The organism is Micromonospora sp. NPDC023633 (genome assembly GCF_040640035.1).
Lineage (GTDB): Bacteria > Actinomycetota > Actinomycetes > Mycobacteriales > Micromonosporaceae > Micromonospora.
The window spans coordinates 1-57,671 of record NZ_JBFABB010000020.1 but is presented as its reverse complement, the minus strand read 5'-3'; the positions used below and the strand labels follow the sequence as shown (position 1 = coordinate 57,671).

Here is a 57,671-nt window from a genome sequence, read left to right as displayed (position 1 = left end):
CGGGGTCGATGCGCGTCCATGTTGCTGGGAGGCGTGGGCCCGCCTAAGCTGCCGTCAATGGGAGCGCTCCCGGTCCCCGCGGGCAGGGGATCTCCGCGAGTCTCCCGCCGTGACGGCCCGCCGCCGGGCCGCGCCGGCGTACCCGTCCGGGCGGACGTGGCGTCCCGCCGCCCTGTGCTGCCGGCACCCCCACCACCGATCGGAAGCGAAGGCACCCGCATGAAGCTCCTACCGCGCCCGTCCCGGCGCACCCTGGTCATGGCCGGCGCGGTCGGCGCGCTGACCGTCGCGGCGTCGGCCGCCGTCCCGGCCGCCGACGCCCAGGCCGCCACCGGCTGCGCCGTCACCTACACCACCAGCAGCTGGTCCGGTGGCTTCACCGCCAACATCACGATCAAGAACCTGGGCGACGCGGTCGACGGGTGGACGCTCGGCTTCACCTTCCCCGACGCCGGGCAGGGGGTCGGCCAGGGCTGGTCGGCCACCTGGAGCCAGACCGGCACCGCCGTCACCGCGCGCAGCGTGAGCTGGAACGGCGCGCTGGCGACCGGCGCGTCGACCAGCGTCGGGTTCAACGGCACCTGGAGCGCCGCCAACCCCGCGCCGACGACGTTCACCCTCAACGGCACCGCCTGCACCGGCACGACCACGCCGACCACCCCGCCGGCCCCCACCACGCCGCCGCCGACCACCCCGCCGCCCACGACCCCGCCGCCGGGCGGGCAGACCCCGGTCGCGGTCAACGGCCAGCTGCGGGTGTGCGGGGTCAACCTGTGCAACCAGTACGGCCGGCCGATCCAGCTGCGCGGCATGAGCACCCACGGCATCCAGTGGTTCGCCCGCTGCTACAACGACGCCTCGCTGGACGCGCTGGCCGACGACTGGCGGGCCGACCTGCTGCGGATCGCCATGTACGTCCAGGAGGACGGCTACGAGACCGACCCGCCCGGCTTCACCAACCGGGTCAACGCCCTGGTCGACGAGGCCGAGCAGCGCGGCATGTACGCGCTGATCGACTTCCACACCCTGACGCCGGGCGACCCGATGCACAACCTCGACCGGGCCAAGACCTTCTTCGCCGCCGTATCCGCCCGCAACGCCGCCAAGAAGAACGTCATCTACGAGATCGCCAACGAGCCCAACGGCGTCAGCTGGGCGACCATCAAGAGCTACGCCGAGCAGGTCATCCCGGTGATCCGCGCCAACGACCCGGACGCGGTGGTCGTGGTCGGCACGCGCGGCTGGTCCTCGCTGGGCGTCTCCGACGGCGCCAACGCCAACGAGGTCATCGACAACCCGGTGAACGCGACCAACGTCATGTACACCTTCCACTTCTACGCCGCGTCCCACCGGGACAACTACCGCGCCGAGGTGGAGCGGGCCGCCGCCCGGCTGCCGCTGTTCGTCACCGAGTTCGGCACGGTGGCCTACACCGGTGACGGCGCGGTCGACGTCGCCAGCAGCAACGCCTGGCTCGACCTGCTGGACCGCCTGAAGATCAGCTACGCGAACTGGACCTACTCGGACAAGGCCGAGGGCAGCGCCGCGCTGCGGCCGGGCACCTGTGCCGGCAGCATGTACACCGGCCCGGGGGTGCTCACCGAGTCGGGCGCCCTGATGCGGGACCGCATCCGTACGCCGGACAACTTCCCCACCGCCTGACCGGCCCGTCCCCGCGAGGCCCCGTCGCAGCCGGCGGGGCCTCGCCGTGCGGCGGGGTCTGGCCGTGCCTCGCGATTCACAGCCGTCCGGTGCCTCAGCGGCCCAGAAACCGCCTGATGTCACAGACGACTCAGCTCGACAGCGTCGCACGACCCTTTCGCCCGCGACCGGCTCGGCGACCGCCACCGCATCGCAGCGCGCGCATCACCCGTCATCCGACCGGCAGCCGCACGACCGACCGCAGCCGCGCGGTCGCACCGCACTCGCTCAGGCGGGTACGGCGTGGTCCGACTCGAACCGTTCCCGGGTCAGGAACGCCAACTGGGCCCGCTTGTCGGGCATGTCGATCTCGTCGGCGAAGGTGAAGCCCTCCCGCCGCAGCCGGTCCAGCGCGCGCTCGTTGCGCACATCGGGCTCGACGACGATCCGCTGCCGGGTGGGGTCGCGGAACAGGAACCGGGCGAGGGCGGGGCCGATGGCGGTGGTGAGGCCCTTCGGCGGGCGCCTGCCGGGAGCGAGCAGCAGGTGCATCCCGACGTCGCCGGGCCGCACGGTGTAGCGCTCGCCGACCGGGTCCGCCTCCGGCTGGTAGGTCTGGAACAGGCCGATCGGCGCGTCGTCGAGCATGATCAGGTACGCGTGGTGGGTGGCGAGGCTGTCGACGAACTCGTAGATCTCCCGCACCTCGTCGACCGAGTGCGAGCCCATGCCCCAGAACGCCGCCCTGGGCTCGGTCACCCAACCGTGCACCAGCTCCGCGTGGGCCTTCGGGTCCAGCGCGACGAGCGACAGCTCGCCGAAGCCGGGAATCTTCTCCTGGTAGGTCACGGTGTCGCGTCTCCTGGTTCTCGGGTGAGTTCTCGCCAGTCGGTGACCACCGGGACCAGCTCGCCGCCGGCCCACAGTGGCAGTTGGTCGTCGAAGTGTCGGTCGCCGGGGCGCCCGGACGCGCCGAAGGGGACGATCCAGCGGCTCTCCGCGCGGTCGGTCAGGTCCCACACGTAGCGGGCCACCGGGCCCCGCCAGCACGCGTCGGACACCCCGGGCACGCTCGACGTGGCCAGCACGCAGTCGGCGTCGCCGGCCAGCGCGACGCGCGCGCGCATGGCCCGCACCGCCTCGTCGGTCGCCGCGGCCACGCCGAGGTGGACGGGGTGCAGCACGTGCCGCCGGCCCCACGGCCCCGGCGGGTCGCCCGCCGCGACGTCCTCGAGCGCCCCGGCCGCCACCGGGCCGATGTCGCCGCCGAGGCGGTGCAGCCCGGTGGCCACCCCGTCCAGGGCGTGGCCGATGCGCGACAGCGGGTCGGTCCACGGCGCGAACAGGCCGTCGAACGCGCTCGGGGCGTCGCGCAGCGGGCGCAGGCACGGGTGGTCGTACAGCCGGCGGGCCAGGGCCGCGCGCCAGGCGGCCCAGGCGCCCGCGTCGGCGCTGTCGGCCCGCATGTGCCCGTCCCACGTGGCCAGCCGGTCCCGCAGGCGCCGCGCCGGCTCGCTGAGCCCGCCGGGGTCGACCCGGTCGAGCACGCCCCGCAGCGCCCCGGCCTCCAGCCGGGTGTCCATGTGTACGGCCTCCGGCCGGGCGCCCTCGGCCAGCAGGGCGCGGATGCGGCGGGCGCGGTGCGGCGGGGCGAAGCCGGTGCCGAGGTCCGCCACGTCGGGGCGGCGGTCGTTGGCGCAGACCGCGGACCCGTCGACGGCGGTGCGGCGCGGCTCGGCGTAGCCGCCGTGCCACCGGTACCGCGGATCCCCGCCGGGCACGGGCTCGCGGCGGCACCGGTCGTCGCGCAGCGGAACGAGCCCGGCGACCAGCTGACGGATGGCTCCGCGCCGATCGGCGACCAGGACGCTGTTCACCGGCTCGACCCAGTCGCGCAGCGCGTCGGCGACGTCGTCGGCGCTCCTGGCCCGCAGCAGCGGCAGCAGCGCGTCGAAGCCGAGGCGCTGCTCGACCCGGCTGGGGGTGCGCAGGCTGATCGCCTCGCCGGTGCCCCGGTCGTGGTCGACGACCGGCCCGCGCGGCGTCTCGATCACCTCGACGGACTCCGGTTCGCCGCCGCGGACCTCGATCCGCTCGACGTGCCGGTGCGCCGGCGCCCAGCCGTCCGCCTCGCGGACCAGGACCCGGTCGCCGTCGCGGCGCAGCTGTTCGCGGTAGAGGTCCTGGTAGTCGGCCATGGCGTTGGTGACGGCCCAGGCGACCTCGCCGGCGTGTCCGAAGTGGGGGAGGCCGGGGACCCCGGGGAACGCGAAGCCGAACACGTCGAACTCGGGGCAGGCGAGGCGCACCTGCTGGTAGATGCCGGGCAGTTCGAGGATGCGGTGCGGGTCGCCGGCGATGACCGGCGCCCTCCCGGCGCCGGGGTCGCCGGGCACGGCCCAGGCGTTGCTGCCCGAGCCGTCGGGGCCCTCGACGGCGAACAGGTCGGTCGCGGACGGACCGAGGGTGGCGGCGACGTGGGCGTGCCACAGCTTGTTGGGGAAGGTGGAGAAGAGCACGTGCTGGACGAGGAAGACACCCAGCGGCGACCACGGCCGCCACCGCCCCGGGGCGCAGCCGACCGCGGCGAACTCGGGTGCCGCGGCGGCGCCCTCGGCGAGCGCCTCGTTGACCCCGTCGACGTAGGCGGTGATCCATCGGCGGGTGTCGGGGGCGAGCCGCTCGAAGCAGCGCCGGGCGGTGTCGTCGAGGCGGGCCCGGCGGGCGAAGGAGTCCCAGCCCAGCTCGGTGGGACCGACGTGCTCGGCGAGCCGGCCCTCCGAGCGCCACCGCTCGACCTCGATCTGCCAGGCCCGGTCGAGGGCGGCGACCCGCCCCTGCAACCGGGCGAGGCCGTCGACGGAGTCGGCGCGCAGGTGCGGGACTCCCCACCGGTCACGATGGATTCCGGTCATCGGTGCGCCGCGCGGATGGGCGGTCGTCCCGCCTGCCACAGGAACGTCAACTTAGGCTACCCTCCCCTAACTGAGGCAGACCTTACCTGGAGGGGTGCGTGAAGCGAAACTGGGAAGCCCTGGTGCTCAAGGCGATGGGCGGCCGCGACTTCCGGCTGACCGTGCTCGGCACCGAGTCCGTCGGCGAGCACTACCGCCGGCTGCGCATGGACGGCGGCGGGCTGCTGGAGGCCTGCGGCGTGCACCCCACCATGTGGGTCCGGTTGTGGTTCGACAACGACGGCAAGCCGCACCAGCGCGCGTACACCCTCGTCGACCCGGATCCGGCGACCGGCCGGTTCGACCTGGAGTTCGCCATCCACGACGGGTGCGCCGCCCGCTGGGCCGCCGCCGCCCAGGTGGGCGACACCATCGACGCCACCGTGCAGGGCACCGCGTTCAGCCTGCCGGACCCCGCGCCGCGGCACCTGTACCTGGTCGGCGACGCCGCCTCGCTGCCGGCGGTGAACAGCCTGCTCGCCGCGACCACCGACGTCCCGGCGACGGTCTGGCTGGAGTACGCCCACGAGGGCGAGAAGGAGTTGGCGCCGCGCGCCGCGGCCACGCACGACGTCAACTGGGTGCCGCGCCGCGACGACGGGCGGCACCTGGTCGAGACCGTCTGCGCGGCCCTGCCCGCCGCCGAGGACGCCCACTACTGGGTGGCCTGCGAGGCGGCCAGCACGCGCGGCATCACCAAGCACGTCCGGCGGACCCTGGGCGTCGGCAAACACCAGCTCACCTCGCTGGCCTACTGGAGCGCCAGGTGAGAGGTCGGCTCGGCACGCTCACCGCGCTCTACGTCACGCAGTACCTCGGCATCGGCTTCATCACCGTCGGGCTGACCGCCATCCTGCGCGACGGCGGCACCTCCCTCGACACGCTGGCGCTGCTCCAGTTCGTCGGTCTGGTCTGGCCGATCAAGTTCCTCTGGGCGCCGCTGATCGACCGGTACGGCTCCCGCCACCGCGGCCACTACCGGTCGTGGCTGCTGGTGCTCCAGGGCGGCCTGGTGCTGGCCCTGCTGGCCCTGTTGCCGTTCGACCGCCCGGCCGGGCAGCTCGGCCCGGTCGTCGCGATCTGCGTCGCGTACGTGTTCCTCTCCGCGACGCAGGACATCGCCGTCGACGCCGTCGCCGTCCGGCTGCTCTCCGAGCGGTCGCGGGGCACCGGTAACGGCATCCAGGTCGCCGCGAGCTACGTCGGCAATCTGCTCGGCGGCGGCGCCTGCGTGGTCGTCTACGACCGGTTCGGCTGGGTGCCCGCGATCCTGCTGCTCGCCGCGCTGACCGCTGTCGGCCTGCTGGTGGTGTGGCGGTTCCGGGAGCCGGAGCGCACCGACCGCGTCGCCAGCGCCGGCCAGGCCTACCGGGCGCTGCTGTCCGTGCTCGGCCAGCCGGGCTGCCGCTGGTGGACCTTCGGCGTGGTGCCCCCGGTCTACATCGGCGCGGGCGCGACGTACGCCCTCGTGACGCCGGCCCTGGTCGACGCGGACTGGTCGCTGGGGCGCATCGGCGTGGTGACCGGCGTGGTGACCAGCCTGCCGGCCATCGTGGCCGGTCTGGTCGCCGGGGCCGCGATCGGCCGGTTCGGGCGCGGCCGGGTGCTCGTCGCCGGGGGAGTGGCGCTCGCGCTGTCCACGGCGATGCTGCTGCCGTTGATGAACGGCCGGGCCCCGCTCGCCGGGACGGTCGTCGCGCTCTGCTGCTTCATGGCCGCCTACACGATCGCCAACGTCGTGCTCTACACGGTCAACATGGACTACTCCCGGCCCGGCACGGGCGGCACGGACTTCACGGTGCTGTCGTCGTTCGGGTTGGTCTGCTCGTTCGTGGCGGCCTCCATCGCGCTGGCGGCGGCCGAGGTGTTCGGCTATCCCGCGGTCGCGGTGGGCTCCATCGTCCTGGTGGCGCTCGGCGTCGCGCTGGGCCTCGCCCACCAGCGGCGGTTCCGGCGCCAATCCGTTGTGGCGCCAGGCGAACGGGAATTGACGAAGCTGCCGGGCTGAGTGATATCGCTCAATGTGGGCAACGTTGTTGACACATGCTTAGGTTAGGGTAACCTAAGCTCGCTCGATCACCGACTGCGGGCGGATGGTGACGTCGCGCCATCTCCGCCCCACCGTCCATTCCCGACCGCTGAGGACCCGCATGAGCCTGCCCGGATCCACCGTCCAGGTGCCTACGACCGGGGTGACCCCCGGGTCTGACGGCGCCCGCGCCCACCTGTTCACCGCCGGCACGGTCGAGGAGTACCGGCGCGTGCTGGCCGAGGGGATCGGTCGGGTGGCGGCCCGGGTGGCCGACGCGGACCGGCCGTTCACGGGCGTGACACCGGACGAGCTGGCGCCGCGGATCGCCGGCATCGACCTGGACCGGCCGCTGGGCGACAGCGGCGCGGCGCTCGACGAGCTCCACGACGTCTACCTGCGCGACGCCGTCTACTTCCACCACCCCCGTTACCTGGCGCACCTCAACTGCCCGGTGGTGATCCCCGCGCTGCTCGGGGAGGCGGTGCTCAGCGCCGTGAACTCCTCGCTGGACACCTGGGACCAGAGCGCCGGCGGCACCCTGATCGAACGCCGGCTCGTCGACTGGACCGCCGACCGGATCGGCCTGGGGCCGGCGGCCGACGGCATCTTCACCAGCGGCGGGACCCAGTCCAACCTCCAGGCGATGCTGTTGGCCCGCGAGGAGACCTGCGCGAACCTCGTCGGCCGGGCGACCGAGCGGCAGTCCCGCCCGGAGCTGCTGTCCCGGCTGCGCATCATCACCTCGGCGGCCGGCCACTTCAGCGTGCAGAAGGCGGCCAAGCTGCTCGGCCTCGGCGCCGACGCGGTGGTCACCGTGCCCACCGACGCCGACCGGCGGATGCGTACCGCCGACCTGGCCCGGGAGATCGCCCGGTGCCGGGAGGAGGGCCTGGTGGTGATGGCCGTGGTCGCCACCGCCGGCACCACCGACTTCGGCACCATTGACCCGCTGCCGCAGATCGCCGACATCTGCGCGGCCGCCGGCGTCTGGCTGCACGTCGACGCCGCGTACGGCTGCGGGCTGCTGGTGTCGCCGACCCGGCGGCACCTGCTCGACGGCATCGAGCGGGCCGACTCGGTCACCGTCGACTACCACAAGTCGTTCTTCCAGCCGGTCAGCTCCAGCGCGCTGCTGGTGCGTGACCGGCGCGTGCTGCGGCACGCCACCTGGCACGCCGACTACCTCAACCCCGCCCGGATGGTCGAGCAGCGCATCCCCAACCAGGTCGACAAGAGCATCCAGACCACCCGCCGCTTCGACGCCCTCAAGCTCTGGCTGACCCTGCGGATCATGGGGCCGGACGCGATCGGCGCGCTCTTCGACGAGGTCGTCGACCGTGCCGCCGCCGCGTGGCAGCTGCTCACCGGGGACCCCCGCTTCGAGGTGGTGACCCGGTCGCAGCTGAGCACGGTGGTCTTCCGCTACGTGCCGGCCGCCGCCGGCCGGGAGGTCGTCGACGACGCCAACCTGTACGCCCGCGAGGCGCTGGCGGCCTCCGGCGCCGGCCTCGTCGCCGGAACCAAGGTCGACGGCGCGCACTACCTCAAGTTCACCCTGCTCAACCCCGAGACCACGATGGACGACATCGCCCACGTCCTCGACCTCATCGCCGAACACGCCGGCTGGTACGCGCAGACCAGGGCCACCGCCGAGCTGTCCTGTTCCGTCGGCTGACGATCCGCCCCCGTTCTGGAGAACCGCATGTCGACGCACGACTTCATCGCCGTCGGGCTGGGCCCGTACAACCTGGGCCTGGCCTGCCTGACCGAGCCGATCGACGAACTCGACGGCATCTTCCTGGAGGCGCGGGACAGCTTCAGCTGGCATCCCGGGATGCTGCTGGAGTCGACCCGGCTCCAGACGCCGTTCATCGCCGACCTGGTCACGCTCGCCGACCCGACCTCGCCGTACTCCTTCCTGAGCTACCTCAAGGAGTCCGGGCGGCTGTACCCCTTCTACATCCGGGAGAGCTTCTTCCCCCTGCGCAGCGAGTACGACGACTACTGCCGCTGGGCCGCCGGGAAGCTGCGCAGCGTCCGGTTCGGACAGCAGGTCACCGCCGTCGAGTTCGACCCGGCCGACGAGCACTACAGCGTGCGGGTCACGGTGACGGCCACGGGGGAGTCGGCCACCTACCGGGCCCGGCACCTGGTGCTCGGCACCGGCACCCCGCCGTACGTGCCGGACGCCTGCGCGGGGCTCGGCGGCGACATGATCCACAACTCGCGGTACCTGGAGCACCGGGCGGCGCTGCGCGCGAAGCGGAGCATCACGGTGGTCGGCAGCGGGCAGAGCGCGGCCGAGATCTACCACGACCTGCTCGGCGACATCGACACGTGCGGCTACCAGCTCAACTGGGTGACCCGGTCGCCCCGGTTCTTCCCGCTCGAATACACCAAGCTCACCCTCGAGATGACCTCGCCGGACTACGTGGACTACTTCCACGCCCTGCCCGAGCCCACCCGCTACCGGCTGGAGTCCGAGCAGAAGGGGCTGTTCAAGGGCATCAACGCCGACCTCATCAACGAGATCTACGACCTGCTCTACGCCAGGAGCATCTCCGGCCCGGTCCGTACCCGGCTGCTGACCAACACCGCGCTGACCACCGCCGCCTACGACGAGCCGAGCGGGACGTACACGCTGGGCCTGCGCAACGTGGAGCAGGAGCGCGACTTCACGCTGGACACCGAGGGGCTGGTGCTGGCCACCGGCTACCACTACCGCGTCCCGGAGTTCCTGGAGCCGGTGCGCGACCGGATCCGCTGGGACGCGCACGGTCGCTTCGACGTGGCCCGCAACTACAGCATCGACCACACCGGCCGGGGCATCTTCCTCCAGAACGCCGGCACCCACACGCACAGCATCACCTCGCCCGACCTGGGCATGGGGCCGTACCGCAACTCGTGGATCATCCGGGAGCTGCTGGGCCGCGAGCACTACCCGATCGAGAAGGGCATCGCCTTCCAGGAGTTCGGCGTGCCGGCCGGGGCCGCGTCGTGACCGAGGTGGTCCACCGCCGGGTCGACGACCGGCTCGGCGAGTTCGTCCTGCGTGCCATCGACCCGGACGCCGACGCGCCGCTGCTGCACCGCTGGGTGACCCACCCGAAGGCGGCGTTCTGGCTGATGCAGGACGCCGACCTGGCCCGGGTCGCCGAGGAGTACCGGCGCATCGCCGCGCACCCGCACCACGACGCGTTCCTCGGCCTGCACGAGGGCCGGCCGGCCTTCCTCGCCGAGCGGTACGACCCCGCCCAGGTCGAACTCGTCGGCCTGTACGACGCGGCCGACGGCGACATCGGCATGCACTTCCTCTGCGCGCCCGCCGACGCGCCGGTGCACGGCTTCACCCGGGCGGTGATCACCACCGTGATGGCGTGGCTCTTCGCCGACCCGGCCACCCGGCGCGTCGTCGTGGAGCCCGACGTGCGCAACACGGCGGTGCACGCCCTCAACGCGGCCGTCGGCTTCACCGTCGTCGGCCCGATCCGCAAGCCCGAGAAGGACGCGCTGCTCAGCGTCTGCACCCGTGACCAGTTCCACGCCGCAACCCGAGGAGACGTGCCCGCGTGAACCCGCTCGCATCCGTGGCCCACCTGACGCCCGCGAACTGGGCCCACGCCAACCGGCTGCTGGTCCGCAAGGCGCTGGCCGAGTTCGCCCACGAGCGGCTCCTCGCGCCCGAGCCCGTCCCCGCGGGCGAGCCCGTCCCCGCCGGCCCGGCGGGGGAGCGGCGCTACCAGGTGCGCGGCGACGACGGCGAGGTCGTCTACCGGTTCACCGCGAGCCTGCTGGCCCTCGACCACTGGCGGATCGACGCCGACAGCATCACCCGCCACCGCGGCGACACCGAACTGCCGCTGGACGCCCTGGAGTTCTGCCTCGACCTGCGGGGCGCGCTCGGCCTCACCGACCAGATCCTCCCCGTCTACCTGGAGGAGATCAGCTCCACCCTGGCCAGCACCGCGTACAAGCTCGACAAGCCGGCGGTCAGCGCCGCCGACCTCGCCGACGCGGACTTCCAGACCATCGAGACCCAGATGACCGAGGGCCACCCGGGCTTCGTCGCGAACAACGGCCGCATCGGCTTCGGCATCCACGAATACCACGGGTACGCCCCGGAGGCCGGCAAGCCGGTACGGCTGATCTGGCTGGCCGCGCACCGCGACCGGACGACCTTCACCTGCGCCGCCGACCTCGACTACGACACGCTGATCCGCGCGGAACTCGGTGACGACACCCTCGCCGGGTTCGCCGACACCCTGACCGGGCTCGGCCTCGACCCGGCCGACTACCTGCTCATCCCGGTGCACCCGTGGCAGTGGTGGAACAAGATCTCCGTCACCTTCGCCGCCGAGGTGGCGCAGCACCGGCTGGTCTGCCTCGGCCCCGGCCCCGACGAGTACCTCGCCCAGCAGTCCATCCGCACCTTCTTCAACGTCACCGACCCGTCCCGGCACTACGTCAAGACGGCGCTGTCCGTGCTGAACATGGGCTTCATGCGGGGGCTCTCCGCCGCCTACATGGAGGCCACCCCGGCCATCAACGACTGGCTGGCCGACCTGATCGACGGCGACGAGGTCCTCAAGCGCACCGGGCTCACGATCATCCGCGAGCGGGCCGCCGTCGGGTACCGACACCTGGAGTACGAGGCGGCCACCGACCGGTACTCCCCGTACCGCAAGATGCTGGCCGCCCTGTGGCGGGAGAGCCCGGTGCCCGCCCTGGAGCCGGGCCGGCGACTGGCCACCATGGCGTCCCTGCTGCACACCGACCGCGACGGCCGCTCGTTCGCCGCCGCGCTGATCGCCCGGTCGGGGCTGGCGCCGCAGGTGTGGCTGCGCCGCTACCTCGACGCCTACCTCACCCCACTGCTGCACAGCTTCTACGCCCACGACCTGGCCTTCATGCCGCACGGCGAGAACGTCATCCTCGTCCTGGACGGCGGAACGGTCGAGCGGGCGATCTTCAAGGACATCGCCGAGGAGATCGTGGTGATGGACCCGGACGCCGACCTGCCCCCGCAGGTCCAACGGGTCAGGGCCGAGGTGCCGGAGGACATGAAGCTGCTCTCCATCTTCACCGACGTCTTCGACTGCTTCCTGCGCTACCTCAGCGCGATCCTCGTCACCGAGGGCGTGCTGGACGAGGAGACCTTCTGGCGGACGGTCGCCGAGTGCGCCGCCGACTACGCCGACAGCGTCCCGCACCTCGCCGAGCGGCTGCGGCGCTACGACCTGTTCGCCCCGGAGTTCGCGCTGTCCTGCCTGAACCGGCTCCAGCTGCGCAACAACCAGCAGATGGTCGACCTGGCCGACCCGTCGGCCGCGCTGCAACTCGTCGGCACCCTGACCAACCCCATCGCCCGCTTCGCCCCGGCTGCCCGATGACGACCACGGCGCTTGCGCCGGCCGCCGGCGCACCGGCCGGTCGGGTGCGCGGCCGGTGGCTGATCCTCGCCGTGCTCTGCCTCGCCCAGGTCACCGTGGTGCTCGACAACACCGTGCTGACCGTGGCGATCCCGGTGCTCACGACCGAACTGGCCGCCAGCACCGCCGACGTGCAGTGGATGATCAACGCGTACGCGCTGGTCCAGTGCGGACTGCTGCTGACCGCGGGCAGCGCCGCCGACCGGTACGGCCGTCGCCGGATGCTGCTGGCCGGGCTCGTGCTGTTCGGGCTCGGGTCGCTGGTCGCCGGGCTCGCCGAGTCCAGCGGCCAGCTGATCGCGGCCCGCGCCGGCATGGGGGTCGGCGGCGCGCTGCTGGTCACCGCCACCCTCGCGGTGGCGATGCAGGTCTTCGACGACGCCGAGCGGTCCCGGGCGATCGGCCTCTGGGCGGCGGCGAGCGCGCTGGGGTTCGCGGCCGGGCCGCCCTTCGGCGGGCTCGTCCTCGCCCACCTCCCGTGGGGGGCGATCTTCCTGGTCAACGTCCCGATCGTGCTGCTCTGCCTGGCGGCGGCGTGGGCGCTGGTGCCGGAGTCGCGCCAGCCGGCCGGCGGTCGCCTCGACCTGGGCGGGGTGCTGCTCTCCACGGCCGGCCTGACCGGGGTCGTCTACGCGATCATCGCCGGGCCGGAGCAGGGCTGGGGGGCCGCCCCGGTGCTCGGCACGGCGGTCGCCGGGGTGTTCCTGCTCGCCGCCTTCGTGGCCTGGGAGCGGCGGGTCGCCGACCCCATGCTGGACATGCACTTCTTCCGCAACCCCCGCTTCGTGGGCGCGGTCTCCGGCGTCGTCCTGATCACCTTCGGCGCGACCGGCGCGCTGTTCCTGCTGACCCAGCACCTGCAGTTCGTGCGTGGCTACCCGGCCTGGGAGGCGGGGCTGCGGATGATGCCGTTCGCCCTCTCCATCGTCCTGCTGAACGTGGGCGGGGTCGCCGCGCGGGTGATCCACCGGATCGGGCTGGCGTGGTCGATCGCCCTCGGCATGACGCTGCTCGCCGGCGGTCTCGCCCTGATCACCCACGCTCCGACGGACGGCTACGGGATGCTGCTGCCGGGCCTGCTGGTGATGGGCGCCGGCTGCGCCGTGGCCAACCCGGCCATCGTCGAGGCCGTGATGAGCGCGATCCCGCCGGAGAAGGCCGGGGCCGGGGCGGGCGTGGACGGCACCATGACGGAGGTCGGCAGCAGCCTCGGCATCGCCGTGCTGGGCGCGATCCTCAACGCCCGGTTCGCCGCCCTGCTGCCCGCCGCCGTGGCCGGCGCCGGGTCGTTCCCCGCCGCGCTGGCCGCCGCGCGGAGCGAGTCGGAGCGCGCGCTCGTCTCCGACGCGTTCCGCTCCGCCCTGGAGACCGGCCAGACGGTCGGCGCCGTGGCCGTCTTCGCGGGCGGCTGCGTCGCCGCCGCGCTGCTGCGCCGGGCCGAGCGGGCCGGTTGACGCCGGCCCGCGCCTTGCGGGCCCCGATGGGGAACCGCCCGTAGTGGACGGTGGCGTCGCCCGGTCACCATGGCGTGGTGCGTGGAGGATTGCAGGTGAGCCGGGCGGTGCGGGGCTTTCCCCGGACGCCCCCCGTGCGGCAGGTGCTGGCGGCGGGCCTGCTCGCCGTCGCGGTGGTGCTCGTCGCGCCGTCCTGGTGGGGCGACGTGGCGCTCTCGGCCGCCCGGTGGGTCGGCCGGTTCTGGCTGGTGGCGGTCCTGGTGGTGTCGGCCGTGGCGGTGTGGGGCACCGGTCGACGCCGGAGGGTCAGGATGACCGTGGGAAGGCGGCCCCGCCCCCCGGCCATGCCGTTCCTCGTGCACGTCGTGCTGCTGCTCGTGGCGGCGTCGGCGGTCGCCACGGTCGCCGGTGTGCTGCTGTGGCATGTGCTCGGCCAGCCGGTCGTCGGCGCCGGCCCCGACCAGCAGACGACGCCCGGGGCGCCGGTGGCCACGGCGTGGAGTGCCCGGGACGCGCTCGACGCGGTGAAGATCGTGCTCACCCTGGTCGGTGGCGTCGGCGCCGTGGTGGCGTTGACCGCGGCCTACCGACGGCAGCGCCTCAGCGAGGTGGAGGCGTACCGCGAGGAGACGAGGACCCTGCTCGACCGCTTCTGCAAGGCGGCCGAACTGCTCGGGGCGCGGGACGTCTCCGTCCGCACCGCGGGCGTCTACGCCTTCGCGGCGCTGGCCAACGACGCGCCGGAGAGCCGCCAGGGCAGCATCGACGTGCTGTGCGCCTACCTTCGTCAGCCCTGGAACCCGCCGCCGGAGGCCCCCGGCCCGGTCCCTGATCCGCAGGATCGCGAGCGGGGACCCCTCACGACGTACCCGGCGGAGGCCCCCGGGGACCTCAGGCAGGAACGCCAGCTCAGGCACACCGTCATCCGGCTCGTCCGCGACAACCTCCACCTGCCCGACGACGACCCGCGCACCTGGCGCGGCCACGACTTCGACTTCTCCGGAATGGTCCTGGACGGAGGGGACTTCCGCGGCGCGACCTTCACCGGCGACGGCACCGTCACCTTCGCCGACGCGACGATCACCGGCCCGCTGTCGTTCGACGGCGCCACGTTCTCCGGCGGAACGGTCTCGTTCGACGGCGCCCGCTTCGCCGGAGGCAGCGTCTCCTTCGCCGGCGCCACCTTCAGTGGCGGGCTGGTCGACCTGTCGAGGATCGACCAGACGCAGCGGCCCCCGGCGTCGAAGCTGTGGCCGGCGGGGGTCCGGGTGCCGGCCGGGCTGCGGCTGCCACCTCCAGCGACCCGCGACGCGTGACCGCTGCCGTCTCCCGGGAGCCCGGACGGCCGGGGGCGACCCGGTCGCCTCGGCGCAGGTGCGTCAGCGCCGGCGAAGCGTCCGCAGCGCGCCGGCCCAGGCGACCACCTCGTCGAGCATGGTGCCGAGGGCCTGCTCGTGGTGGGCCGCCGGCCGGAAGTCGCGGAAGTTGACGAAGTCGGTCGTCAGGGAGAGCGCCACCTGGGACCGGACGTCGGCCACCCCGACCTGCCCGAGCACCAGCCGAAGGTGCTCCGCCGCCCGGGTGCCGCCGTGCACGCCGTAGCTGACGAGGCCGGCCGACGCGTGCTGCCACTCCTGGAACAGGAAGTCGACGGCGTCCTTCAGCGCGCCCGGGATGGAGTGGTTGTACTCCGGGGTGACGAAGACGAAGCCGTCGAACCCGGCGACGGTCGACGCCCAGCGGCGTACGGCGGGGCGCCTCGACGGCGCCATCGACGGCGGCAGCACCTCGTCGAAGTGCGGCAGGTCGTAGTCGGCGATGTCGACCACCTCGACCGTGGCGTCGCCCCGCCTGGCGGCGACCTCCCGCACCCAGCGGGCCACGGCGTCGGCCTTGCGGCCGGGCCGCGTGCTGCCGACGATGACACCGATCCTGACCATGGCTGATCTCCTCTACGTGGTGGGGACTGAACGCACGGGGGCCGGCGTGCCGGCCAGGTCACGGGCCAGCTCCACCGCGCCGTGCAGGGACGACAACGCGCCGAGGGCGGCGGCCCGTACCGGTGGCGCCGGCCGCCCCGGCCGGCCGGCGGACCGGGCCCGCTCGGCGACGAGCGGCACCAGGCCCGGCAGGCCGGCGGCGAAGCCGCCGCCGACGATCGCCAACGCCGGGTCCAGCAGCTCGCCGAGGCTGACCACCGCCGCCGCCAGCGCCCGGCAGCTCGCGTCGACCGCCTCCACCGCCCACGACCGGCGCTCGTCGAGCCCCGACCGCAGGTCGTCGAAGCTCACCTCGCCGCCGCGGCCGGCGCCCGCCCGGCGCAGGGTGGCCGGGCCGGACGCGATCGACTGGAGACAGCCGCGCCGGCCGCAGTCGCAGCGCTCGCCGTCGAGGGCGACGACCATGTGCCCGATCTCGGCGGAGGACCGGCCGGGCACCGACCGCCCCGCCAGCACCACGCCGCCGCCGATCCCGGTGCCGAGGCCCAGGTAGACCACGTCGTCGTGGCCGGCGTGCCGGGCCTCGGCCAGCGCGGCTAGGTCACCGTCGTCGGCGACGGCGGTCGCCACCCCGGGGAAGAGGCGGCGCAGCGCGCCGGCGAGGTCCAGCCCCGCCCAACCGGGCCGCCCGGGCCAGGTGGTGACGGTGCCCACCGGGTCCGTGGTCGCCGGCATCGCCACCCCGACCGCGCCCACCGGGCCCCACGCGTCGCGCAGCCGGTCCACCTCGGCGGCCAGCGCGGCCAGGTCCGCGGCCGGGTCGGCGCCGCGCGGCCAGCGGAAGGTCCGCTCGTACGCCGGTCGTCCGGGCGCCTCCGCGCGCAGCGCCACCTTGGTGCCGCCGACGTCGACGCCCAGCACGCCGTCGCCGCGCTGCGGACCGGACACGCGCGGCCTCAGCCCTGCCGCACGTGCAGGAACACGAGCGCCAGGGCGGCCAGGGCGAAGATCACCGGCGTCAGGGTCATCGCGGCCGGGTCCTTCGCGCGGGCGTGGTAGACCACCGCGCCCACCATCTGCAGGGCGAGACCGATCGCCGCCGCGATGCCCAGCGGCGGCCAGAGCAGACCGAGCAGCAGCCCGGCGACCGCGGCGAGTTCCAGCACCCCGAGCAGGCGCGTCAGGCCCGCCGACACGCCGAGGTGATCCATCCGCTCGCGCATCTGCGTCTGCCCGGTGAGTTTCGGCACGGCGGTGCCCAGGAACACCGCGGCGAGGATGAGGGTCAGGACGAGGATGGGAATGTGCACGTGATGTCCTTCGGGGAGAGTCGGAACGTGCGGACGACCGTACCGCTGCCGTATCGACGTCGGTGGAGCCGGACGGTGCGGCGTCGGGTCGTCATCGGACGGTCGCGACGAGGGCGCGGGCGGCCAGCCGGTAGCCCAGCGACCCGAGCCCGACGATGACGCCGCTGGCCAGCGGGGCGATCACCGAGTCGTGCCGGAAGCTCTCCCGGGCCCAGACGTTGGACAGGTGCACCTCGACGAAGGGCCGGGGATAGTTGGCCAGGGCGTCCCGCAGGCTCCAGCCGGCGATCATCAGCGCGCCCGGGTTGACGATGGCGCCCACGGTCTCATAGTTGTCCTGGATCGCCCGGATCAGGGCGCCCTCGCAGTCGTGCTGCTCGGCCACCACCCGCCAGCCCCGGGCGGCGACCTCCTCGCCGACCGCCCGTTCGATGTCCTCCAGGGTGTCGGTGCCGTAGATCTCCGGCTCCCGTCGGCCGAGGATGCCCAGGTTCGGGCCGTTCAGCAGCAGCACGTCCGACACGCTTCACCTCGCGGGGGCGTGGCCCTGTCCCGACAAGGCCCGATGACTGGTCCACCGCAGTCTTACTACGCCCACGGCGTCGGGCGAACCGGCGGTGGCCGCGGCACGGGCGGACTAAGGGGTGGCTAGGGGCTGTTAGGGGCGGTGACCGCGTGTCCGCTTCGGTTACCGTCCTCCCTGCCGAAGCGACGCCGCCGGCTCCAACGGATGCGTCACCTACCTCGAACCGGCCATCCGGCGCCCGGTGTGCCCGGACCGCGTACCGGCGGTCCCGGGTCGTCCCGCCCGATGGTCCGGCGAAGCCCCTGGTCTGCCCGAGTTGGGAAGTGGGAAGTCATGAGTGGTCAGCCCTCGACGGTGTCCGAGTTCCCCGAGTGGCCGCAGTTCGGCGACGAGGAGCGCGCCGGCCTGATCCGCGCCCTCGAGCAGGGCCAGTGGTGGCGGATGGGCGGCAGCGAGGTCGACTCCTTCGAAGCGGAGTTCGGGGCGTACCACGGCACGCCGCACGCGCTCGCCGTCACGAACGGCACGCACGCGCTGGAGGTGGCGCTGGAGGTGCTCGGCGTCGGGCCGGGCACCGAGGTCATCGTGCCGGCCTTCACGTTCATCTCGTCCTCGCTGGCCGCCCAGCGGCTCGGCGCGGTCGCCGTGCCGGTCGACGTCGACCTGGACACCTACTGCGTCGACCCGGCCGCCGTCGAGGCCGCGATCACGCCGCGCACCAAGGTCATCATGCCCGTGCACATGGCCGGCCAGTTCGCCGACATGGACGCGCTGGACAAGCTCGCCGCCGACGCCGGGGTGGCGCTGCTCCAGGACGCCGCGCACGCCCACGGCGCGCAGTGGCAGGGCAAGCGGGCCGGGGCGCTCGGCTCGGTGGCCGCGTTCAGCTTCCAGAACGGCAAGCTGATGACCGCCGGCGAGGGCGGGGCGGTGCTCTTCCCCGACGAGGAGCTGCGCGAGCGGGCGTTCCTCGTGCACAGCTGCGGCCGGCCCCGCACCGACCGGGACTACCTGCACGGCACCACCGGCTCGAACTACCGGATGGGCGAGTTCACCGCCGCCGTGCTGCGCGCCCAGCTGACCCGCCTCGACGGGCAGATCGCGGTGCGCGAGCAGCGCTGGCCGCTGCTGTCGAGCCTGCTCGCCGAGATCCCCGGCGTCGTCCCGCAGGCCACCGACCCCCGTACCGACCGCAACCCGCACTACATGGCGATGTTCCGCGTTCCCGGCATGGACGTCGCGCGCCGCCGCGAGGTCGTGGACGCGCTCATCGCCCGGGGCGTGCCCGCGTTCGTGGCGTTCCGCGCGATCTACCGCTGCGAGGGCTTCTGGAAGGCCGGCGCGCCCGACGAGTCGGTCGAGTCGGTCGCGGCCCGGTGCCCGAACACCGAGCAGATCCACTCCGACTGCATCTGGCTGCACCACCGCACGCTGCTCGGCACCGAGCAGCAGATGCACGACATCGCCGCCGTGCTCGCCGACGTCCTCGCCGGATGACCGGCCGGCCCCCGGCCGCCGCGGCCGACCGCCCGGTGCGGGTCGCGGTGGCCGGCCTCGGCTGGGCCGGGCGGGAGATCTGGCTGCCCCGGCTCGCCGCGCACCCCGGCTACGCGGTCACCGCCGTGGTCGATCCGGCGGCCGGCGTACGCGACCGGGTCCGCGACACCCACCACGTCCCGTTCGCGTACGCCGACGTCGACGAGCTGCCGGCCGACTCGGTCGACCTGGTGGTGGTCGCCGTACCGAACCACCTGCACGCCACCGTCGCCGCCCGGCTGCTGCGCCGGGGCCTACCGGTGTTCCTGGAGAAGCCCGTCTGCCTCACCTCCGCCGAGGCGACCCTGCTGGCCGACGCGGAGCGCGACGGCGGCGCGGTGCTGCTCGCCGGCAGCGCCGCCCGCTACCGCGCCGACATCCGGGCGCTGACCGGGGTGGCCGGCGAGCTGGGCCCGATCCGGCACGTCGACGTGGCCTGGGTCCGCGCCCGTGGCGTGCCCGACGCGGGCGGCTGGTTCACCCGCCGCGACCTCTCCGGCGGCGGCGCGCTGGTCGACCTCGGCTGGCATTTGCTCGACACCGTGCTGCCGATGCTCGGCCCGACCCGGGTCGCCCACGCCATCGGCAGCGTCTCCGCCGACTTCGTCAACGACAGCGCCGCCCACGCCGCCTGGCGCAGCGACGCCGGCGCCGGTGACCGCGCCCACGGCGACGTCGAGGACACCGCCCGGGGCTTCCTGCTCACCGCCGAGGGGGCCTCGGTCGCCCTGCACGCCTGCTGGGCCTCGCACGAGTCGCTGGACCGCACCACCCTCACCGTGCACGGCGCCGCCGGGTCGGCCACCCTGCGCTGCACGTTCGGCTTCAGCCCCAACCGGGAGCCCACGCCGGTGCTGACCCGCACCCGTGACGGCGAGACCGTCCGGCTGCCGCTGCCCGAGGAGCCGATCGGCGCCGAGTACGACCGCCAGCTCGACGAGCTGCCCGCGCTGCTCGCCGAACCGGCGTCCCGCGGCGCGGCCGTCGCCGAGGCCCGCCGGACCATCGACATCATCGAACGGATCTACCAGTCCGCCCGGCCCACGGCGCCGGAGCGGCAGCACGCGCTGGCGGGCCATCGCGACCGGTGAGAACCACCGTCGGCCCCACTCGCTTCCGGGAGCAGCCATGAGCCACCCATCGTCCACCGTCGAGGTGACCCCGCAGTCGCCGGTCCGCGGCCCGATCCGCGCGGTCGTGTTCGACCTCGACGGCGTCATCGTCGACAGCTCGGCCGTCATGCGTGAGGCGTTCAGCATCGCGTACGCCGAGGTGGTGGGCGACGGGCCGGCGCCGTTCGAGGAGTACAACCGGCACATGGGCCGGTACTTCCCGGACATCATGCGGCTGATGGGGCTGCCGCTGGAGATGGAGGAGCCGTTCGTCCGGGAGAGCTACCGGATGGCCCACCTGGTGCCGCTCTTCCCCGGCGTCCGGGAGACCCTGGAGACGCTGCACTCCCGGGGGATCCGGATGGCGATCGCCACCGGCAAGAGCGGCCCCCGGGCCCGCTCCCTGCTGGACACGCTCGGCGTGCTGGGCCTGTTCGACCAGGTGATCGGCTCCGACGAGGTGGCCCGCCCGAAGCCCGCCCCGGACATCGTGCTCCAGGCGCTCGGCCACCTCGACGTGCCGCCGGCGCAGGCGATGATGGTCGGCGACGCGGTCATCGACCTGCTCAGCGGCCGGGACGCCGGGGCGACCGCCGTCGCCACGACCTGGCACGGCGGGGACGTCGCCGCGCTGCTCGCCGCCGGCCCCGACCTGGTCCTGCACGCCCCGACGGACCTGCTCGCGCACTGCCCGGCGGCCCTCGTCCACTGAGACCCGCTCGCCCGCTCCTCGTCGTGACGGGCGTGACCTGAACCTGCCATGCGCCGGGGCCGACCCGCCCCGGGCCGGGCTGGGACACCGTCTGGAGTCCCAGCCCGCCCGGGGTGTCCGGTGTGGCAGGTCGGGTCGGGTCAGCCGTTCCGGCTGACCGGCGCCGTACCCACCACGTAGTTGGTGCCGACCTCGACGCTGTTGGGGATCTCGCGGCTGGTCTGCGTGTCGCAGTTGACGATGTTCCAGTGCAGGTGCGGGCCGGTCACGTTGCCGGTCGCCCCGGAGGTTCCGATCCGCTGACCCTGCGCCACGCGGTCACCGTTGTTGATGATCGTGGCACTCAGGTGGGCGTACTGGGAGCACCGGTTGTTGCCGTGGTCGACGAGCGCCATGATCCCGCCGCCGCCCGCCCAGCCCTCGAAGCGGATGGTGCCTGCGGCGGACGCGAGGATCGGCACGCCCACCGGAATGCCGAAGTCGACGGCGTGCCGGTTGTAGGCGTCGTTGTGGGAGAAGCTGCTGCCCGCCGCCTGGGTGATCGGGTAGGCAAGTCCAGCGGGGAACGGCAGCTTGAACTGGGCGGAGCTGCCACAGGGCGGGACGACCGGGCCGCTCGAGCCGGTCTCCAGGAATCCGTCGGTGAGCCACCCACCGCCCGAGAGCTTGTTCCAGATGTTGGTGACGCCGGCGAAACCCTGGACGTAATCCCCTCGAACGTGGCAGGTGATGGTGACGGTGTAGCCGTTGGGGACACTGCCGATCACCGCACCGCTCAACGACGGGGCATTGCGGATGTTCAGCGGGAGCCCACTGGGTACGTGCACCCTGACCTGGGCGGCGGCGTGTGCCGGCACCGCCGACAGGCCCACGGTCAGACAGGAGACCAGGACAGCGATCAGGGTCTGCGTTACGCGGCGCAGGGAAATCACCTCCGACTGGCCCGCCGGGGCGGGCAATAGATCATCGACAGCGTGATGCTAGCCCCGGCGGAGCCGTGGCGATACACGCCGATAGGGGTCCCTGGCGCGCTCTCAGTGCGCGCCGTCGACGGTCTCGGGTCCGGCTTCCAGGAAGCGCAGCATGGTGGTCGCCAAGATCTCGGCGACGGGCGGCGGGACCAGGTCGGTGCGGATGGTGACGCGCAGGAGGGCGCCCCCGTCGCCGGGAAGCACCTCGGCGACACAGGATCCCGACCACTCCCGGGCGTACGGCTCGACGACCTCCTCGGTCCGGCAGCCGGGCAGATCCAGGGGAAGGACGAGGTTGTCCTGGTAGGCGAAGGAGGGCAGGCTGTTCGCCACCTCGCGGGACATCCCGAGGACCGGGTCGGTGGTCATCTCCACGAAGGAGACGTCCTGGGCGGCCATCAGCCCGTCCACGGTGCGCTGGACTGCTCGGATCAGGTTCTTCTCCGGCCCGTCGAACCGGACCCGCAGGCAGTTGGAGCTGATCCTGCTGGTGAAGGCGGAGTCGAGGATCCGGCTGCCGCGCTGGGCGACGATCATCAGCAGGGCGATGTCGTCCTGCTGGTGGATGGCGCGCAGCGCCCAGGCGTAGGCGGCGGCGAAGTAGGTGGAGCGGCTGAACCGGTGTTCCCGGCCGGCCCGGTCCCAGCGGTCCAGCACCTCGGGGGAGACGGCGACGATGTGCCCGGTCCTGGGGCCCCAGGTCGGGGTCTGCTCCAGGAGCGACTGGGACCGGCCCTCGCCCTGGCGGACGAGTCCGCGCAACTGCGCGCGCCAGTAGTCGCGCTGCGCGTCGAGGTCGGTGGCGGCCCGCAGGCGGGTGTGCTCGTCATGGAACTGGCGCAGCGTGGGTGCGGGGCGGTCCCACCCGGGTGCCCGGCCGGCCTGGCGGGCGGCGTAGGCGTGGCTGAGGTCGCGGACGAGCAGCGCGTGGGACCAGCCGTCGAAGGCGATGTGGTGGATGCCGATGCCGAAGAGGATCCGCCCGGTGGACTTCTCGCGGATCAGGGCGGCGCGCCAGTTGCGGCCCTGGGTGTAGTCGAGCGGCTGCTGCACCGCTTCGGCGAGCTGGTCGAGGGCCTCCTGTTCGCTCGTGGCGTCGGTGAGCAACCGGAGCGCGGGCATGCCCGGGTTCGGCGGGACGACGGCCACGGGCGGGTCCACCCGCCGGTAGCGGGCGTACAACGCCTCGTGCCGCCGGTGCACGTCGCCGAGCGCCGCCATCAGCGCGCGGAGGTCCAGTTCGCCCTCGACCCACCAGGTGGTCGGGCAGACCAGGTCGAAGGGGAGCCAGACGAACTTGCCGACCGACAGGGTCAGCGGGACGGGCCCGGTCGGGCCGGGCCGTCCGGTGACGGGCGCTTCCGGTTCGGCCGTGGGGCGGCGGGGCGCGGTGGTGAGCCAGTGCGCCAGGCCGCGCGGTGTGGGCGTGCGGTGGATCTGCGAGACGGGTACGACGACGCCGGCGGCCTCGTCGATGGCGGCGGCGACGGCGGCGGATTGCAGGGAAGTGCCGCCGAGGGCGAAGAAGCTGTCCCCGGTGCCGACGGGGTCGACGCCGAGCACGTCGGCGAACACGGCCGTGACCAGTCGTTCCTCGTCGGTCGCGGCTTCGACGTAGGCCACGCCGAGGTCCGGGCGCTGCGAGCCCGGTTCCGGTAGGGCCCGCCTGTCGATCTTCCCGGTGCCGCCGACGGGGAACCGGTCGAGGACCATGATCACGGCGGGCACCATGTACGAGGGCAGCACGGCCGCGGCGTGGTCCCGCAGCTCGGTCACGGCCGGATTCCTGCCGTCGCGGCCGGTCACGTAGCCGACCAGCCGGGCGACGCCCCGGTCCTCGCGGCGGACGACCACGGCCGTGCCGACGTCCGGATGCTGTTCGAGGACGGCTTCGATCTCGCCGAGTTCGATGCGGATGCCGTTGACCTTGACCTGGTGGTCCATCCGGGCGAGGATCTCCAGCGCCCCGGAGGCGTTCCACCGGCCCAGGTCCCCGGTGCGGTAGGCGATCCCGCCGCCGTACGGGTCGGTGACGAACCGTTGCGCGGTCAGGTCGGGGCGGTTGAGGTAGCTGTCGGCGACCCCGGCGCCGGTGATGAGGATCTCCCCGGGGACACCCATGGGGACGAGGCCGAGGTTGGCGTCGACGACGCGGATCTGCCGGTTGGGCATGGGCCAGCCGATCGGCACGTACGCGCCGTCCCAGCCGGCCTCCGCGTCGAACCACGTGCAGGCGACGGATGCCTCGGCGGGGCCGTAGGCGTTGATCAGGCGGGTGCCGGCGGCCAACCACCGGTGGGCCATGCGTGGCGGGACGGGTTCCCCGGCGAGGGTCACGCACGACATGCTCGGGCAGTCGGCCGGGTCGACGGCGGCGAGGTTGGTGGGCGGGCAGAACGCGTGGGTGGTCCGTTCCTTCGCGATCAGCTCCGTCAACCGGCGGGCGTCGAGCAGATCGTCACGGGAGCAGACCACGACGCGTGCGCCGGAGGTCAGCGCGGTGTAGATCTCGCCCAGGGCCACGTCGAAGACCGGGGCGCAGCAGTGCAGCATCCGGCTGTCCGGGCCGACCGCGCACTCGTCGCGCATCCAGGTGACGAAGGTCGTCAGCTTCTCGTGGGTCAGCACGACGCCCTTCGGCGTCCCGGTCGATCCCGACGTGTAGATCACGAAGGCTGGCCGGGAGGCCTCCACCACCGGCAGCTCGATCGCGTCGGCAGCCTCCACGGCGGGCCAGTCGTCGTCCAGGGCGATCACCCGTACGCCGTCGGGCCGGGGGACGCGCGGGGCGACCTCGCCGACGGTGAGCACGACCCGGGCGCCGTGGTCGGCGAGCAGCATCCGCATCCGTTCCGGCGGCCACGACACGTCCATCGGCGTGTACGCCGCCCCCGCCCGCAGCACCGCCAGGGTGGCGACGAGGGTCCACATGCTGCGGTCCAGCGCCAACGACACCACGTTGCCGACGCCGACGCCGGCCGAGCGCAGGTGCCGGGCCAGCAGCTCCGATCGGCGTGCCAGTTCCCCGTACGTGACGACCTCGCCGTCGGCGACGCCCGCGACCGCGTCCGGCGTCCGGCGTGCCCACTCCAGCACCACTTCGTGCAGCGGCTCAGCCGGCACCGGGCGGACCGGGCCCCGGCCCCACGCGAGCAGCCGATCCCGCTCGGCCGTGCCCAGCAACGGCAGGCCGGACAACGGGACCCCGGGTTCCCGCACGCCGGCAGACATCAGCGTCACGGTCTGGTCCAGCAGGCCCCGCACCCAGTCGGCGGAGAAGCCCTCCGCCGCGTGGTCCACCCGCAGCCCGGACCCGTCCGAGGCCACGGTCACCACCAGGTCGACATCCACCACCTCCGGGCCCACGCCGGCCAGCGGGCCGTCGACCAGGCCCACCGCCACCGGACCCACCACACCCGCACCCGCCACCGGCGCGGTCCACGCCACACCCACCCGGCTCACCAGCTCACCGAACCCCGGATCGTCCGCCACGCCGACCCGCACCACCGCTCCCCCCGAGCAGAGGCCGAGCGCCACCTCCTCCTGACCGGTGTAGCGGGCCAGCACCCCGACGAGGCCCGCCAGCACCACCAGACCGGCCGGCTCCGGGTCCGCCAGGTGGGGCAGCGCCAGCGTCCGCAGCTCCGAGGCCGCCCGGGCCGGCCACGTCAGCGGCCGTCGCAGGTCACCCATCAGGTCGAGGACCTCGTAGCCGGTACCGGGCCCGGTGACACTCGTGGTCGGGGCCTGACCACCGACGAACCCGACGGACATGGGTAGACCTCCGATCAGGACCGGCACCGCCCGCGGGGGTACGGCCGGGTCAGGAAAATCCATCAACTGTGGGCGCGCCCACGGCATGGGGAGTACGGGGTGAAGGCTCAGTCGGTGGTGCGGGCCGGGGTGGGGCCCGTTTCGAGGAAGCGGAGCATGTGGGCGCCCAGCTCCTCGGCGAGGGCGAACGGGATCAGGTCGGTGCGGATGGTGATGCGCAGCAGGGCGTCGGTGTCCCGGGGGATCGCCTCGACCGTGAGACCGCTCATCACCTCCCGGGCGTACGGCTCGACGACCTCCTCGGTCCGGCAGCCGGGCAGTTCCAGCGGAAGGACCACGTTGTCCTGGTAGGCGAAGCCGGGGATGCTGGCGACCACCTCGCCGGGCAGGCCGACGGCCGGGTCGGCGGCGGTCTCCGAGAAGGGGATGTCCTGGGCGGCCATCAGCTCGTCGACGGTCTGCTGGACGTGCCGGAGCAGGTCCGTCTCCGGCCGGAACCGGACCCGGACGCAGTTCGAGTTGATCCGGGTGGTGAAGGCCGAGTCGAGGATGCGGCTGCCGCGCCGGGCCACGATCATGAGCAGGCCGATGTCGTCCTGCTGGTGGATGGCGCGCAGCGCGGAGGCGTACGCGGCGACGAAGTAGCTGGAGCGGCTGAACCGCTGTTCCCGGGCGGCCCGGTCCCAGCGCTGCATGACCTCGGCGGGAACGGTGACGATGTGGCCGGCCTTGGGACCCCACGCGAGCGCCTGTTCCAGGGGTGCCTGCGGCTGGGCCTTGCCCTGCCGGGGCAGGCCGCGCAGCTGTTCGCGCCAGTAGGTCCGCTGCGCTTCGAGGTCGGCGGCGTCGCGTAGGCGGGTGTACTCGTCGTAGGACTGGCGCAGCGTCGGCGCGGGTCGGGCCCACACGGGGGCGGCGCCGGACAACCGCGCCGCGTAGGCGTGGCTGAGGTCCCGCACGAGCAGCGCGTGGGACCAGCCGTCGAAGGCGATGTGGTGGATGCCGATGCCGAACAGGATCCGCCCGGTGGACTTCTCGCGGATCAGGGCGGCGCGCCAGTTGCGGCCCTGGGTGTAGTCGAGCGGCTGCTGCACGGCCTCGGCGAGCTGGTCGAGGGCCTCCTGCTCGCTGGTGGCGTCGGTGAGCAGCCGCAGCTGCGGCATGCCCGGGTTCGGCGGGACGAGCGCCACCGGCGGTTCGACGCGCCGGTAGCGGGCGTGCAGGGCCTCGTGCCGGCGGTGCACGTCGCCCAGCGCCGCCATCAGCGCCCGCAGGTCCAGCTCACCCTCGATCCACCAGGTGGTCGGGCAGACCAGTTCGAAGGGGAGCCACACGCACTTGGCGACGGACAAGGTCAGCGGGACGGGCTTCGACGGACCGGGACGGCCGGTGACGGGCGCTTCCGGTTCGGCCCTGGGGCGGCGGGGCGCGGTGGCGAGCCAGCGGGCGAGCCCCTGTGGTGTCGGCGTGCGGTGGATCTGCGAGACGGGCACGACGACGTCCGCGGCCTCGTCGATGCCCACGGCCACCGCCGCCGACTGCAGCGACGTGCCGCCGAGATGGAAGAAGCCGTCGCGCGCGCCGACCCGGTCCAGCCCGAGCACCGTCGCGAACACCCCCGCGACGAGGCATTCGGAGTCGGTCGCCGGTTCCACGTACGCCACGTCCAGGTCGGGGCGCTGCGAGCCGGGCTCGGGCAGCGCCCGCCGGTCGATCTTTCCGGTGCCGCCGACGGGGAAGCGGTCCAGGACCATGAGCACGGCGGGGACCATGTAGGGCGGGAGCACGGCGGCGGCGTGGTCCCGCAGCTCCGCGGGGACGGGGGTACGCCCCTCGCGTCCGGTGACGTAGGCGACGAGGCGGGCGGTGCCGTGGTCTTCGCGGCGGGTGACGACGGCGGCGCCGACGTCGGGGTGCTGGGCGAGGATGGTCTCGATCTCGCCGAGTTCGATGCGGATGCCGTTGACCTTGACCTGGTGGTCCATGCGGCCGAGGATCTCGAGTGCTCCTGCGGTGTTCCAGCGTCCGAGGTCGCCGGTGCGGTAGGCGAGGCCGCCGCCGTACGGGTCGGTGACGAACCGCTCGGCGGTCAGTTCGGGGCGGTTGAGGTAGCCGTCGGCGACTCCGAAGCCGGTGATGAGGATCTCGCCGGGCACGCCCATGGGCACGAGGCCGAGGTTGGCGTCGACGACGCGGATCTGCCGGTTCGGCATGGGCCGACCGATGGGCACGTACGCGCCGCCCCAGCCTGCCGACGCGTCGAACCACGTACACGCCACGGAAGCCTCGGCGGGCCCGTACGCGTTGACCAGGCGGGCGCCGGCGGTCATCCACCGGTGCGCCATGTGGGGCGGGATGGGTTCCCCGGCGAGGGTCACGCAGGACATGCTCGGGCAGTCGGCGGGGTCGACCGCGGCGAGGTTGGTGGGCGGGCAGAAGGCGTGGGTCAGCTGTTCCTTGGCGATCAGGTCGGTGAGGCGGCGGGCGTCGAGCAGGTCGTCGCGGGAACAGGCCACGACGCGGGCGCCGGAGGTGAGGGCGGTGAAGATCTCGCCCAGGGCGACGTCGAAGACCGGCGCGCAGCAGTGCAGCATCCGACTGTCCGGGCCCACCGCACACTCGTCGGCCATCCAGGCGAGGAAGTTGGTCAGCCTGTCGTGTGACAGCACGACGCCCTTCGGGGTGCCCGTGGAGCCGGACGTGTAGATCACGAACGCCGGCGCGGACGCCTCGACGGTCGGCAGGTCGACCGGTTCGTGCGCCTGCACGGTCGGCCAGTCGTCGTCCAGCGCGACCACCCGTACGCCGTCGGGCCGGGGGATGCGTGGGGCGACCTCGCCGACGGTGAGCACGACCCGTGCGCCGTGGTCGGCCAGCAGCACGCGCATCCGCTCCGTCGGCCAGGAGACGTCCATCGGCGTGTACGCCGCGCCCGCCCTCATCACGCCCATGGTGGCGATCAACGTCCAGAGACTGCGATCCAACGCCAGCGACACCACGTCACCGGGCCGCACACCCAGCGACCGCAGGTACCCGGCCAGCGCCCCTGAGCGGCGTGCCAACTCCGCGTACGTCAGCACCTCGCCGCCGGCGACCCCCGCCACCGCCTCGGGAGTGCGCCGCGCCCACTCCAGCACCAACTCGTGGATCGGCTGACCCGGCACCTCACGCGCCGGGCCCCGACCCCACCCCAACAACCGCTCCCGCTCCGCGTCCCCCAGCAACGGCAACCCCGACAGGCCGACCCCCGGCTCCGCCAGGCCCGCGGACGCCAGCACCATCGCCTGGTCCACCAGGCCCCGCACCCACTGGGCCGAGAACCCGTCCGCCGCGTAGTCCACCCGCACCGCCGAGCCGTCGCGGGCGACGGCCACCACCACGTCCACGTCCACCACATCCGGCCCCGCCTCGGCCACCGGAGCGTCCGCCAACCCCACCACCACCGGACCCACCGCACCGGCGGCCAGGGCGACCGGCCCGGCCAACGCCGCGCCGACCCGCGACACCAGCTCCCCGAAACAGGGGTCACCCGCGACGTCGACCCGCAGCCCACCACCCGACGACAGCCCCACCACCACCTCGGCCTGACCGGTGTAGCGGGCCAGCACCCCCAGGACGCCGGCCAGCACCACCGCGCCGGGGGACTGCGCGCCCGCCAGGTCGGGCAGCTCCACCGTCCGGAACTCCGAGGCCGCCCGGGCCGGCCACGCCGTCGGCCGGCGCAGGTCGCCCACCAGGTCGAGGACCTCGAAGTCGGTGCCGGTTCCGGCGGCACCCGCGGCCTGGACCCGACCACCAACGAACCCGACAGACATGAGCCAACCTCCGATCAGGACCGGCGTGGACCCACGGGGGTACGCCGGGCGGGAAGAACCACGAACTCCGGGGACGCGGCTCGCGCGCCCACGGCTGACAAGCAGTCCGGTGTGGACAGGATGGACGGTCAACCAGCGGTGGGGGAGCCCGCCGGCCCGGCCTCCAGGAAGCGCAGCATGCGTCCGTTCAGCTCCTCGGCGAAGCTGTACGGCAGATAGTCGGTGCGGATGGTGACGCGCAGGAGGGCATGGTCGGCCCGGGGCAGCACCTCGACCGTGAGGCCGTTGGACACCTCCCGGGCGTACGGGTCGACGACCTCCTCGGCCCGGCAGCCGGGCAGCTCCAGCGGCACGACCACGTTGTCCTGGAACACGAAGGTCGGCAGGCTGGCGACCACCTCGCCGGAGAGCCCGGCGGCGGGATCGTCGGCGGTCTCCGCGAAGGGGACGTCCTGGGCCCGCATGAGGTCGGTGATCGTCTCGTTGACCCGCAGGACGAGCTTGTCGTCCTCCGGCCCGTCGAACCGCACGCGGACGCAGTTGAGGTTGAGCCGGGTGGTGAAGGCGGAGTCGAGGACGCGACTGCCCCGCTTGGCCACCACCAGCAGCAGGCCGATGTCGTCCTGCTGGTGGATGGCGCGCAGCGCGGAGGCGAATGCGGCGACGAAGTAGCTGGAGCGGCTGAACCGCTGTTCCCGGGCGGCCCGGTCCCAGCGTTGCGTGACTTCGGCGGGAACGGTGACGATGTGTCCGGCCTTGGGTCCCCAGGCCAGTGCCTGTGCCAGGGGAACGGTGGCCGGGCCCTGGCCCTGGCGGGGCAGGCCGCGCAGTTGTTCGCGCCAGTAGGTCCGTTGGGCTTCGAGGTCGGCGGCGTCGCGTAGGCGGGTGTACTCGTCGTAGGACTGGCGCAGCGTCGGCGCGGGTCGGGCCCACACCGGGGCCGTTCCGGACAGCCGGGCGGCGTAGGCGTGGCTGAGGTCGCGGACGAGCAGCGCGTACGACCAGCCGTCGAAGGCGATGTGGTGGATGCCGATGCCGAAGAGGACCCGGTTGGTGGACTTCTCGCGGATCAGGGCGGCGCGCCAGTTGCGGCCCTGGGTGTAGTCGAGGGGCTGCTGCACGGCCTCGGCGAGCTGGTCGAGGGCTTCCTGCTCGCTGGTGGCGTCGGTGAGCAGTCGCAGCTGCGGCATTCCCGGGTTGGGCGGGACGAGCGCGACCGGCGGATCAGTTCGCCGGTAGCGGGCGTGCAGGGCCTCGTGTCGGCGGTGCACGTCGCCCAGCGCCGCCATCAGCGCCCGCAGGTCCAGCTCACCCTCGATCCACCAGGTCACCGGGACGACGACCTCCAGCGGCGACATCAGGCACTTCGCCACCTGCTGCGCGAGCGGAACCGGGCCGGGGCGCTGACGGGCCTGCCCGGCGGTCGAGCCGGTCTCCGTACGGCGGGGCGCGGTGGTCAGCCACTGGGCCAGCCCCTCCGGCGTGGGTGTGCGGTGGATCTGCGAGACGGGCACGACGACGTCCGCGGCCTCGTCGATGCCCGTGGCCACCGCCGCCGACTGCAGCGACGTGCCGCCCAGGTCGAAGAAGCTGTCCCGCGTGCCGACCCGGTCGATGCCGAGGACGGTCGCGAACACCTCGGCCACCAGGCGTTCCTCGTTCGTCGCCGGCTCGACGAACTCGACGCCGAGGTCGGGACGTCCGGTGTCGGGTGCGGGTAGGGCGTTCCGGTCGATCTTGCCGGTGCCGCCCACGGGGAAGCGGCCGAGGGTGACGATGACGGCGGGGACCATGTAGGAGGGAAGTACGGCGGCGGCGTGTGCGCGCAGCTCGCTGGTGGCGGGGGTGCGGCCGTTGCGTCCGGTGACGTAGGCGACGAGGCGGGCGGTGCCGTGGTCTTCGCGGCGGGTGACGACGGCGGCGCCGACGTCGGGGTGCTGGGCGAGGATGGTCTCGATTTCGCCGAGTTCGATGCGGATGCCGTTGACCTTGACCTGGTGGTCCATGCGGCCGAGGATCTCCAGCGCCCCGGAGGCGTTCCACCGGCCCAGGTCGCCGCTGCGGTAGGCGAGGCCGCCGCCGTACGGGTCGGTGACGAACCGCTCGGCGGTCAGTTCGGGGCGGTTGAGGTAGCCGTCGGCGACTCCGAAGCCGGTGATGAGGATCTCCCCGGGCACGCCCATGGGCACGAGGTCGAGGTTGGCGTCGACGACGCGGATCTGCCGGTTGGGCATGGGCCATCCGATGGGCACGTACACGCCGCCCCAGCCCGCCGACGCGTCGAACCACGTACACGCCACGGCGATCTCCGCCGGCCCGTACGCGTTCACCACCCGCGTACCCGCCGTCAACCACCGCTGGGCCAGCTGCGGCGGGACGGCCTCGCCGCCGAAGATGATGCAGCGCAGGCCGGGGCAGGCGGCCGGGTCGAGCGGAGCGACGTTGGTGGCCGGTCCGAACGTGTGCGTGACGTCGTGGGTGTTGATGAGGTCGGTGAGCCGGCGCGCGTCGAGCAGGTCGTCGCGGGAGCAGACGACGACGCGACCGCCACCGGTGAGCGTGGCGAAGACCTCCCCGAACGCGGCGTCGAAGACCGGTGCCGCGGAGTGCAGCATGCGGCTGTCGGGATCGATGGCGCACTCGTCGGTCATCCACGCCAGGAAGTTCGTGAGCTTCTCGTGCGTCAGCACGACGCCCTTCGGCGTGCCCGTCGAACCCGACGTGTAGATCACGAACGCCGGCGCGGACGCCTGGACGGCCGGGAGGTCCACCGGCTCACACGCCTGCACCACCGACCAGTCGTCATCCAACGCCACCACCGACACCCCGTCCCCACCGGGAACCCGGGGCGCCACCGCACCGACGGTCAACACCACCCGCGCACCATGATCGGCCAACAACACCCGCATCCGCTCCGCCGGCCACGACACATCCATCGGCGTGTACGCCGCACCCGCCCGCAACACCCCCAGCGTCGCGACCAACGACCACAACCCGCGCTCCAACGCCAGCGACACCACGTCACCGGCACCCACACCCACCGACCGCAGGTACGCCGCCAGCGCACCCGACCGACGATCCAACTCCGCGTACGTCAGCACCTCGCTGCCGGCGACACCCGCCACCGCCTCCGGCGTGCGCCGCGCCCACCCCAGCACCAGCTCGTGGATCGGCTGATCCGGCACCTCCCGCACCGCACCCCGGCCCCACCCCAACAACCGCTCCCGCTCCGCGTCCCCCAGCAACGGCAACCCCGACAGACCCGCCCCCGGCTCCGCCAACCCGGCGCAGACCAGCGTCTCGACCTGATCCACCAGGCTCCGCACCCACTGCGCGGAGAATCCCTCCACCGCGTAGTCCACCCGCACCGCCGACCCGTCCGACGCCACACTGACGACCAGGTCGACGTCCACCACGTCCGGCCCCACGTCAGCCACTGGACCACCCGCCAACCCCACCACCACCGGACCCACCGCACCGGCGTCCAGGGCGACCGGCCCGGCCAACGCCGAACCCACCCGCGCCACCAACTCCCCGAAACCCGGATCGCCCGCCACGTCCACCCGCAGCACACCACCCGACGACAGGCCCAGCACCACCTGCTCCTGGGCCGCCGTCCACCGGGTCAGCACGGCCACGAGCCCCGCCACCACGACGGCGCCGGCCGGCCCGACGCCCGGCTGCCAGGTGGGCAGCACCCGGTGCACCGAGGCTGCCCGCGCCGGCCACACCGTCGGCCGACGCAGGTCCCCCACCAGGTCCAGAGTCCCGGCGTCGACCACACCGTCCACGGTCCGCGCACCATCGAACCCGACAGACATCAGCTCAACCTCCGATCGAAAGGGGATGACCGGAAGGCGCGGGGCCGGAGCGGCCGGTCAGCCGGGGTGCCGTACGCCGGACGGCATGGGGGAACGCAAGGTGCGGCGACGGCGTGGAAGAACGACGACACCGCCCACACGGATGATGGACCGACGCGTCGTCGAAGGGGACCCCGTCGCGCCCCGCACGATCCGTGGGTCGTGCGGGTGGCAATGGACGGCGGTTCCGGGGGCGTGGTGGGGCTGTGGGCCCGCCGGTGTCTCGACACCACGCCCGACGCACTGTGGACAACGCGGCAGGGGGCTGCGGGCCCCACGGCCGGTTCGTGTGGCCGGGTGGGAGCAGCGGCGCGCCTAGGACGGGGTGACCGTCCGGATTCCGGGCCGCGACCGCGCCGTCGATCTCCAGGAGCAGGTCGGTGCCCGATCCGATCACCGGCACCTCCCGTCCATCCGGGGCGTTGCGCACCCACATTCGTCCCCGATCCGGTGCGGTGAAAAGGGAACGACGAACCGATGGGGCCCGACCCTACGAAGCGCCCTGGAGTGGCGTACACCCCTAGAGATACGCACGTCGCCCCCTAGCGCGACGGCCGAGGATTCCGACCGGGACCCGCCGGGGGATGTCCGGAGCAATGACCGGACCAGGGCCGTGTCCGCTGTCGCCGCAGTCCAACGCGGCAATTTGCGCTGGTCAAAGTGGCATCGGGGTCGGAATGGCCGATCGGGAGCCCGATCGGCTGCCGTAACCTCTCGGCGAAAGCACACGCCACTATATGTTTTCTATAGTGGATGGTTGGTGCCCTCCGAGAGGGTCGGTGACCGATTGTCCGGGTTCGACGGTGAATGGCCCCGCGGCTCCTTTCGAAAGCATCTTTTCGGTCAGTCCGAGTCGGGGGGCCGAGTTGGAGAATCGGCGATTTCGATCGCGAAAAGGGCGGCCGCTGTTCGGCTGACCGGCCCATCCCCGGGCAATGAGGACTGACTATGCTTTCCCGATCATGACCCAGTCGGTGGCTGGCAGACCAGACACCGCCTGTTGGTGTGCACCTCGCCGATCGCGGCGCTGACCACAAGCCAGCCCGCTACCTGGCCGGTCTGGCCCGAGACCGTCCGGTGGGTGCACGCGGTACGCCCGACTCTCGTGGCCGAGCGGCCTCATCAAGACCCGGGAGCGCACGCATCCGTCCACGTTCTCCGCTGTTCGTGGTCGTCGCGCACCCGGACTTCGTGCCACCCCGAGGCCCTCTGTGGGCCGGCATGTCAGGAGATCCAATGCATGGACCTATCCAGGTGCAGGTGTTCGCTCACGATGGGGTGGTCCTGGCCCGGCCACCCGATCCGGTGACGACCACCGGTAGCCGCTATCTCGCCGGTGCGGGCGCCGCCCTGTACAACGGGCTGGACATGATCACCGGTCTCCACCTGACCCTTCCGCACCAGTCGTCGGCCATCTGCAGCACCGGCTCCAGCGCCGACAAGTCGTTGCGTCTGCTCAGTCGGTGTGGTCTCAAGACGCCGAGCGACCTGCGCGAGTTTCGCTCCGGCGCGCAGGCGGTGCAGTTGGCCCGGGACGCCGCCGAGCGGGGCGAGACGCTGGAGTTCCAGTTCCCCCCGCACGATCCGCGACTGCGGGCGGCGCGAGCCCGGGTCTCCCCGGACCTGCTGGCCCGCCTCAACGACAAGACCATGCTGGAGACACTGGTCGCACCCGAATACCTGCCCCGTCGGCAGGTCGCCACCCCCGCCGAGGTACGCCGGATCGTGCAGCAGGACCGTCGGCCGGCGGTGGTCAAACCGTCCGGCGTCGAGGTGTACAGCGGGATCGCGATCTTCACCAGGCGGTTGCAGGACCGGCGTCACCGGGCCCTGTTCAACCAGCTGGAGCAGGTGAGCGAACGGTGGATCGTCGAGGAGGAGGTGCCCTTCCGGACGATCTGGGGAATCCAGTTCGGCGTGACCGAGAGCGGAGCGGTGCAGTACTTCGGTGCGTCCGTACACCTGCCGCAGCCCACGTCGACGTGGGTCGGTTGCGTGATGGACGACGACCAACCGCCGGCGGAGCTGGTCGAAGCGCTGACCGTAGGGGTCCGAAAGGCCAGTGCCCTCGGGTACCGGGGGTACTGCTCCTTCGACGCCGGGATCGGTCGGGACGGCGAACTGCGGGTCATCGACCCGAACTTCCGGGTCAGTGGAGCCACCACGTCGGTGCTGCACCGCAGCTCGCTGCTCGGTCGACATCCCTGCGCCATGACCACGTTCTTCTCGCTGGCCCCCGGCGTCGACGCCGAGCCGATCCTCGCTCCGTTCATCGACCGAGGGCAGTTCGTCGCGTTCATGCACCACGACCCGGCGGAGACGGACAACGGCCCGCTGCCGGCGACCATCGTCGGCATGGTCGGTGCCTCGGACCGGTACGCCTGCGGCGTGCTGGTCGCACAGATCCAGCGGGCGTTGGGCAGTTGACGTGTCGTTTCCCGGGCCTTGCCGCCCGGGGGACGACACGGCGACGGGCGACCGTGCACGGACGCGATGTGGCACATCGTGACGAGGGGGGAGTCCCGAGGCCGATCTGGCGGTGTACCGGGACCCGGGCTTCGAGGCCGCCTACCGCCGCGCCCTGCGCGAGGGGTTCGCCCAGGGCTCGGCGGGCTACGCCCGGGACACCGTCCTGGCCATGCGGCGATGGTCCTTCGACCTCGCGCAGATCACGGTTCCGGTCGACCCCTGGTGCGGCGAGCAGGACATCAGCCACTCACCCGACAACGGAGCGACGCCGGCCGCCCGGATCCCCGGTGCCGTCCGGCACCCCGTGCCGGAGGTCGGTGGCGCGGTGCTGTGGACCCGTGCCGAGCCGATCCTCCGCCGCCTGATCGGGCGACGACCCACCTGAGCCGGGCAGCCCGGCCGCGGCCGGGCTGCCGCCCGCTACATGCCGGCGAGGGCGGCCCGGACGGCGGACTCGGGGACGTCGGCGACCAGTTCGGGTCCGGCCGGGCCGTCCAGGACGAAGGACAGGCCCGAGGTGGCCTTCTTGTCCCGCCGCATCAGCGCGACCAACTCGTCGGGATCGACGCCGCCGGGCAGCGCGGTGTCGAGGCCGTAGCCCGCCACCACGTCGTGGTGCTCGGCCACCCGGTCGGCCGGGACGCGGCCGAGGGCGCCGGCCAGCCGGCCCGCGAAGACCGTGCCGACGCCGACCGCCTCGCCGTGCCGCAGGCCGAAGTCGGTGGCCCGCTCCAACGCGTGCCCCAGCGTGTGGCCGTAGTTGAGGATGTGCCGCAGGCCGGAGTCCCGCTCGTCGGCGGCCACCACCCGCGCCTTGAGCGCCACGCAGGCGGCGATCTGCTCCGCCACCGGCCGGTCGCGCAGCTCGCCCGCGCCGATGAAGTGCGCCCGGGCGATCTCCCCGTACCCGTTGCGCCACTCCCGCTCCGGCAGCGTGCCCAGGTGCTCGGTGTCGCAGAGCACCGCGCGGGGCTGCCAGTACACCCCGACGAGGTTCTTGCCCTCCGGCAGGTTGACCGCGGTCTTGCCGCCGACGCTCGCGTCCACCTGGGCGAGCAGCGAGGTCGGCAGGTGGATCACCGCGACGCCCCGGTGGTAGAGGCCGGCGGCCAGCCCGACCACGTCCGTGGTGGTGCCGCCGCCGCAGGAGACGACCGCGTCGGCGCGGGTCAGCCCGAACTCGGCGAACGTCCGGCAGAGCTGCTCCACCGTGGCCAGGTTCTTGTCGTGCTCGCCGTCGCGGGCCGGCACCACCCGGTGCGGCACGCCCGGGTCGGGCGTCCACTCCGGCGGCCGGGCCGAGACCACCACGACCCGCCGCGCGCCGATCCGCGCCACCTCCGCCGCCAGCCGGTGGCGCACCCCGGGGCCGATCAGCACCGGGTACGCGCGCTCCCCGAGCGCCACCTCGATCCGGGCCGGCCCGGCGGGAGCGTGAGGGTCAGGTGCGGACGCGTGCATGTGGCTGCTGCCTCCTCTGCGGGACGGGGACCGGCGCGGCGACGACCGGGCGGTCCCGGACCATCGACAGGCGCAGCGCCAGCGCGGCCAGCGAGTCGACGTCCGGCCCGATGCCCCACCGGTCGTGGGTGAGCTGGGCGTGGTGCGCCAGCAGGAAGCCCGCCGGCGTCGCCGGATGGTCGCGGCCGACCACGTCGGCCACCCGGTCCAGGTAGCGCTGCCAGGCCACGGCGACCTCCCCGCCCAGCGGCAGGTCGCCGGCGGCCAGGACGATCTTCTCCGCGCCGGCGTCCGCCTGCGCGGCGAGGTCCCGCCGCTGCGCGACGGTGAGTCGCTGACTGCGCTCCTGCCAGTGCAGGAAGAGGAACGCCAGCCGGTCGGCCGCCGGCACCAGCCCCGTCAGGTACCGCAGGTGCGCCACGGCCAGCGGCAGCTCGACGCCGGCCAGCCAGGGGGTGTCCCCGCCGAGCAGGGTCAGGGCCAGGTCGCTGCCCGCGGACGCGAGCGGGCCGCCCCGGGCGGCGTCACGCACCACGCACCGGTCGGCGGCGAAGGACATCCCCGGGTCGTACGCGAGCAGCCGCGCCCGTACCGCGTCGATCGCGGCCGGGGCGGCGTGGAAGCCGAGGCGCACGCGCGGCCCGGCGGGGGAGCCCTCCGGGTCGAAGAACCACTCCATGCCCGGATCGGCCCGGCGGGCGGCGGCGACCAGACCGGTGAGGACGGTTCCGACCAGCTCGGTCATCCGCGTGTCCGGGCGTCCGTCGGCCGGCACGGCCGAGCGGGCGAACAACCAGCAGCGTTCCAACGACGGCACCTCGGCTGACGGGCGGGTGGAGCACGGGACTCGACGGTCTGCGGGGGTCGCCCCATCATCGGCCTGCGGCCCGTCCCACCACCGGATCGGCGGTCCGAACTGGGGACGACTTAGGGGGTGACAGGGGTAGGACACCGGCAGGGTGCTCGGAAGACTTGGGCCGCTACGGCGAGCGGGGTCTACGCCGCGGATGAGAAGTCTCGCCGACGGACGGATGTGGTGACATGCTTCGGAGCGACCTGATCCAGCCGTTGTCCGATCTGATCGAGGCGCACGCCGCCAGGTTGGGGAACAAGGTCGCGTTCCGCGACGACCGCCGGGCGGTCGGCTACGCCGACCTGGCGGCGCGCACCCGCCGGCTGGCCGGTCACCTGGCGGTGTCGGGGGTCGGGCGGGGCGACCGGGTGGCCTTCTGCCTCGGCAACCGGGTGGAGACGGTGGAGACCTGGCTGGCCGTGACGCGGGCCGCCGCGGTCGGCGTACCGGTGAACCCGCACAGCACCGACGCGGAACTGGCCCACCTGCTGGACGACTCCGGCGCGGTGCTGGTGGTCACCGACCCGCGGCACCTCGACCAGCTGCTGCGGCTGCGCGCCGACCGGCCGGCCCTGCGGGTCGTGGTCACCGGGGACGGGCCGGTGCCCGCCGGAGTCACCGCGTGGCGCGACCTGGTCGACACCGAGCCGGGTGTGGCCGCCCGTGACGACCTGGGCCTCGACGAGGTCGCCTGGATGCTCTACACCTCCGGCACCACCGGCCGGCCCAAGGGTGTGCTCTCCACCCAGCGCACCTGCCTCTGGTCCGTCGCGGCCTGCTACGTGCCGATCCCCGGGCTCACCGCCGCCGACCGGGTGGTCTGGCCGCTGCCGTTGTTCCACAGCCTTTCCCACATCGGCTGCGTGCTGAGCGTGACCGCAGTCGGCGCCACGGCCCGCCTCATCGACGGCTTCTCCGCCGACGACGTGCTGCGCGCGGTCGACGAGGACGAGGCCACCGTGCTGGCCGGTGTGCCGGCCATGTACCACCACCTGGTCACCGCTGCCCGGGAGACCGGCTTCCGCGCCCCGGCCCTGCGGGTCTGCCTGGTCGGCGGGGCGATCACCACCGGCGCGCTGCGTCGGGCGTTCGACGAGGTCTTCGACGCGCCGCTGCTCGACGCGTACGGCAGCACGGAGACCTGCGGCTCGATCGCCGTCACCCGGCCGGACCAGCCCCGCGTCGAGGGGTCCTGCGGGCGCGCGGTGCCCGGCGTCGAGGTGCGCCTGGTCAGCCCGCAGACGGGCCTGGACGTGCCGACCGGCGCCGAGGGCGAGGTCTGGGTCAGCGGGCCGAGCGTCATGCTCGGCTACCACGGCCTGCCGGAGGTCACCGCCGCCGCCCTGCGCGACGGCTGGTACCGCACCGGAGACCTGGCCCGCCGCGACGCGGACGGCAACATCTTCGTCACCGGCCGGCACCAGGAACTGATCATCCGGGGCGGCGAGAAGATCCACCCGGCCGAGGTGGAGGAGGCGCTGCGCGCCGTGCCCGGCGTCGCCGACGTGGCGGTGACCGGCCGCCCGCACGACGTGCTCGGCGAGGTGCCGGTCGCGTTCGTGGTGCCCGGGCCGGAGGGCTTCGACCCCCGGGCCGGGTACGCGGCCTGCCGGGAGAAGCTCTCCTACCACAAGGTTCCGGAAGAGCTGTACGAGATCGGGCAGGTGCCCCGCACCGCCTCCGGCAAGGTCACCCGCCGGCTCCTGCTCGACCGGCCGGCGCGGCTGCGGGCCGTCAACGGCAGCCACCACGAGGCGCTGAGCCTGTTCGCCTGGCAGCCGCTGGACCTGGCCGCCGTACCGCCGGTCGAAGCGCCCGTCCCGACGGCGGCCCAGGCCGCCGCCGCCCTGGCCCGCCGCTGGGCGGTCGTCGGCGCCGGGAGCGAGGCGCTGCTGGAGCCCCTGCGTGCGGCGTCGCCGGGGGACCGGTTCCGGTCCCACCCGGACCTGGCCGTCCTGCGCGAGGCCCCGGACGTGCCCGACGTGACGGTGCTGCTGGTCGAGCCGGCCGACGCCGTCGCGGCGGACCTCGCCGACCGGCTGCGTGGCTGGCTCGACGACGACCGGTTCGCCGGCACCCGGCTGGTGCTGCTGACCGGCCCGGCCGGCGACGCCGCCGCGAGCGATCCGGCCACCGGGTCCGGCGCGCCCGACGCCGCCACCGCGCCGGGCGTGGCCGCCGAGCGGTTCGAGCCCGACCCGGGGGCCGGCGCGGCCCAGGCGGTCGGCCGCAGCCTGCAGGCCGCGTACCCGGACCGGATCGTGCTGGTCGACCGCGACGCCGGACACCGCTCGGCCGCCCTGCTCCCCGCCGTGGTGGAGGCCGGCGCCGCGCAGGTCGCGCTGCGGGCCGGAGCCGCCCTGCACGCGGTCCTCGTGCCCGCCCCCGCGGCCATGCCGGCGCGGCCGGTCACCGTGGCCGACCCGGACCGCCCGGTCCTGGTCACCGGCGCCGAGGGGCCGACCGGCGCGGCGTTGGCCCGACACCTCGTCGCCGCCCACCGCGTCCGCCGGCTGCGGCTGCTCCACGTCGGCGCCACGGCCGGGGTCGCCCTGGCGGACCTGGTCGCCGAACTCACCACCGCCGGTGCCGACGCTGCCGCGCTGCCCGTTGACCAGGCGGGGGACGAGCCGCTCGGCGGGGCCTTCCTCTGCCCGTCCGACGACGACCTGACCGACGACGAGGGCGTCGCCCGGCTGCTCCGCCTCGCCGGGACGCTGGACGCCGCGACCCGGCTCCCGGCCGCCGCGTTCACCGTCCTCGCCCCGTCCGCCCTGCTGCTGGGCGCCGCCGGGCAGGAGCGGGCCGCCTCAGCCGTCGGCGCCCTGCACGCCCTGGCCGCCCGACGGCGGGCCGCCGGTCTCCCGGCCCGGCTCGTCGGCACGACCGCCGCGCCGACCGCGCGCGCCGACCGGGAGTCGTCGCCCACCACCGGGGCGGCCGGCCCCCACCCGGGGGAGCGGACCGGCGACGCGCCGGCGGCCGTACGCGCCGACCTCGCCGCGTTCGACGTGGCCCACGACGGCGACGACCTGGTCCTGCTCGCCCGTCCGGCGGGCCACGCCGATGCCGCGCACCCCGCCTGGCGTACGCCCGTCGCGGCGGCTCGCCACGCCTCCGACGACCGGGACGCTGCCGAGCTGCGCCGCCGGCTGGCCGGGCTGACCACCGCCGAGGGGGACCGGCTCCTGCTCGACCTGGTCCGCGCCGCCACCGCCGAGGTGGCCGGCCTGTCCGGCCCGGCCGCGGTCCGCCCCGGCCGCGCCTTCAAGGAACTCGGCTTCACCTCGGTCAGCGCGGTCGCCCTGCGCGACCGGCTGGCCCGCGCGACCGGGGTACGGCTCTCCGCGACGGCCGCGTTCGACCGGCCCAGCCCGGACGCTCTCGCCCGACACCTCGCCGCCCGGCTGCGCGGCAGCACCGGGCAGGCCGGTCCCGTGGCGGACGGGCCGGCAGCGCCGTCAACCGTGGACGATCCGGTGATCGTCGTCGCCATGGCCTGCCGGCTCCCCGGCGGTGTCGGTTCCCCCGAGGAGCTGTGGGACCTGGTCGACCAGGGCCGCGAGGGGCTCACGGAGTTCCCCACCGACCGGGGCTGGGACCTGGCGCACCTGTTCTCCGACGACGCCGACCGTCCCGGCACCTCGTACGTCCGGGTGGGCGGCTTCCTGACCGACGCCGCCGACTTCGACGCCGCCCTGTTCGCGATCAGCCCGCGCGAGGCGCTGGCCATGGACCCGCAGCAGCGGCTGCTGCTGGAGACGTCCTGGGAGCTGTTCGAGCGGGCCGGCATCGACCCCACCTCGCTGCGCGGCAGCGCCACCGGGGTCTTCACCGGCGTCATGCACCACGACTACGCCGCGAACCTGCGCCAGGCGCCGCCCGGCACCGAGGGCTACCTCGGCGTCGGGACCGCCGGCAGCGTCGTCTCCGGCCGCGTCGCCTACGCGCTGGGGCTGGAGGGACCGGCGGTCACGGTCGACACGGCGTGCTCGTCGTCGCTGGTGGCGCTGCACCTGGCCGCCCAGGCGCTGCGCGCCGGCGACTGCTCCCTCGCCGTGGCCGGCGGCGTGGCGGTGATGGGCACCCCGCAGGCGTTCGTGGAGTTCAGCCGGCAGCGCGGGCTCGCCCCGGACGGGCGGTGCAAGGCGTTCGCCGAGGGCGCCGACGGCACCGGCTGGTCCGAGGGCGTCGCCGTGCTGCTGCTGGAACGGCTCTCCGACGCCCGCCGGCGCGGACACCCCGTCCTCGCCGTGCTGCGCGGCTCCGCAGTCAATCAGGATGGCGCGTCCAACGGGCTCACCGCCCCCAACGGGCCCGCCCAGGAGCGGGTCATCCGCCGGGCGCTGGCCGTGGCCGGACTCTCCAGCGCGGACGTGGACGTCGTCGAGGCGCACGGCACCGGCACCCGGCTGGGCGACCCGATCGAGGCGCAGGCGCTGCTCGCCACGTACGGGGCGGGGCGCGGTGACGCCGAGCCGCTGCGGCTGGGCTCGCTGAAGTCCAACCTCGGCCACACCCAGGCCGCAGCCGGGGCCGCCGGGGTGATCAAGATGGTGCTCGCGATGCGGCACGGAAAGCTGCCCCGCACCCTGCACGTGGACGCCCCGACGTCGGAGGTGGACTGGGGCGCCGGCGCGGTCGAGGTGCTCGCGGAGGCCCGCCCGTGGCCCGAGGTGCGACGACCCCGGCGGGCCGGCATCTCGTCGTTCGGCATCAGCGGCACCAACGCCCACGTCATCGTCGAGGCGCCCGCCGCCGACCCGCCGTCCGGGCCCGGGGCCGTGGACCGGCAGGCGTTGTCCGGGTTCGCGGACCGGCAGGCGTTGTCCGGGGCCGCGGACCGGCAGGCGTCGTCCGGGGCCGCCTCCGCGACCCGGCGACCGCCCGTGCCGTGGCTGCTCGCCGCGGCCTCCGGCGAGGCGCTGCGGGACCAGGCGGCCCGCCTGCTGACCTGGCTCGACGGGCCCGGGGCGGATGCCGACCCGGCCGACGTCGGGCACGCGCTCGCCACCACCCGCGCCGCCCTCGAACACCGGGCCGTGGTGCTGGCCGGCGACCCGGCCACCGCCCGCGCGGGCCTGACCGCGCTGACCCGGGGCGAGCCGGACCCGGACGTGCCGACCGTGCTGACCGGCCGGGTCGTCGACGGCCGGCTCGGCCTGCTCTTCGGCGGGCAGGGTGGCCAGCGCGCCGGCATGGGCCGCGCACTGCACGCGGCGTACCCGGTCTTCGCCGACGCCTTCGACGCCGCCTGCGCCGAACTCGACCGCTGCCTCGCCGGCCACGCCCCGCACCCCGTCGCCGACGTCGTCTTCGCCGCCGAGGGCGGCGAACTGGCCGACCTGCTCGACCACACCCTGTACACCCAGCCGGGGCTGTTCGCCTTCGAGGTCGCGCTGTACCGCCTCCTGGAGTCCTGGGGGGTGCACCCCGACGCGGTGCTCGGCCACTCCGTCGGTGAGCTGGCCGCCGCGCACGTGGCCGGGGTGTTCGCCCTCGCCGACGCGGCGGCGCTCGTCGCCGCCCGGGCCCGGCTGATGCAGCAGCTTCCCGCCGGGGGCGCGATGGTCGCCATCGAGGCCGACGAGGCCGAGGTCGCCGCGCACCTGACCGACCGGGTGGGCCTCGCCGCCGTCAACGGCCCGACCAGCGTCGTCGTCTCCGGCGACACCGACGCGGTGCTGGCCGTCGCGGCCACCCTGCGCGCCGCCGGGCGTCGGACCAGCCGGCTGCGCGTGTCGCACGCGTTCCACTCGCCGCGCATGGAGCCGATGCTCGACGAGTTCCGCGCGGTGGCGGCCGGCCTCACGTACCGCACCCCGCACCTGCCGGTGGTGTCCAACCTGACCGGTCACCCCGTCGACCCGGCCCGGCTCTGCTCGCCCGACTACTGGGTGGCGCACGTCCGGGGCACCGTCCGCTTCCAGGACGGCGTGCGGGCCCTGCACGGGCAGGGCGTCACCACCTTCCTCGAGGTCGGTCCGGCCGGCGTGCTCACCGCGATGGCCCAGGACTGCCTCGTCGCCGAGGCCGACGAGCTGGCCTTCGTCCCCGCCGTGCGGGGCGTCGCCGACGAGCCGGAGGCGCTGCTCGCCGCCGTGGCGCGGCTGCACGTGCGGGGCGTCCCGGTGGACCGCGCCGCCCTCGCCGGCCCCGGGCCGCACCGCCGCGTCGACCTGCCCACGTACGCCTTCCAGCGCCGGCACTACTGGCTGCCCGCCTCCACCGCGGCCGGCGGCCCGGTCGGCGTCGGACTGGACGACGCCGGGCACCCGCTGCTCGGCGGCGTGCTGCCGGTCGCCGGCACCGGGCAGGTGGTCTGCACCGGCCGGGTCTCCGCGGCCACCCAGCCGTGGCTGGCCGCCCCCGGCGACGGCACCGCCGCGCTGCTGCCCGCCACCGCCCTGCTGGACATGCTCACCCACCTCGGCGCACGGCTCGGCACCCCGACCGTGGAGCGGCTGCGCGTCCCCGAGCCGGTGCCGCTGCCCGCCGAGCTGACCGTCGAGGTGCAGGTCGGCGTCTCCGCGCCGGACGAGCGCCAGCGCCGGGTGGCGCACTGCCACGTCCGGGCCGGCGACGGGCAGCCCTGGCGGGAGGTCGCCGAGGCCGTGCTCGGCCCGGTCGACCCGGAGAGCGGCCGGGGCGCCCTCGCCCCGGCCTGGCCGCCCACCGGGGCCCGGCCGGTGGACCTGACCACCCCGCAACGCCGAGCCATGGTCGGGGAACTCGCCCGGGCCGCGTGGGTCGCCGCCGACCGGCTCTTCGTCGACGTACGCCTGCCCGAGGACGCCCGGGACCCGGACGCCGAGCGGTACGGCGTGCACCCGCTGGTGCTGGAGGCGGCCCTGCGCCTGCTCCCGCTGGCCGACTTCGCGCCCGGCGACGACACCGACACCGGGCCCGCCGCCCGGCTGCTGCCCACCGAGTGGGCGGGGGTGCGCCTGCACGCCACCGGGGCGCACGCGCTGCGCGTCTGCCTGGCCCCCGCCGGGGCGGACGCGGTGACGCTGAGCGCCGTCGACGACGCGGGTGTGCCCGTGCTCGACGTGGACCGGGTGGTGCTGCGGGCCGTGGACCTGCCGCCCGCCGACGCGCCGGCGTCCCCGGCCGCACCCGCCGGCCTGTACGCCGTCGACTGGCTGCCCGCGGCGTTCCCGGCGACGCCGGCGCCCTCCTGGACGCTCGCCGACGGCACGCCCCCGGACGGACCGCTGCCGCCGCTGCTGGTGCTACGGGTCGGCGACGGCGAGCCGGGCCGGTCGGTGCCCGACCGGGCGCACGCCGTCGGCCTCGCCGTGCTCGGGGCGCTCCAGAGCTGGCTGGCCGACCCCCGCGCGGAGACCACCCGCCTGGCCCTCGCCGTCCGTGACGGTGACCCGGTGCACGCCCCGGTGGCCGGGCTGGTCCGGGTCGCCCAGGCCGAGCAACCCGACCGGTTCCTGCTGCTCAGCCTCGACGCCACCGACGACGCCACCGTCCGGGCGGCGCTGGCCGTCGCCACGGACGAGCCCGAGGTCGCCGTCCGCGACGGCCGCGCGCTGCTGCCCCGGCTCCACCCCGTCGAACGGCCCCCGGCCGGTACGCCGCTCGCGGCGCTGGCCGGCGGTACCGTGCTGGTGACCGGCGGCACGGGCGGGGTCGGCCGGCACGTCGCCACCCACCTCGCCACCGTGCACGGCGTCGCCGAGCTGGTCCTGGTCAGCCGCACCGGCCAGGCCGGCGAGTGGACGGCCGCGTTGACCGACGCCGGCGTCACCGTCCGGGTGGTCGCGGCCGACGTCGCCGACCGGGCGGCGCTCGCCGAGGTCGTCGCCCCGCTGGCCGACCGGCTGGTCGCCGTGGTGCACGCCGCCGGGGCCACCGACGACGCCCTGCTCACCGACCTCGACCAGGCCCGCTGGCGGCGGGCCCTGCGGTCCAAGGTGCACGGCGCGTGGCACCTGCACGAGCTCACCGCCGGCCTCGACCTGGCCGCGTTCGTGCTCTTCTCCTCGGCCGCCGCCACCTTCGGCAGCCCCGGCCAGGGCAACTACGCGGCCGGCAACGCGTTCCTCGACGCGCTCGCCGCGCACCGGCGCGCCCAGGGACTCCCGGCGACCGCCCTGGCCTGGGGGCTCTGGGCCGCGCAGGACGGGATGGCCGGCCGGCTCGCCCCGGCGGACCTGGCCCGGCTCGCCCGGGGCGGCACCCGTCCCCTCGACACGGCCGCCGGCCTGGCGCTGTTCGACGCCGCCCTGCACGTCGACCGGCCCACGTTGGTGCCGATCGGGCTCGACCTGGCCGCCGTGCGAGTCTCCGGCGAGGTGCCCGCCCTGCTGCGGGCGCTGCTGCCCCCGCCGCCCCGTCGGGCCGTCAACGCCGACTCCGCGCCCGCCTCCGCCAAGGGCTTCGCCGACCGGCTGGCCGAGCTGGCCGAACCCGACCGCGCCGCCCTGCTGCTGGACCTCGTACGCACCCGGTGCGCCACCGTGGTCGGGCACACCGGCCCCGACGACGTCGAGCCGCGCCGCCCGTTCAAGGAGCTCGGCTTCGACTCGCTGATGGCCGTCGAACTGAGCAACCGGCTCACCGCCGTCACCGGCGTCCGGCTCGCCCCGCACGCAGTGTTCAACCACCCCACCCCGGAGCTGCTCGCCGCCCACCTGCACGCCCGGCTGCTCGGCACCGCCGCCACCGAGGTCGCCGACGCGAGCACCGTCGCCCTGGACGAGCCGGTCGCCATCGTCGCGATGGCCTGCCGGTTCCCCGGCGGCATCGGCTCCCCCGAGGAGCTGTGGCGGCTGCTCGACGCGGGCGGGGACGTCATCGGCGAGCTGCCCGACGACCGGGGCTGGCCGCTGGCCGACCTCTACGACCCGGTGCCCGGCACGCCCGGCCGGACGTACGCGCGGGCCGGCGGGTTCCTGACCGGGATCGCCGACTTCGACGCCGCGTTCTTTGGCATCAGCCCCCGCGAGGCCCTCGCGATGGACCCGCAGCACCGGCTGCTGCTGGAGACCTCCTGGGAGGCGCTGGAGCGCGGCGGCATCGACCCGGCCACCCTGCGGGGCAGCCGCACCGGCGTCTTCGCCGGCACCCACGGGCAGGACTACGGCGACCGGATCGCCCCCGGCGTCGTCTCCGACGACGGCGAGGTCGTCGCCGACGAGGGGCACCTGCTCACCGGCACGGCCGGCAGCGTCCTCTCCGGCCGGGTCGCGTACGCGCTCGGGCTGGAGGGGCCGGCCGTCACCGTGGACACCGCCTGCTCGGCGTCCCTGGTGGCGCTGCACCTGGCCGTCCAGGCGCTGCGTCAGGGCGACTGCGACCTGGCCCTGGCCGGCGGCGTGTCGGTGCTGTCCACCCCGGCCGGGCTGACCGGGTTCAGCCGTCAGCGCGGTCTCGCCGCCGACGGGCGCTGCAAGGCGTTCGCCGAGGACGCCGACGGCTTCGGCATGTCCGAGGGCGTCGGGATGCTGGTGGTGGAACGCCTCTCCGACGCCCGCCGCCGGGGCCACCCCGTCCTCGCCGTGGTCCGCGGCACGGCGGTCAACCAGGACGGCGCGTCCAACGGGCTGACCGCCCCGAACGGACCGTCGCAGGAACGGGTCATCCGGGCCGCGCTGGGCGCCGCCGGGCTGACCGCCGCCGAGGTGGACGTGGTGGAGGCGCACGGCACCGGCACGTCGCTCGGCGACCCCATCGAGGCGGAGGCGATCCTCGCCACCTACGGGCAGCGTCCGGCCGACGCCCCGCCGGTGCTGCTCGGCTCGGTCAAGTCCAACCTCGGGCACACCCAGGCCGCGGCCGGCGTGGCCGGGGTGCTGAAGATGGTCCTCGCCATGCGGCACGGCCGGCTGCCCCGCACCCTGCACGCCGAGCGCCGCAGCTCGCGTGTCGACTGGGACTCGGGATCGCTGGAACTGCTCACCGAGGCCCGCCCGTGGCCCTCGGCGGACCGGCCGGCGCGGGCCGGTGTCTCGTCGTTCGGCATCAGCGGCACCAACGCCCACGTGATCGTCGAGGCGGTCGCCGGGGCGGCGACCCCGGAGCCCGTCGCCGAACCCACGCCGCCGGAGGCGCACGCGCTGCCGTGGCTGCTCTCGGCGCGTACCCCGGAGGCGCTCGTCGGTCAGGCCCGCCGGCTGCGGGAGCACCTCGCCGAGCGGCCCGAGCAGCGGCCCCTCGACGTGGCCTGGTCGCTGGCCACCAGCCGGAGCACCTTCGACTCGCGGGCGGTGCTGGTCGGCGCGTCGCCGGAGCGGGTCGCCGCCGCCCTCGACGCGCTCGCCGAGGGCCGGCCCGACCCGGCGGTGACGCGGGGCGAGGCCCGGCCCGCCGGCCGGTGCGTCTTCGTCTTCCCGGGACAGGGCTCCCAGTGGCTCGGCATGGGACTGGACCTGCTCGACCAGGCCCCGGTGTTCGCCGAGCGGATGGCGGCCTGCGACGCGGCGCTGCGGCCGTACCTGGACTGGTCGCTGCTGGACGTGCTGCGCCGGGTGCCCGGCGCGCCCGGCCTCGACGAGGTCGACGTGGTGCAGCCCGCCCTGTTCGCGATGATGGTGTCGCTGGCCGAGCTGTGGCGCTCCTACGGGGTTCAGCCGGCCGCCGTGGTCGGTCACTCGCAGGGCGAGATCGCCGCCGCCTGCGTCGCCGGGGTGCTCTCCCTGCCCGACGCCGCCCGGGTGGTGGCGCTGCGCAGCCGGGCGCTGCGGGCCCTGGCCGGGCACGGGGCGATGGCCTCGGTCGCGCTCCCCGGCGACACGGTCCGCGACCGGATCGCCCGGTTCGGCGACCGGATCTCGATCGCCGCCGTGAACGGCCCGGCCGCCGTGGTCGTGTCCGGCGAGCCGGAGGCGGTGGAGGAACTCCTCGCCGAACTGGCCGGCGAGCAGGCCCGGGTCCGGCGGATCGCCGTCGACTACGCCTCCCACTCCGCCCAGGTGGAACGCATCCGCGACGAACTGGCCGAGGTGCTGGCGGGCATCGCCCCCGGCCCGGCGGCCGTGCCGCTCTTCTCCACCACCGACCTGCGCTGGCTCGACGGGGAGGAGATGGGGCCGGACTACTGGTACCGCAACCTGCGGCAGCCGGTCGAGCTGGAACGGGCGATCCGCTCGCTGGCCGCCCAGGGCCACGACACGTACGTCGAGTGCAGCCCGCACCCGGTGCTCACCGTGGGCATCGAGGAGACGCTCGCCGACCACGACGGCGAGACCGTGGTGGTCGGCTCGGTCCAACGCGACCAGGGCGACCGCGAGCGGTTCCTGCTCTCCCTGGCCCAGCTGCACGTGTGCGGGGTCGAAGTGGACTGGCGACCCGCGCTGGCCGGCGGCCGGCGGGTCGACCTGCCCACGTACGCCTTCGCCCACCGCCGCTACTGGCCCCGGCCCGTCTCCGGCCCCGGCGACGTCGGCGCCGCCGGCCTGGAGGCCGCCGGGCATCCGCTGCTCGGCGCGTCGGTCGCGCTGGCCGAGGCGAGGAGCCACCTGTTCACGGGGCGGCTGTCGAGCGACGCGCAGCCGTGGCTGGCCGACCACCGGGTCACGGAGAGCGTGCTGGTGCCCGGCACCGGCCTGGTGGAGCTCTGCCTCCGCGCCGGCGACGAGATCGGCCACCCGGTCCTCGACGAGCTGGTCATCGAGGCCCCGCTGACCCTGCCCGCCGCCGGCGCGACCCAGGTGCAGGTGGTGGTCGGCGCGGGCGGCGACGACGGACGCCGCCCGGTGACCGTGCACTCCCGGCCCGCCGACGGCCCGGCCGGGGCTCCGTGGACCCGGCACGCCAGCGCCATCCTCTCCGCCGACCAGCCCGTCGCGTCGCCGCAGCTCACCGCGTGGCCGCCGCGCGACGCCCGTCCCGTCGACCTGACCGGCTTCTACGCCGACCTGGCAGCCGACGGCTACGCGTACGGGCCGGCGTTCCAGGGGCTGCGCCAGGTGTGGACGAGCGGCGACGAGGTCTACGCCGAGGTGGAGCTGCCGTCGGCCCAGCGGGTCGACGCCGACCGGTACGGCCTGCACCCGGCCCTGTTCGACGCCGCCCTGCACGCCGCACACTTCGGCGGTCTCGCCGAGGCCGGGGCCGGTCGGCTGCTGCTGCCGTTCGCCTGGAACGGCGTCACCCTGCACGCCACCGGTGCGACCGCCCTGCGGGTGCGGCTCACCCAGGTCGCGCCGTACGCCATCGCGTTGACCGCCGCCGATCCGACTGGCGCCCCGGTCGCCGAGGTGACCGCCCTGACGATGCGGCCGATCTCCGCCGCGGAGCTGGCCGTCACCGACGACCGCGCCACCCGCGACGCCCTGTTCCGCATGGACTGGACGCCGCTGCCGCCGGTCGACGCGGCCACCCCGGTCGACGCCGTGACCATCGCCCCCGGCCTGGACGGGTACCCGCTGCACCCGGGGCTGGACGCGCTCGCCGACGCCGTCGACGCGGGACTGGCCCTGCCCGGGGCCGTGCTCGTGCCGCTCGACGCGGAACCCGCACAGCCCGCCCCCCGCGCGGCGCGCCACGCCGCCGTCCGCGCCCTCGACCTCGTCAGGCGCTGGCTCACCGAGCCCCGCTGGGCGGCGTCGCGGCTGCTGCTCGTGACCCGGGGCGCGGTGGCCGTGCACCACGCCGGCGAGGTGACCGACCCGGCCGCCGCGGCGGCGTGGGGGCTGGTCCGCTCCGCCCAGTCGGAGAACCCGGGCCAGCTGGTCATCGTCGACGTCGACGGCGACGGGATCGGCCCCGACCAGGTCGCCGCCCTGTTGGCGGCGGCCGAGCCGCAGGCGGCGGTCCGGGCCGGCGCCGCGTACGTGCCGCGGCTGGCGCGGGCCGGGTCGACGGGCGAGCTGACCGCCCCGCCCGCCGCCGCGTGGCGGCTGGACGCGCCGGTGCGGGGCAGCCTGGAGAACCTCACCCTGAGCCCGACCGACGCGGCCGACGCCGCTCTCGGCCCCCGCGAGGTCCGGGTACGCGTCCGCGCCGCCGGCCTGAACTTCCGCGACGTGCTCAACGCGCTCGGCCTCTACCCGGGCGACGCGGGGCCGCTCGGCGGCGAGGGCGCCGGCGAGGTCGTCGAGGTGGGCGCCGAGGTGACCGACCTGCGGCCCGGTGACCGGGTGTTCGGGGTGTTCGTGGGCTGCTTCGGCCCCGTCGCGGTCACCGACCGCCGGTTGCTGGCCCCGATGCCGGCCGGCTGGTCGTTCGTCGAGGCCGCCTCCGTGCCGGTGGTCTTCCTGACCGCGTACCACGGTCTGGTCAACCTGGCCGGGCTCACCCGGGGCGAGTCGGTGCTGGTGCACGCGGCGGCCGGCGGCGTCGGCATGGCCGCCGTGCAGCTCGCCCGGCACCTCGGCGCCGAGGTGTACGCCACCGCCAGCCCCGCCAAATGGGACGCCCTGCGGTCGATGGGCCTCGACGAGGACCACCTCGCCTCGTCCCGGACCCTCGACTTCGAGACCCGGTTCGCCGAGGTGACCGGCGGACGGGGCGTCGACGTGGTGCTGGACTCGCTGGCCCGCGAGTTCGTCGACGCCTCGCTGCGGCTGCTGCCGCGCGGCGGACGGTTCATCGAGATGGGCAAGACCGACATCCGCGACGCCGCCCAGGTCGCCGCCGACCACCCGGGGGTGGCCTACACCGCCTTCGACCTGACCCTGGAGGACCCCGACGAGGTGCAGCGCATGCTCGTCGTGCTGCTGGGGCTCTTCGAACGGGGAACGCTCACCCCGCTGCCCACCCAGGTGTGGGACGTCCGCCAGGCGCCGGAGGCGTTCCGGCACGTCAGCCAGGCCCGGCACGTCGGCAAGGTGGTGCTCACCATGCCCCGGGCGTGGGACCCCGACGGCACCGTGCTGCTGACCGGCGGAACCGGGACCCTGGGCAGGCTGGTCGCCCGGCGACTGGTCGAGACGCACGGCGTACGGCGGCTGCTGCTGGTCAGCCGCCGCGGCGAGCGGGCTCCCGGCGCGGCCGAGGCGGTCGCCGAACTGCGCGCCCTGGGGGCCGAAGCCACGGTGGTGGCGGCCGACGTGGCCGACCGGGACACCCTGGCCCGGGTCCTGGACGGGGTACCGGCACGGCACCCGCTGACCGCGGTCGTGCACCTGGCCGGGGTGCTCGACGACGGGGTGGTCACCGCCCTCACCCCGCAGCGCGTCGACACGGTGTTCGCGCCGAAGCTCGACGCCGCGTGGCACCTGCACGAACTCACCCGCCACCTCGACCTGGCCGGGTTCGTGCTGTTCTCCTCCGGCGCGGGCGTCTTCGGCGTGCCCGGCCAGGCGAACTACGCGGCGGCCAACGCGTTCCTCGACGCGCTCGCCCTGGCGCGCCGGGCCGAGGGCCTGGCGGGTCGGTCGTTCGCCTGGGGGCTGTGGGAGCAGGCCAGCGAGATGACCGCGAAGCTGGACCGCGCCGATCCCCGGATCACCGCCCGGGACGGGCAGCTGGCGATCCCGTCCGACCTGGGGATGGCCCTGTTCGACGCGGGCCTGCGGCTGGCCGAACCGGTCCTGGTGCCGACCCGGATCGACGTCGCGGCGCTCGGCGAACGGGTCGAGCGGCCCCCGGCCCTGCTGCGTGGGCTGATGCGACGGGAACGGCCGAGCGCCCGGTCCACCGCCCCGGCCGGCGGCGGGCGCACCCTCGCCGACGAGCTGGCGGCCCTGGCCGGGCCCGACCGCCACGGCCTGGTGGTCGACCTGGTCCGCGAGCAGGCGGCGAGCGTGCTCGGGCACGGCAGCCGCGCGGCGGTCGCCCCCGGCCGGGCGTTCAGCCAGATCGGCTTCGACTCGTTGACCGCCGTCGAGCTGCGCAACCGGCTGACCACGGCGACCGGTCTGCGCCTGCCGGCCACGCTGATCTTCGACTACCCGGACCCGAACGAGCTGGCCACGTTCCTGGTGTCCCAGCTGGCGCCGGACACCGAGCCGACGGTTCCGCCGGTCCTCACGGACCTGGAGAACCTGGAACGCTCGCTGACCGAGGCCAGTGTCGAACCGGAGCTGCACGCCCAGATCGGGTCCCGGTTGGAGGTGCTCATCGCCAAGTGGCGCACGATGCGCGCCGGCTCGGGCGGCGATCCCGACCTCGACCTCGAACAGGCCAGCGACGACGACCTCTTCGACCTCATCGACTCCGAACTCGGTCTCTGATGGCCGCCCGGCCGCGCCACACGGCGCGAGTCGTCCCTGTAGACACCGTGTCCGACCGACCCGCGAGGAACCGATACCGATGCTGATGACCGACGTCCTGATCGTGGGGTACGGCCCCGTCGGTGAGATGCTCACGATCCTGCTGGCGCAGCGAGGACTCACCGTCACGGCGGTCGAGCGGTGGGCCACCCCGTACAACTTCCCGCGTGCCGTGTCGTACGACGGGGAGGCGAGCCGCATCCTGGCCGCCGCGGGCGTCGCCGACCGGCTCGGCCCCGTGGTCGAGTCGTCGGGCGAGTACACCTTCAAGAACGGCTTCGGCCGGACCCTGCTGCACGTGAAGGTGACCGGCGACGGCCCGATGGGTTGGCCCGACTCGGTCTCCTTCTACCAGCCGGGCCTCGAGGCGCTGCTCGCCGAGCGGGGAGCGGAACTGCCGGGCGTCACGGTGCTGCGCCCGTACCAGGTGACCGGCCTGGTCGAGCACGACGACCGGGTCGAGGTCACCATCGCCGGGCCGGAGGGCGAGGAGGTCCGCGCGGCCCGCTGGGTCGTCGGCTGCGACGGGGCCAACAGCTTCGTCCGGGAGCACCTGGGCAGCGGCGTCAGCGACCTCGGCTTCACGTACGACTGGCTGGTCTGCGACGTGGTGCCGCACGAGGCCCGCGAGTTCAAGCCGAACAACCTCCAGGTCTGCGACCCGGCGCGCCCCCGCACGGCGGTGTCGGCGGGCCCCGGGCACCGCCGGTGGGAGTTCATGCGGGTGCCGGGGGAGAGCCGGGAGGAGTTCGAGAGCGTCGAGAGCGTGTGGCGGCTGCTCGGCCTCTTCGACATCACACCGGAGAACGCCACCCTGGAGCGTTACGGCGTCTACACCACCCAGGCGTGCTCGGCCGACCGTTGGCGCTCCGGCCGGATCCTGATCGCCGGTGACGCGGCGCACGTGATGCCGCCGTTCATGGGGCAGGGGATGAGCTCGGGTTTTCGGGACGCCCTCAACCTCGCCTGGAAGCTCGACCTGGTGCACCGCGGCCTGGCCGACGAGGCGCTGCTGGACACCTACCAGGAGGAGCGCTGCGCGCACGTGCAGCACGCCATCCGGATGTCCATGGACTCGGGCACGGTGATCTGCGAGACCGACCGCACCGCCGCGGCCGGCCGGGACGCGGTCATGCTCGCCGAACTGCGCCGGCGCACCTCCCGGCCGCGCACCCGTTCCCTGCTGGAGCCCCTGGCCGGCGGCGTCCTGCACGGTCGTACGGCCGAGGCCCCCGCGGCCGGCGCCGGCGTGCCGATGCCGCAGGGGCGCGTCGAGGTCGACGGTCGCGCCGGGCTCTTCGACGAGGTCGTCGGCACCGGCTTCGTCCTGCTCTGCGCCGAGGACCCCGACGGCCTGCTCGACGCGGACGCCCGGGCCTTCCTGGACTCGCTCGACGCCCGGGTGGTCCGGGTCGTTCCCGCCAGCGCGCCCGCGCCCGCCCCCGCGCCCGGCGCCGTGCCGACCGCCTTCGACCTCGACGACGTGTACCTGTCCCACCTCAAGCGGTACGACGCCGTCGCGGTGCTCGTCCGGCCCGACTTCTACGTCTTCGGCATGGCCGCCGACCCGGCCGGTGTGCCCGCGCTCGTCGAGGACCTGCGCGAGCAGGTCCGGCGCGGCTGATCGGCATCCACCCACCGGAAGGAACCCACATGTTCGAGAACCTGAAGATCGCCGGCCGGGCGATCCGCACGGTCTTCACCGCCGACCCCATCACCCGGGTCCGGCGCTTCTACGAGATCCAGTCGCCCGACGTGGAGTTCGCGGCCCGCCGTACCCACTACATGAACGTCGGCTACTGGGAAGACGGGGTCACCGACCTCGACACGGCCGCCGAGGCGCTGGCCGACAAGCTGGCCGACGCCGCCGGGTTCAAGCCTGACGACACCGTCCTCGACGTGGGCTTCGGCTACGCCGACCAGGACTTCAAGTGGCTGCGCGAGCGCCGGGTCGCCAAGGTGTACGGGCTGAACATCACCCCGCACCACGTCGAGGCGGCGCAGCGCCGGGCCCGCGAGGAGGGCCTCGCGGACCAGACCGACTTCCGGCTGGGCAGCGCCACCGAACTGCCCTTCGAGGACAACACCTTCGACCGGGTCGTCGCCCTGGAGTCGGCCTTCCACTTCTACCCGCGCAGCGCGTTCTTCGCCGAGGCGCTGCGGGTGCTCCGCCCGGGTGGCGTGCTGGCCACGGCCGACATCATCCCGGTCAGCGGCAACGTCGTGCGGGCGGCCATCCAGTCCGGCCCGCTGAGCTTCGTCAAGTTCAGCATCCCCAAGGAGAACTGGCACGACCGGGACACGTACCGGCAGGAGCTCGTCGAGGCCGGCTTCGCCAACCCGGAGGTGCACTCCATCAAGGACCGCACCTGGGAGGGCTGGCGGGCGTACATGGCCGAGCGGACCAACGACCCCGAGTTCCGCGCCGTCGTCAAGCCCGCCGTGCGCAAGAGCATGGCCGCGCACTGGAAGAACCAGAACCTCATGAAGCGCGAGCTGGCGCAGCTCGACTACGTGATCGCGGTCGGCCACAAGCGGTGACGCCCCCGCATGGACGAGGGGCCCGCCGACCGGTCGTGACACCGGTGGACGGGCCCCTCGGCCGTGCGTATCAGATGGCCGGCGTCGCACCCAGGGCCGTCGAGATGGCCCGCAGGACCGCCGGCTGGTGCTCGGCCAGGAAGAAGTGCCCGCCCGGGTAGACCTTCAGGTCGAACGCTCCGGTGGTGTGGGTCGACCAGGCCCGGGCCTCCTCGACCGTCGTCTTCGGGTCGTCGTCGCCGGTGAAGACGGTGATCGGGCAGCTCAGCGGCGGACCCGGCCGGTAGGAGTAGGTCTCCGCGGCGCGGTAGTCACTGCGGATTGCCGGCAACGCGGCCCGCAGCATCTCCGGGTCCCCGAGGATGGCGGAGTTGGTGCCGCTCAGCTTCCGGACGTCGGCCAGCAGGCCCTCGTCGTCGAGCAGGTGCACCGTCTCGTGCCGTGCCTGGGACGGCGCCCGGCGGCCGGACGCGAACAGGTGCGCCGCCGTACCACCGTCCTGCTCGATCAGCCGGGCGAGCTCGAACCCGACGCTGGCCCCCATGCTGTGCCCGAAGATGGCTACCGGCTCGTCCAGCCAGGGCCGCAGCACGGTGAAGACCTCCCGCGCGAGCTGGTGGATGTCACCGATGCACTTCTCGTGGCGGCGGTCCTGCCGTCCCGGGTACTGGATCGACAGCACCTCGACGCCGGGGGAGAGGCTGCGGGAGACGGGAAAGTAGAAGCTGGCCGACCCGCCGGCGTGGGGCAGGCACACCAACCGCCTCGCGCCACCCGGAGCCGGGTGGAAGCGTCGCACCCACAAGCCGTTGTCGGTATCTGGCGTGGTCATCCTTGGCGGTCCTTCCGGCGACTGCGGTTCCCGACCGGATCGACACAGACCCGGTCGAGGCGACGCTAGTGCGACGGGTCGGGACCGGACACCCCTAGCTGGCCCGTTGCCTGGTTAGGGGTTGTCCGCGCTCGCACGCACCCAATAACTTCTCCCCGCAGATGGGGATCTGCGTGGCTCTCGGCCGAGCGAGCCGAACGACAGATACAGGTGTCGCCTGAGACTTCTGCGCATTCGTACCGTCGCTTACGTCGAGTCTCCGCCGTGAATCGCGATGGGCTGGGTTGATGGACACCGAAGACAAGCTCCGGGAGTACCTGAAGAGAGTCACCGCAGACCTGCGGCGGACCCGGCAACGGCTCCGGGACGTCGAGGCCGAGGCGCAGCAGCCGATCGCGATCGTCGGTACGGGCTGCCGGTTCCCGGGCGGGGTACGCACGGCCGAGGAGCTGTGGGACCTCGTCGCGGCCGGCGGCGACGCCATCGCCTCCTTCCCCACCGACCGCGGCTGGGACCTGGACACGCTCTACGACCCCGAGCGGTCCCGGCCGGGCACCTCCTCGGTCCGCGAGGGCGGCTTCGTGCCCGACGCCGCCGAGTTCGACCCCCGGCTGTTCGGGGTCTCGCCGCGCGAGGCCCTCGCGATGGACCCGCAGCAGCGGCTGCTGTTGGAGACGTCGTGGGAGGCGGTCGAGTCGGCGGGCATCGACCCCACCAGCCTGAAGGGCGCCCGCGTCGGGGTCTTCGCCGGCATGACCCACAGCGGGTACGCCCACCCGCCGGAGACCCCGCCGGCAGGCGTGCAGGACTACCTGGGTCTCGGAAACGCGGGCAGCATCGCCTCGGGCCGGGTGGCGTACTCGTTCGGCTTCGAGGGGCCGGCGGTGACGGTGGACACGGCGTGTTCGTCGTCGCTGGTGGCGTTGCACCTGGCGGTGCAGGCGTTGCGGTCCGGGGAGTGCGACCTCGCCCTGGCCGGTGGTGTGACGGTGATGCCCACCCCGGCGGTGTTCGTCGACTTCACCCGGCAGGGCAACCTGTCGCCGGTGGCCCGGTGCCGGGCGTTCGCCGACGCGGCGGACGGCACGGCCCTCGCCGAGGGCGTGGGCGTGCTGCTGGTGCAGCGGTTGTCGGACGCGCAACGCGACGGGCGCCGGATCCTCGCGGTGGTGCGCGGCACGGCCGTGAACCAGGACGGCGCGTCGAATGGTTTGACGGCGCCGAATGGTCCGTCGCAGCAGCGGGTGATCCGGCAGGCGTTGGCGTCGGCGGGTCT

30 protein-coding genes and 1 pseudogene are annotated in these 57,671 nt (G+C 74.4%); 18 read left to right on the top strand and 13 right to left on the bottom strand.

The features are described 5' to 3' along the window. Nucleotides 1-219 precede the first annotated feature (219 nt). Nucleotides 220-1,662, top strand: coding sequence for a cellulase family glycosylhydrolase (locus AB0G13_RS09050; RefSeq protein WP_357871108.1), 1,443 nt, complete (start codon nt 220-222; stop codon nt 1,660-1,662). Nucleotides 1,663-1,929: 267 nt separating this feature from the next. On the opposite strand, the gene AB0G13_RS09045 is transcribed toward AB0G13_RS09050, so the two are convergent. Then, a complete protein-coding gene (locus tag AB0G13_RS09045; RefSeq protein ID WP_357871105.1) occupies nt 1,930-2,490 on the bottom strand; it encodes a GNAT family N-acetyltransferase in 561 nt (186 codons plus the stop codon). Continuing rightward, nucleotides 2,487-4,556 (bottom strand): penicillin acylase family protein, encoded by a 2,070-nt coding sequence (locus AB0G13_RS09040; RefSeq protein WP_357871102.1) that lies wholly within the window; start codon nt 4,554-4,556, stop codon nt 2,487-2,489. The genes AB0G13_RS09045 and AB0G13_RS09040 overlap by 4 nt, the downstream gene beginning before the upstream one ends. Nucleotides 4,557-4,654: 98 nt before the next feature. Between AB0G13_RS09040 and AB0G13_RS09035 the strand changes: the two genes are divergently transcribed. The 8 genes from AB0G13_RS09035 to AB0G13_RS09000 all read left to right on the top strand — a co-directional run bounded on the left by AB0G13_RS09035 (nt 4,655) and on the right by AB0G13_RS09000 (nt 14,826). Further along, the gene (locus AB0G13_RS09035; protein WP_357871099.1) at nt 4,655-5,365 is read left to right on the top strand and encodes a siderophore-interacting protein; all 711 of its coding nucleotides are present in this window, start codon (nt 4,655-4,657) and stop codon (nt 5,363-5,365) included. After that, entirely contained in the window at nt 5,362-6,603 is a 1,242-nt protein-coding gene (locus AB0G13_RS09030) for an MFS transporter (RefSeq protein WP_357871097.1), read from the top strand. Before AB0G13_RS09035 ends, AB0G13_RS09030 begins: the two co-directional genes overlap by 4 nt. A gap of 142 nt (nt 6,604-6,745) precedes the next feature. Next, entirely contained in the window at nt 6,746-8,302 is a 1,557-nt protein-coding gene (locus AB0G13_RS09025; RefSeq protein ID WP_357871094.1) for an aspartate aminotransferase family protein, read from the top strand. Nucleotides 8,303-8,329: 27 nt separating this feature from the next. After that, nucleotides 8,330-9,628 (top strand): lysine N(6)-hydroxylase/L-ornithine N(5)-oxygenase family protein, encoded by a 1,299-nt coding sequence (locus AB0G13_RS09020; protein ID WP_357871092.1) that lies wholly within the window; start codon nt 8,330-8,332, stop codon nt 9,626-9,628. Nucleotides 9,629-9,633: 5 nt separating this feature from the next. Further along, nucleotides 9,634-10,200 (top strand): GNAT family N-acetyltransferase, encoded by a 567-nt coding sequence (locus tag AB0G13_RS09015; protein WP_357871169.1) that lies wholly within the window; start codon nt 9,634-9,636, stop codon nt 10,198-10,200. Beyond that, nucleotides 10,197-12,017, top strand: a complete 1,821-nt coding sequence (locus AB0G13_RS09010) for an IucA/IucC family siderophore biosynthesis protein (RefSeq protein ID WP_357871089.1) — start codon at nt 10,197-10,199, stop codon at nt 12,015-12,017. Before AB0G13_RS09015 ends, AB0G13_RS09010 begins: the two co-directional genes overlap by 4 nt. After that, the gene (locus tag AB0G13_RS09005) at nt 12,014-13,510 is read left to right on the top strand and encodes an MFS transporter (protein ID WP_357871086.1); all 1,497 of its coding nucleotides are present in this window, start codon (nt 12,014-12,016) and stop codon (nt 13,508-13,510) included. Before AB0G13_RS09010 ends, AB0G13_RS09005 begins: the two co-directional genes overlap by 4 nt. 95 nt (nt 13,511-13,605) lie before the next feature. Further along, a complete protein-coding gene (locus tag AB0G13_RS09000) occupies nt 13,606-14,826 on the top strand; it encodes a pentapeptide repeat-containing protein (protein ID WP_357871083.1) in 1,221 nt (406 codons plus the stop codon). A 63-nt stretch (nt 14,827-14,889) separates the two neighbouring features. Here AB0G13_RS09000 and AB0G13_RS08995 read toward each other — a convergent pair whose 3' ends face one another. The 4 genes from AB0G13_RS08995 to AB0G13_RS08980 all read right to left on the bottom strand — a co-directional run bounded on the left by AB0G13_RS08995 (nt 14,890) and on the right by AB0G13_RS08980 (nt 17,283). After that, nucleotides 14,890-15,450, bottom strand: a complete 561-nt coding sequence (locus tag AB0G13_RS08995) for an NAD(P)H-dependent oxidoreductase (RefSeq protein ID WP_357871080.1) — start codon at nt 15,448-15,450, stop codon at nt 14,890-14,892. Between the two features lie 12 nt (nt 15,451-15,462). Continuing rightward, nucleotides 15,463-16,398 carry an ROK family protein gene (locus AB0G13_RS08990; protein WP_357871077.1) on the bottom strand — a complete coding sequence of 312 codons (936 nt, stop codon included), beginning with the start codon at nt 16,396-16,398 and terminating at the stop codon, nt 15,463-15,465. A gap of 8 nt (nt 16,399-16,406) precedes the next feature. After that, complete coding sequence (locus tag AB0G13_RS08985) at nt 16,407-16,760, bottom strand: DoxX family protein (protein ID WP_357871074.1); 354 nt, start codon at nt 16,758-16,760, stop codon at nt 16,407-16,409. 91 nt (nt 16,761-16,851) lie between these two features. After that, nucleotides 16,852-17,283, bottom strand: a complete 432-nt coding sequence (locus AB0G13_RS08980; protein WP_357871071.1) for a type II 3-dehydroquinate dehydratase — start codon at nt 17,281-17,283, stop codon at nt 16,852-16,854. Between the two features lie 336 nt (nt 17,284-17,619). Here AB0G13_RS08980 and AB0G13_RS08975 point away from each other — a divergent pair, with 336 nt between their 5' ends. Genes AB0G13_RS08975 through AB0G13_RS08965 form a run of 3 tightly spaced genes read left to right on the top strand, consistent with a single transcriptional unit; the run spans nt 17,620 to nt 20,646 of the window. After that, nucleotides 17,620-18,783, top strand: a complete 1,164-nt coding sequence (locus AB0G13_RS08975) for a DegT/DnrJ/EryC1/StrS family aminotransferase (protein WP_357871069.1) — start codon at nt 17,620-17,622, stop codon at nt 18,781-18,783. After that, on the top strand, nt 18,780-19,913 hold the full coding sequence (locus tag AB0G13_RS08970; RefSeq protein WP_357871066.1) for a Gfo/Idh/MocA family oxidoreductase: 1,134 nt from the start codon (nt 18,780-18,782) through the stop codon (nt 19,911-19,913). The genes AB0G13_RS08975 and AB0G13_RS08970 overlap by 4 nt, the downstream gene beginning before the upstream one ends. A 37-nt stretch (nt 19,914-19,950) precedes the next feature. Then, complete coding sequence (locus AB0G13_RS08965; RefSeq protein ID WP_357871063.1) at nt 19,951-20,646, top strand: HAD-IA family hydrolase; 696 nt, start codon at nt 19,951-19,953, stop codon at nt 20,644-20,646. Nucleotides 20,647-20,786: 140 nt separating this feature from the next. On the opposite strand, the gene AB0G13_RS08960 is transcribed toward AB0G13_RS08965, so the two are convergent. The 4 genes from AB0G13_RS08960 to AB0G13_RS08945 form a co-directional block, all read right to left on the bottom strand. Continuing rightward, nucleotides 20,787-21,518 carry a peptidoglycan DD-metalloendopeptidase family protein gene (locus AB0G13_RS08960; RefSeq protein ID WP_357871060.1) on the bottom strand — a complete coding sequence of 244 codons (732 nt, stop codon included), beginning with the start codon at nt 21,516-21,518 and terminating at the stop codon, nt 20,787-20,789. Between the two features lie 162 nt (nt 21,519-21,680). Further along, nucleotides 21,681-25,391: an amino acid adenylation domain-containing protein gene (locus tag AB0G13_RS08955; protein ID WP_357871057.1), complete on the bottom strand. Its 3,711-nt coding sequence runs from the start codon at nt 25,389-25,391 to the stop codon at nt 21,681-21,683. Nucleotides 25,392-25,498: 107 nt separating this feature from the next. Next, a complete protein-coding gene (locus tag AB0G13_RS08950) occupies nt 25,499-29,206 on the bottom strand; it encodes an amino acid adenylation domain-containing protein (RefSeq protein WP_357871055.1) in 3,708 nt (1,235 codons plus the stop codon). A gap of 128 nt (nt 29,207-29,334) precedes the next feature. Beyond that, entirely contained in the window at nt 29,335-33,027 is a 3,693-nt protein-coding gene (locus AB0G13_RS08945) for an amino acid adenylation domain-containing protein (RefSeq protein ID WP_357871052.1), read from the bottom strand. 1,299 nt (nt 33,028-34,326) lie between these two features. On the opposite strand from AB0G13_RS08945, the gene AB0G13_RS08940 reads away from it, so the two are divergent. Then, nucleotides 34,327-35,493 (top strand): ATP-grasp domain-containing protein, encoded by a 1,167-nt coding sequence (locus AB0G13_RS08940; protein ID WP_357871050.1) that lies wholly within the window; start codon nt 34,327-34,329, stop codon nt 35,491-35,493. Between the two features lie 88 nt (nt 35,494-35,581). Beyond that, nucleotides 35,582-35,920 (top strand): annotated as a pseudogene (locus tag AB0G13_RS08935) (alpha/beta hydrolase); the annotation flags it as partial. Between the two features lie 35 nt (nt 35,921-35,955). On the opposite strand, the gene AB0G13_RS08930 reads toward AB0G13_RS08935, so the two are convergent. Together AB0G13_RS08930 and AB0G13_RS08925 are read right to left on the bottom strand one after the other, a co-directional pair. Then, nucleotides 35,956-36,996, bottom strand: a complete 1,041-nt coding sequence (locus AB0G13_RS08930; RefSeq protein ID WP_357871047.1) for a 3-dehydroquinate synthase family protein — start codon at nt 36,994-36,996, stop codon at nt 35,956-35,958. Continuing rightward, nucleotides 36,977-37,813, bottom strand: coding sequence for a hypothetical protein (locus tag AB0G13_RS08925; protein ID WP_357871045.1), 837 nt, complete (start codon nt 37,811-37,813; stop codon nt 36,977-36,979). The genes AB0G13_RS08930 and AB0G13_RS08925 overlap by 20 nt, the downstream gene beginning before the upstream one ends. A gap of 224 nt (nt 37,814-38,037) precedes the next feature. Between AB0G13_RS08925 and AB0G13_RS08920 the strand changes: the two genes are divergently transcribed. The 3 genes from AB0G13_RS08920 to AB0G13_RS08910 all read left to right on the top strand — a co-directional run bounded on the left by AB0G13_RS08920 (nt 38,038) and on the right by AB0G13_RS08910 (nt 55,563). After that, nucleotides 38,038-52,983, top strand: a complete 14,946-nt coding sequence (locus AB0G13_RS08920) for an SDR family NAD(P)-dependent oxidoreductase (RefSeq protein WP_357871043.1) — start codon at nt 38,038-38,040, stop codon at nt 52,981-52,983. Nucleotides 52,984-53,062: 79 nt separating this feature from the next. After that, on the top strand, nt 53,063-54,646 hold the full coding sequence (locus AB0G13_RS08915) for a bifunctional 3-(3-hydroxy-phenyl)propionate/3-hydroxycinnamic acid hydroxylase (protein WP_357871040.1): 1,584 nt from the start codon (nt 53,063-53,065) through the stop codon (nt 54,644-54,646). Nucleotides 54,647-54,675: 29 nt separating this feature from the next. Then, complete coding sequence (locus AB0G13_RS08910) at nt 54,676-55,563, top strand: class I SAM-dependent methyltransferase (protein ID WP_357871037.1); 888 nt, start codon at nt 54,676-54,678, stop codon at nt 55,561-55,563. A gap of 70 nt (nt 55,564-55,633) precedes the next feature. Here AB0G13_RS08910 and AB0G13_RS08905 read toward each other — a convergent pair whose 3' ends face one another. Then, on the bottom strand, nt 55,634-56,395 hold the full coding sequence (locus tag AB0G13_RS08905) for an alpha/beta fold hydrolase (protein WP_357871035.1): 762 nt from the start codon (nt 56,393-56,395) through the stop codon (nt 55,634-55,636). A 287-nt stretch (nt 56,396-56,682) separates the two neighbouring features. On the opposite strand from AB0G13_RS08905, the gene AB0G13_RS08900 reads away from it, so the two are divergent. Next, nucleotides 56,683-57,671 (top strand): beta-ketoacyl synthase N-terminal-like domain-containing protein (locus AB0G13_RS08900; RefSeq protein WP_357871032.1); only part of this gene is annotated, 989 nt, incomplete at its 3' end.

What these genes read in the sequence shown, in the direction of transcription:
- AB0G13_RS09050 (WP_357871108.1), top strand. Translation starts at nt 220, where the DNA reads ATGAAGCTCCTACCGCGCCCGTCCCGGCGCACCCTGGTCATGGCCGGC.
- AB0G13_RS09040 (WP_357871102.1), bottom strand. Translation starts at nt 4,556, where the DNA reads ATGACCGGAATCCATCGTGACCGGTGGGGAGTCCCGCACCTGCGCGCC.
- AB0G13_RS09025 (WP_357871094.1), top strand. Translation starts at nt 6,746, where the DNA reads ATGAGCCTGCCCGGATCCACCGTCCAGGTGCCTACGACCGGGGTGACC.
- AB0G13_RS09020 (WP_357871092.1), top strand. Translation starts at nt 8,330, where the DNA reads ATGTCGACGCACGACTTCATCGCCGTCGGGCTGGGCCCGTACAACCTG.
- AB0G13_RS09005 (WP_357871086.1), top strand. Translation starts at nt 12,014, where the DNA reads ATGACGACCACGGCGCTTGCGCCGGCCGCCGGCGCACCGGCCGGTCGG.
- AB0G13_RS08995 (WP_357871080.1), bottom strand. Translation starts at nt 15,450, where the DNA reads ATGGTCAGGATCGGTGTCATCGTCGGCAGCACGCGGCCCGGCCGCAAG.
- AB0G13_RS08975 (WP_357871069.1), top strand. Translation starts at nt 17,620, where the DNA reads ATGAGTGGTCAGCCCTCGACGGTGTCCGAGTTCCCCGAGTGGCCGCAG.
- AB0G13_RS08970 (WP_357871066.1), top strand. Translation starts at nt 18,780, where the DNA reads ATGACCGGCCGGCCCCCGGCCGCCGCGGCCGACCGCCCGGTGCGGGTC.
- AB0G13_RS08965 (WP_357871063.1), top strand. Translation starts at nt 19,951, where the DNA reads ATGAGCCACCCATCGTCCACCGTCGAGGTGACCCCGCAGTCGCCGGTC.
- AB0G13_RS08955 (WP_357871057.1), bottom strand. Translation starts at nt 25,391, where the DNA reads ATGTCCGTCGGGTTCGTCGGTGGTCAGGCCCCGACCACGAGTGTCACC.
- AB0G13_RS08950 (WP_357871055.1), bottom strand. Translation starts at nt 29,206, where the DNA reads ATGTCTGTCGGGTTCGTTGGTGGTCGGGTCCAGGCCGCGGGTGCCGCC.
- AB0G13_RS08945 (WP_357871052.1), bottom strand. Translation starts at nt 33,027, where the DNA reads ATGTCTGTCGGGTTCGATGGTGCGCGGACCGTGGACGGTGTGGTCGAC.
- AB0G13_RS08930 (WP_357871047.1), bottom strand. Translation starts at nt 36,996, where the DNA reads ATGCACGCGTCCGCACCTGACCCTCACGCTCCCGCCGGGCCGGCCCGG.
- AB0G13_RS08920 (WP_357871043.1), top strand. Translation starts at nt 38,038, where the DNA reads ATGCTTCGGAGCGACCTGATCCAGCCGTTGTCCGATCTGATCGAGGCG.
- AB0G13_RS08915 (WP_357871040.1), top strand. Translation starts at nt 53,063, where the DNA reads ATGCTGATGACCGACGTCCTGATCGTGGGGTACGGCCCCGTCGGTGAG.
- AB0G13_RS08910 (WP_357871037.1), top strand. Translation starts at nt 54,676, where the DNA reads ATGTTCGAGAACCTGAAGATCGCCGGCCGGGCGATCCGCACGGTCTTC.
- AB0G13_RS08905 (WP_357871035.1), bottom strand. Translation starts at nt 56,395, where the DNA reads ATGACCACGCCAGATACCGACAACGGCTTGTGGGTGCGACGCTTCCAC.